This window comes from Pseudomonas sp. PSPC2-3, from assembly GCF_049898265.1.
GTDB classification, from domain to species: domain Bacteria; phylum Pseudomonadota; class Gammaproteobacteria; order Pseudomonadales; family Pseudomonadaceae; genus Aquipseudomonas; species Aquipseudomonas veronii.
On the sequence record NZ_JAFCXJ010000009.1, the window covers coordinates 1 to 55045 of the forward strand.

Genomic DNA, 55045 nt, shown 5'->3' on the forward strand with positions numbered 1-55045 from the left:
CAGTGAAACGATGCATCGCCGATGGTAGTGTGGGGTTTCCCCATGTGAGAGTAGGTCATCGTCAAGATTAAATTCCAGAACCCCTGTTTGCTCGCGCAGACAGGGGTTTTGTTTTGGGCTGTCGGAAAGGTCAAGTGGCTCTTTGCGACGGACGTCAGTGCTAAGGCCCGGCCTTTCTATGCAATGACCCTGCGCATGGCTATCATGCGTGCCTCATTGTGAGGCGATACTTGCATGCTGACGTTGTTAAAACTTCTGAAAGATGGTCGATTCCACTCCGGGGAAGCGCTGGGCGCTGCCCTGGGCGTCAGTCGCAGTGCTGTATGGAAGCAGCTTCAGCATCTTGAGGCTGAGTTAAACCTGCCCATCCACAAAGTGCGTGGCAGGGGGTACCAGTTGGCATCGCCGCTGGTGTTCTTGAATGCCGAAGACATCGCGCTGAAGGCGCCTTCTCTGGCATGGCCCGTCCACATATCCGATTCTATTGACTCCACCAATGCTGAAGCCTTGCGCCTTGTCGATGCGGGTTGCGCGGCACCATTCCTGGTGCTCGCCGAGCAGCAGAGCGCCGGGCGAGGTCGACGGGGGCGCAAGTGGGTCAGCCCGTTCGCTCAGAATGTGTATTACAGCCTCGTGCTGCGCATCGAGGGCGGTCTGCGGCAGCTAGAGGGGTTGAGCCTGGTTGTGGGGCTTGCGGTCATGCAGGCCTTGCGCGAGTCGGGCGTGCAAGGAGCCGCCTTGAAATGGCCAAACGATGTCTTGGTGGGGCAGAAGAAAATTGCCGGTATCCTGCTGGAGTTGGTCGGCGATCCTGCTGATATCTGTCACGTTGTGCTCGGGATCGGCATCAACGTAAATATGCAGAAAGTCGCGGCAATCGATCAGCAGTGGACGTCGGTGCAGCTTGAAACGGGCTCTCCCGTAGATCGCAATCTACTGGTGGCGCGGCTGGGGCTGCAGTTGCAACGTTACTTGGAGCGACACGCCGCCTCCGGCTTTGCGGCGCTTCAGGAGGAGTGGGAGCAGAATCACTTGTGGCAGGGCAGGGTGGTGTCCCTCATTGCTGGAGTCAATCAGGTTGACGGGGTGGTTCTGGGGGTCGACCGCCAGGGTGCGTTGCGTTTGAGCGTCGATGGTGTTGAAAAAATATACAGCGGTGGTGAGCTAAGCCTGAGGTTGCGTGATGATTCTTGAGCTCGACTGTGGGAATAGCTTTATCAAATGGCGCGTACTTGAATCGGATCAGGCGAAAGCTTGCGCCGAAGGTGTTGTGGGGTCGGACCTCGCATTGATTGAAAGCCTGGCAGCGCTACCAGGCCTGTCGTTGGCGCGTTGCCGATTGGTGAGTGTTCGGGCTTCAGAAGAGACCAATAAGCTGGTCGAGGCTTTGCAAGGGGCTTTCGGTGTTGTCGTCTCCTGTGCTGTCCCCGCGCGTGAGATGGCTGGCGTGCGCAATGGCTACCAAGACTTCGAACGCCTTGGTCTTGATCGCTGGCTGGCGATGCTGGGTGGCTTCAAGTTGGCTTCGGGCGCGTGCCTGGTACTCGATTTTGGTACCGCAGCCACCGCCGATTTCATCGCGGCAGACGGTCAGCACCTGGGCGGCTTCATTTGCCCCGGCATGCCGTTGATGCGCAACCAGTTGCGCACGCACACCCGCAAGATACGCTACGACGACGCGGCGGCTGAGCGTGCCCTGGAGCGGCTCTCCCCCGGGCGCACGACCGCGGAGGCTGTCGAGCGTGGTTGTACGCTGATGCTCAGGGGGTTCGTGTTGACCCAGCTCGAGTTGGCCCGCAGCTACTGGGGTGATGATTTCACCGTATTCCTGACGGGTGGGGATGCTGATCTGGTCTCGGACGCCGTGCCGCAGGCGCGGTTGGTCCCGGACCTGGTTTTCGTTGGTCTGGCCATGGCGTGTCCATTGTCCTGAGGTGTTTATGCGTTGGCTGTTTTTACTTTTACTCGTTCTTAATGCCTTCTATTACGTTTGGCATCAGCAAGAGGCGCCGTTGCGCGCCAAGGATGTCACGCCCCTGAGTCTGTATCGTGGCCCTCAGCAGGATATTCGGCTGCTAAGCGAGTCCTCGGACTCGGTGTCCCGGCGTGACCGAGCAAAAGCGCCCGAGGCGCAGAATACCTGCTTATACATCGGCGGCTTTGCCGACCAGCGTCAGGCGCAGTCGCTTGAGCAGCGCCTCACGAGCCTGGATATAAAGGTCAAGGTTCAACTGTTGAGCACACCTGAGGCGTCCGGTTACTGGCTTCGTGTGGCCCCTGAAAGCCGGCGTCTGGCTGAGGATCTGCCGTTTGAAAACCTTGCTAAGGAATTCAATGAGTTAAAACATAAAATAATGCTGTGCGAAGGCATTGCAACTCTCGAATAGTTTGCATAGAATGGCGCCCGCTTCGCAGTGAAGACCTTTAAGGCCTACAGTGTGAAGCGAAGGTCAACGCAGCTAACCTCATATTTTTAATGAGAAAATGCTTGACAGAAGGCTGGCATGATGTAGAATGCCGGCTCGCTTAGGAGGGGTTCCCGAGCGGCCAAAGGGATCAGACTGTAAATCTGACGTCTACGACTTCGAAGGTTCGAATCCTTCCCCCTCCACCATTTTTAGCGTGAGCTGCAAGCTCTGCGGGTATAGTTTAGTGGTAGAACCTCAGCCTTCCAAGCTGATGATGCGGGTTCGATTCCCGCTACCCGCTCCAAGTTTGCAGGTTGTGCAGCGTGTTTTGCTCTTGTAGCTCAGTTGGTAGAGCACACCCTTGGTAAGGGTGAGGTCAGCGGTTCAAATCCGCTCAAGAGCTCCATATAACAAGGCAGATATGAAAATATCTGCCTTTGTTTTAACGGCTATCTCGGCTTGATTCTGTTGTAACGGGCGTTTCCGCCGGTTGGTTTCAAGTCTCTAGGGGTTGGCTGTTGTAAAGTCTTTTTCAGGCCTGCATAATGGTCGGCCTGATTTTGTTTTAGGTCAGTAGCTCAATTGGCAGAGCGACGGTCTCCAAAACCGTAGGTTGGGGGTTCGATTCCCTCCTGACCTGCCAGATTCACGTGGTGTATCTGGCTTTCTTTTCACAGGATCTTCATAGATGACTCCTAAGGCTGAAGCTCAAAGCTCTCGTTTCGATCTGGTCAAGTGGCTCGCTGTAGTCGCATTGGTGGTCGTAGGCGTTGTTGGCAATCAGTACTATTCTGCTTCGCCGATCCTGTACCGCGTACTCGCTTTGCTCGCCCTCGCTGCTGTAGCTGCCTTTGTAGGCCTGCAGACTGCCAAAGGCAAGTCTTTCGCGGTCCTGGTAAAGGAAGCTCGCACCGAAATTCGTAAAGTCGTTTGGCCGACTCGCCAAGAAACCACGCAGACCACGTTGATTGTTGTGGCTGTTGTTCTGGTTATGGCGTTGCTGTTGTGGGGGCTTGATTCCCTGCTCGGCTGGCTTGTTTCCTTGATTGTTGGCTAAGGGTGTCCCGTGGCTAAGCGTTGGTACGTTGTGCATGCTTACTCGGGTTACGAGAAGCATGTTATGCGCTCTTTGCTGGAGCGCGTAAAGCTGGCAGGCATGGAAGATGGCTTCGGCGAAATTCTGGTTCCCACTGAAGAAGTGGTTGAAATGCGGAATGGGCAGAAGCGCAAGAGTGAACGCAAGTTCTTCCCAGGCTACGTGCTGGTTCAGATGGACATGAATGAAGGTACTTGGCACTTGGTCAAGGATACCCCTCGTGTCATGGGCTTCATTGGCGGTACTGCCGATAAGCCTGCTCCGATCACCGACAAAGAAGCAGAAGCGATTCTGCGTCGTGTTGCTGACGGTAGCGACAAGCCTAAGCCGAAGACGTTGTTCGAGCCAGGTGAGGTTGTTCGTGTCACCGATGGTCCGTTTGCTGATTTCAACGGCACCGTCGAAGAAGTTAACTACGAAAAGAGCCGGATCCAAGTGGCAGTGCTCATTTTCGGACGCTCTACTCCGGTAGAGTTGGAGTTCAGTCAGGTCGAAAAGGTCTAACTGAGCAAGCATCCCAACCCCGCAGCCTAGGCTGTGGGGTTTTGTCGTCACTGGGATAAACGCGCAAGTAACCGGGGAGCCTTTCGAGGCGTTCGAACCCGTAATTGGAGTGCCTCATGGCCAAGAAGATTACCGCTTACATCAAGCTGCAAGTGAAGGCCGCTCAGGCCAACCCTAGCCCACCCGTCGGTCCAGCTCTGGGTCAGCACGGCGTGAACATCATGGAATTCTGCAAGGCCTTCAACGCCCGTACTCAGGGTCTTGAGCCAGGTCTGCCGACTCCAGTGATCATCACTGTATACAGCGACCGTAGCTTCACCTTCGAAACCAAGTCGACCCCGGCTTCGGTTCTGTTGAAGAAAGCTGCTGGTCTGACTAGCGGTTCCGCTCGTCCTAACACCGTTAAGGTTGGCACCGTGACTCGTGCTCAGCTGGAAGAAATCGCGAAAACCAAAAACGCGGATCTGACTGCAGCTGATATGGATGCAGCCGTGCGTACCATCGCCGGTTCTGCTCGTAGCATGGGCCTTAACGTGGAGGGTGTGTAATGGCTAAGCTGACCAAGCGCCAAAAGGCTATCGCCGGCAAAATCGAAGCAGGCAAGGCCTACAACTTTGTAGACGCTGCTGCCCTGCTGACCGAGCTGTCGACTGTCAAGTTCAGCGAGTCGGTTGACGTTGCTGTGAACCTGGGTGTTGACCCACGTAAATCCGACCAGGTCGTTCGTAGCGCTACTGTGCTGCCACACGGTACTGGCAAGACTGTACGTGTTGCTGTCTTCACCCAAGGTCCAGCAGCTGAAGCTGCTCTGGCCGCCGGCGCCGATCGCGTTGGCATGGATGACCTGGCTGCCGAAATGAAAGGCGGCGACCTGAACTATGACGTCGTTATTGCTTCCCCGGATGCAATGCGCGTTGTAGGTCAGTTGGGTCAGATCCTTGGTCCACGTGGCCTGATGCCTAACCCAAAAGTCGGCACCGTAACCCCAGACGTCGCTACCGCGGTTAAAAACGCCAAGGCTGGTCAGGTTCGTTATCGCACCGACAAAAACGGCATCATTCACACTTCCGTTGGCAAAGTCGGCTTCGATGCCGTCAAGCTGAAGGAAAACGTTGAAGCCCTGATCGCTGATCTGAAGCGTATCAAACCAGCTTCCTCGAAAGGCATCTACGTCAAGCGCGTTACCCTGAGCACCACTATGGGCCCAGGTCTGGTCATCGACCAAGGCTCGCTGGACGTATAAGACACAAGTTGGCGTGAGCGATCGCGCCAATTGAAAAAATTGGGGTCCCTGCCTGGCGGGGGCTATCCAAGACCGTAGGCGACGCAAGTCTTAAACCTCAAGCCTACGCAGATGGTGCTCCCGGTTCCTTACCGAATCAGACACCAAAACGACATCCGGCTTCGGCCAGATGAAACGGTAACAAGCAGGAGTTAAACCCGTGGCAATTAATCTCGAAGACAAGAAGGCCATCGTCGCTGAAGTCAACGAGGCTGCCAAAGCTGCTCTGTCCGCTGTCGTGGCTGATGCCCGTGGTGTGACAGTAGGCGCTATGACCGGACTCCGTAAAGAGGCTCGTGAAGCTGGCGTATACGTACGTGTTGTACGTAACACCCTGCTCAAGCGCGCTGTTGCTGACACTGAATACAGTGTCCTCAACGACGTGTTCACCGGCCCGACTCTGATCGCGTTCTCCAAAGAACATCCAGGCGCTGCTGCCCGTTTGTTCAAAGAGTTCGCCAAGAGTCAGGACAAGTTCGAGATCAAGGCAGCTGCGTTCGAGGGCAAGTTCCTCGCAGCTAACCAAATCGACGTACTGGCAACACTGCCGACCCGTGACGAAGCTATTTCGCAACTGATGAGCGTGATTCAAGGCGCTACCAGCAAGCTGGCTCGTACTCTGGCTGCAGTTCGCGAGCAAAAAGAAGCTGCCGCAGCCTAAGGCTGAGCATTTTCTCTCGCGTATTTTTGTTTATTTCGATGGCCGCGTAGGCCGTCCCCCAATTCAGGAAATACAGTAATGTCTATCTCCCAAGAAGATATCCTCAACGCCGTAGCTGAAATGTCGGTTCTGCAGGTTGTTGAGCTGATCAAAGCTTTCGAAGAAAAATTCGGCGTTTCTGCTGCCGCTGCTTCCGCTGGCCCAGCCGCTGTTGCTGCTGTTGCTGAAGAGCAAACCGAATTCAACGTCATGCTGCTGGAAGCTGGCGAGAAGAAAGTAAACGTGATCAAGGCAGTTCGTGAACTGACCGGTCTGGGCCTGAAAGAAGCCAAGGCTGTAGTTGACGGCGCTCCTGCCATGGTTCTGGAAGCTGTTGCCAAAGACGCAGCTGACAAAGCCAAAGCAGCTCTGGAAGAAGCAGGCGCTAAAGTCGAGCTGAAGTAAGCATCGACCTTGCGTCTCCAGCCCAAGCGTTAAGCTGAAGGCTGATGGCTGGTGGCTCTTGCCACCGGCCTTTTTCCGTTCTTGGCTGTCGACTCGGTCGCCGCCATTAACGTGCTGTAGCCACCCGGTGCGGTGGTGCAAACCAAGGGGTTTGCAAGATTTTCTGGCTGCTCCCGTCGGGAGGGCCAAACAAGCAGGTGACCAAGCTGGGGAACGCTGATGGCTTACTCATATACTGAGAAAAAACGTATCCGCAAGGACTTTAGCAAGTTGCCGGACGTCATGGATGTCCCGTACCTTCTGGCTATCCAGCTGGATTCGTATCGTGAATTCTTGCAGGCGGGAGCGACCAAAGATCAGTTCCGCGACGTGGGCCTGCATGCGGCCTTCAAATCCGTTTTCCCGATCATCAGCTACTCCGGCAATGCTGCGCTGGAGTACGTCGGTTATCGCCTGGGCGAACCGGCATTTGATGTCAAAGAATGCGTGTTGCGCGGTGTTACGTACGCCGTACCTTTGCGGGTAAAAGTCCGTCTGATCATTTTCGACAAAGAATCGTCGAACAAAGCGATCAAGGACATCAAAGAGCAAGAAGTCTACATGGGCGAAATCCCACTGATGACTGAAAACGGTACCTTCGTTATCAACGGTACCGAGCGTGTTATCGTTTCCCAGCTGCACCGTTCCCCGGGCGTGTTCTTCGACCACGACCGCGGCAAGACGCACAGCTCCGGTAAGCTCCTGTACTCCGCGCGGATCATTCCGTACCGTGGTTCGTGGTTGGACTTCGAGTTCGACCCGAAAGACTGCGTGTTCGTGCGTATCGACCGTCGTCGCAAGCTGCCGGCCTCGGTACTGCTGCGCGCGCTCGGCTATACCACTGAGCAAGTGCTTGATGCTTTCTACACCACCAACGTGTTCAGCCTGAAGGACGAAACCCTCAGCCTGGAACTGATCGCTTCGCGTCTGCGTGGTGAAATTGCTGTCCTGGACATCCAGGACGAAAATGGCAAGGTCATCGTTGAAGCCGGCCGCCGTATCACTGCGCGCCACATCAACCAGATCGAAAAAGCCGGTATCAAGTCGCTGGAAGTGCCTCTGGACTACGTCCTGGGTCGCACGACCGCCAAGGTCATCGTTCACCCGGCCACAGGCGAAATCCTGGCTGAGTGCAACACCGAGCTGAACACCGAGATCCTGGCAAAAATCGCCAAGGCCCAGGTTGTTCGCATCGAGACCTTGTACACCAACGATATCGACTGCGGTCCGTTCGTCTCCGACACCCTGAAGATCGACTCCACCAGCAACCAATTGGAAGCGCTGGTCGAGATCTATCGCATGATGCGTCCTGGCGAGCCACCGACCAAAGACGCTGCCGAAACCCTGTTCAACAACCTGTTCTTCAGCCCTGAGCGCTATGACCTGTCTGCGGTCGGCCGGATGAAGTTCAACCGTCGTATCGGTCGTACCGAGATCGAAGGTTCGGGCGTGCTGTGCAAGGAAGACATCGTTGCGGTCCTGAAGACTCTGGTCGACATCCGTAACGGCAAAGGCATCGTCGATGACATCGACCACCTGGGTAACCGTCGTGTTCGCTGCGTAGGCGAAATGGCCGAGAACCAGTTCCGCGTTGGCCTGGTACGTGTTGAGCGTGCGGTCAAAGAGCGTCTGTCGATGGCTGAAAGCGAAGGCCTGATGCCGCAAGACCTGATCAACGCCAAGCCAGTGGCTGCGGCGGTGAAAGAGTTCTTCGGTTCCAGCCAGCTCTCGCAGTTCATGGACCAGAACAACCCGCTCTCCGAGATCACCCACAAGCGCCGTGTATCTGCACTGGGCCCGGGCGGTCTGACCCGTGAGCGTGCTGGCTTCGAAGTTCGTGACGTACACCCGACGCACTACGGTCGTGTTTGCCCGATCGAAACGCCGGAAGGTCCGAACATCGGTCTGATCAACTCCCTGGCCGCCTATGCGCGCACCAACCAGTACGGCTTCCTTGAGAGCCCGTACCGTGTGGTGAAAGACGCTCTGGTCACCGACGAGATCGTATTCCTGTCCGCCATCGAAGAAGCCGATCACGTGATCGCTCAGGCTTCGGCCACGATGAACGAGAAGAAGGTCCTGGTCGACGAGCTGGTAGCTGTTCGTCACTTGAACGAGTTCACCGTCAAGGCGCCGGAAGACGTCACCTTGATGGACGTATCGCCCAAGCAGGTAGTTTCGGTCGCCGCGTCGCTGATCCCGTTCCTGGAACACGATGACGCCAACCGTGCGTTGATGGGTTCCAACATGCAGCGTCAAGCTGTACCGACCCTGCGTGCTGACAAGCCGCTGGTAGGTACCGGCATGGAGCGTAACGTAGCCCGTGACTCCGGCGTTTGCGTCGTGGCTCGTCGTGGCGGCGTGATCGACTCCGTTGATGCCAGCCGTATCGTGGTGCGTGTTGCCGATGACGAAGTTGAAACTGGCGAAGCCGGTGTCGACATCTACAACCTGACCAAATACACCCGCTCGAACCAGAACACCTGCATCAACCAGCGTCCGCTGGTGCGTAAGGGTGATCGCGTTCAGCGCAGCGACATCATGGCTGACGGCCCGTCCACCGACATGGGTGAACTGGCGCTGGGCCAGAACATGCGTATCGCGTTCATGGCATGGAACGGCTTCAACTTCGAAGACTCCATCTGCCTGTCCGAGCGTGTGGTTCAAGAAGACCGCTTCACCACGATCCACATCCAGGAACTGACCTGTGTGGCGCGTGATACCAAGCTTGGGCCAGAGGAAATCACTGCAGACATCCCGAACGTGGGTGAAGCTGCACTGAACAAGCTGGACGAAGCCGGTATCGTTTACGTAGGTGCTGAAGTTGGCGCAGGCGACATCCTGGTCGGTAAGGTCACTCCGAAAGGCGAGACCCAACTGACTCCGGAAGAGAAGCTGTTGCGTGCCATCTTCGGTGAAAAAGCCAGCGACGTTAAAGACACCTCCCTGCGCGTACCGACCGGTACCAAAGGTACTGTCATCGACGTACAGGTCTTCACCCGCGACGGCGTTGAGCGTGATGCTCGTGCACTGTCCATCGAGAAGACCCAGCTCGACGAGATCCGCAAGGACCTGAACGAAGAGTTCCGTATCGTTGAAGGCGCGACCTTCGAACGTCTGCGTTCCGCTCTGGTAGGCCACAAGGCCGAAGGCGGCGCGGGCCTGAAGAAAGGTCAGGACATCACCGACGAAGTCCTCGACGGTCTTGAGCACGGCCAGTGGTTCAAACTGCGCATGGCTGAAGACGCTCTGAACGAGCAGCTCGAGAAGGCCCAGGCCTACATCGTCGATCGCCGCCGTCTGCTGGACGACAAGTTCGAAGACAAGAAGCGCAAACTGCAGCAGGGCGATGACCTGGCTCCAGGCGTGCTGAAAATCGTCAAGGTTTACCTGGCAATCCGTCGCCGCATCCAACCGGGCGACAAGATGGCCGGTCGTCACGGTAACAAGGGTGTGGTCTCCGTGATCATGCCGGTTGAAGACATGCCGCACGATGCCAATGGCACCCCGGTCGACGTCGTCCTCAACCCGTTGGGCGTACCTTCGCGTATGAACGTTGGTCAGATCCTCGAAACCCACCTGGGCCTCGCGGCCAAAGGTCTGGGCGAGAAGATCAACCGTATGATCGAAGAGCAGCGCAAGGTTGCTGACCTGCGCAAGTTCCTGCACGAGATCTACAACGAGATCGGCGGCCGCAAAGAAGAGCTGGATACCTTCTCCGACCAGGAAATCCTGGATCTGGCGAAGAACCTGCGCGGCGGCGTTCCAATGGCTACCCCGGTGTTCGACGGTGCCAAGGAAAGCGAAATCAAGGCCATGCTGAAACTGGCAGACCTGCCCGAAAGCGGCCAGATGCAGCTGTTCGACGGCCGCACCGGCAACAAGTTCGAGCGCCCGGTTACTGTTGGCTACATGTACATGCTGAAGCTGAACCACTTGGTAGACGACAAGATGCACGCTCGTTCTACCGGTTCGTACAGCCTGGTTACCCAGCAGCCGCTGGGTGGTAAGGCTCAGTTCGGTGGTCAGCGTTTCGGGGAGATGGAGGTCTGGGCACTGGAAGCATACGGTGCTGCTTACACTCTGCAAGAAATGCTCACAGTGAAGTCGGACGATGTGAACGGTCGGACCAAGATGTACAAAAACATCGTGGACGGCGATCACCGTATGGAGCCGGGCATGCCCGAGTCCTTCAACGTGTTGATCAAAGAAATTCGTTCCCTCGGCATCGATATCGATCTGGAAACCGAATAACACGTGACGCGAATCGAGAGCGGGGCTATTTGGCCCGCTCTCTGCTCCGCCAGGAGGAAAGGCCTTGAAAGACCTACTGAATTTGCTGAAAAACCAGGGTCAAGTCGAAGAGTTCGACGCCATCCGTATTGGACTGGCATCGCCTGAGATGATCCGTTCGTGGTCGTTCGGTGAAGTTAAAAAGCCGGAAACCATCAACTACCGTACGTTCAAACCCGAGCGTGACGGCCTGTTCTGCGCCAAGATCTTTGGCCCGGTAAAGGATTACGAGTGCCTGTGCGGTAAGTACAAGCGCTTGAAGCACCGTGGTGTGATCTGCGAGAAGTGCGGCGTTGAAGTTGCACTGGCCAAGGTTCGTCGTGAGCGCATGGCGCACATCGAACTGGCTTCGCCGGTTGCCCACATCTGGTTCCTGAAATCGCTGCCGTCCCGTATCGGCTTGCTGATGGACATGACCCTGCGTGATATCGAACGCGTTCTCTACTTCGAGAGCTATGTCGTTATCGATCCAGGCATGACCACCCTTGAAAAAGGTCAGCTGCTGAACGACGAGCAGTACTTCGAAGCGCTGGAAGAGTTCGGCGACGATTTCGATGCCCGCATGGGTGCCGAAGCTGTCCGCGAACTGCTGCACGCTATCGACCTGGAACACGAGATTGGCCGTCTGCGTGAAGAAATTCCGCAAACCAACTCCGAAACCAAAATCAAGAAGCTGTCCAAGCGTCTGAAGTTGATGGAAGCCTTCCAGGGTTCCGGCAACTTGCCAGAGTGGATGGTGCTGACCGTTCTGCCGGTTCTGCCGCCAGACCTGCGTCCGCTGGTACCGTTGGACGGTGGTCGTTTCGCGACGTCCGACCTCAACGACCTGTACCGCCGCGTGATCAACCGTAACAACCGCTTGAAGCGCCTGCTCGATCTGTCCGCTCCGGACATCATCGTGCGCAACGAAAAGCGTATGTTGCAAGAAGCCGTCGATGCCCTGCTCGACAACGGTCGTCGTGGCCGCGCTATCACCGGTTCGAACAAGCGTCCTCTGAAATCCCTGGCTGACATGATCAAGGGTAAGCAAGGTCGTTTCCGTCAGAACTTGCTCGGTAAGCGTGTTGACTACTCCGGTCGTTCGGTAATTACCGTAGGCCCGACCCTGCGTCTGCACCAGTGCGGTCTGCCTAAGAAGATGGCCCTTGAGCTGTTCAAGCCGTTCATCTTCGGCAAGCTGGAAATGCGCGGTCTCGCGACCACGATCAAAGCGGCCAAGAAAATGGTCGAGCGCGAACTGCCAGAGGTTTGGGACGTTCTCGCTGAAGTGATCCGCGAACACCCGGTTCTCCTCAACCGTGCACCGACCCTTCACCGTCTGGGTATCCAGGCGTTTGAACCGGTACTGATCGAAGGTAAGGCTATCCAGCTGCACCCTCTGGTCTGTGCTGCGTACAACGCCGACTTCGACGGCGACCAAATGGCCGTGCACGTACCGCTGACACTGGAAGCCCAGTTGGAAGCGCGTGCGTTGATGATGTCGACCAACAACATCCTGTCGCCAGCCAACGGTGAGCCAATCATCGTTCCGTCGCAGGACGTTGTATTGGGTCTGTACTACATGACCCGTGAAGCGATCAACGCCAAGGGCGAAGGTCGTGTGTTCGCTGACCTGCAGGAAGTTGACCGAGTGTTCCGTGCCGGCGAAGCCGCACTGCACGCCAAGGTCAAAGTGCGGATTCACGAAACCGTGAACGACCGTGACGGCGGCAGCGTGAGCAATGTCCGTATCGTCGACACCACTGTCGGCCGTGCGCTGTTGTACCAGGTTGTGCCAAAAGGTTTGTCTTACGACGTCGTCAACCTGCCGATGAAGAAAAAGGCGATCTCCAAGCTGATCAACCAGTGCTACCGCGTGGTTGGTCTGAAAGAGACCGTGATCTTCGCTGACCAGTTGATGTACACCGGTTTTGCCTATTCGACCATTTCCGGCGTTTCCATCGGTGTTAACGACTTCGTTATCCCGGATGAAAAAGCCCGCATCATCAGTGCTGCCACCGATGAAGTGAAAGAGATCGAAAGCCAGTACGCCTCCGGCCTGGTAACCCAGGGCGAGAAGTACAACAAAGTGATCGACCTTTGGTCCAAGGCCAACGACGAAGTGTCGAAGGCGATGATGGCTAACCTCTCGAAAGAGAAGGTTATCGACCGTCATGGCGTAGAAGTCGATCAAGAGTCTTTCAACTCGATGTACATGATGGCCGACTCGGGCGCACGGGGTTCTGCTGCGCAGATCCGTCAGCTCGCCGGTATGCGTGGCCTGATGGCCAAGCCGGACGGTTCCATCATCGAAACGCCGATTACTGCGAACTTCCGTGAAGGTTTGAGCGTACTTCAGTACTTCATCTCTACTCACGGTGCTCGTAAAGGTCTGGCGGATACCGCGTTGAAAACCGCTAACTCCGGTTACCTGACTCGTCGTCTGGTAGACGTTGCACAAGATCTGGTTGTAACCGAGATCGATTGCGGCACCGAGCACGGCCTGCTGATGACACCGCACATTGAAGGCGGTGACGTTGTAGAGCCGCTGGGTGAGCGCGTATTGGGCCGTGTTATTGCCCGTGACGTATTCAAGCCGGGTACCGAGGAAATTATCGTTCCTGCCGGCACCCTGGTTGACGAGAAGTGGGTCGAGTTCATCGAACTCAACAGCATCGACGAAGTGATCGTTCGTTCGCCGATCAGCTGCGAAACCCGCTTCGGCATTTGCGCCAAGTGCTATGGCCGTGACTTGGCTCGTGGTCACCAGGTGAACATCGGTGAAGCGGTCGGCGTTATCGCTGCCCAGTCCATCGGTGAGCCGGGTACCCAGCTGACCATGCGTACATTCCACATCGGTGGTGCGGCAAGCCGGACCTCCGCAGCCGACAGCGTTCAGGTGAAGAATGGCGGTACCGTCCGCCTGCACAACCTCAAGCACGTTGAGCGAGTGGATGGTTGCCTGGTTGCGGTGTCCCGTTCCGGTGAGCTGGCAATCGCTGACGACTACGGTCGTGAGCGTGAGCGCTACAAGCTGCCGTATGGTGCTGTGATTTCGGTTAAAGAAGGTGACAAGGTCGACGCTGGCGCAATCGTGGCCAAGTGGGATCCGCACACTCACCCAATCGTTACCGAAATGAAAGGTACCGTGACCTACGTGGGCATGGAAGAAGGCATCACGATCAAGCGTCAGACTGACGAATTGACCGGTATGACCAACATTGAAGTCCTCGACGCGAAAGATCGTCCAGCTGCCGGTAAAGACATCCGTCCTGCCGTGAAGATGGTCGATGACAACGGCAAGGATCTGTTGCTGCCAGGCACTGACGTAATCGCTCAGTACTTCCTGCCAGCCAACGCCCTGGTCGGTGTAGCGGATGGTGCGAAGATCGCGATCGGTGACGTTATCGCGCGTATCCCGCAAGAGACTTCGAAGACCCGTGACATCACCGGTGGTCTGCCGCGTGTTGCCGACTTGTTCGAAGCTCGTCGTCCGAAAGAAGCGTCGATTCTGGCTGAAGTCAGCGGCACCATCGCGTTCGGTAAAGAGACCAAGGGCAAGCGCCGTCTGGTCATTACCCCGAACGACGGTAGCGATCCGTATGAAGAGCTGATTCCGAAGTGGCGTCACCTGAACGTGTTCGAAGGCGAACAGGTAAACCGCGGCGAAGTTATCTCCGACGGTCCGAGCGATCCACACGACATCCTGCGTCTGCTGGGTGTGAGTGCGCTGGCCAAGTACATCGTTAACGAGATCCAGGACGTTTACCGTCTGCAAGGCGTGAAGATCAACGATAAGCACATCGAGACCATCCTGCGTCAGATGCTGCGTAAAGTTGAAATCGCTGAATCAGGCGATTCCAGTTTCATCAAGGGCGACCAGATGGAACTGACTCACGTACTGGTAGAAAACGAACGTCTGGCAGCCGACGAGAAATTTGTTTCCAAATTTACTCGTGTACTGCTGGGTATCACCAAGGCGTCGTTGTCCACTGAGTCGTTCATCTCGGCGGCCTCCTTCCAGGAGACCACTCGCGTACTGACCGAAGCAGCGGTAACCGGCAAGCGCGATTACCTGCGCGGCCTGAAAGAAAACGTGGTTGTGGGTCGTCTGATCCCAGCCGGTACCGGTTTGGCTTACCACAGCGAGCGCAAGCGCCGCCGTGATGCTGACAAGCCGTTGCGCGTAAGCGCCAGTGAAGTGGAAGCTGCACTGACCGAAGCGCTGAACTCAAGCGGTAACTGAGTTCTGCGATAAATAAGTCTGGGCCCTGGCAGCCCCCATTCGTCGGATCGAGGCAGTTTTGCCCCGGTTCGTTGAGAGGGGAGGTCGGGGCCTTGCCTTGACTGGGGGCAAGATCCTCTTTAGACTCTTGTACCCCTAAATTTGGCGGGAATTCGTTCCTGCCATTTTGCTTTTCTTGCAAGACAATAGCGTCGCAAGACAACAGTGGAGCTAGTAGATGGCAACTATCAACCAGCTGGTACGTCAGCCGCGTAAGCGTATCGTCGAGAAATCCGACGTACCTGCGCTGCAGAACTGCCCGCAACGTCGTGGCGTATGCACTCGCGTGTATACCACTACGCCGAAAAAACCTAACTCGGCACTGCGTAAAGTATGCCGTGTGCGTCTGACCAACGGTTTCGAGGTTTCCTCGTACATCGGCGGTGAAGGCCACAACCTGCAAGAGCACAGCGTGGTACTGATCCGCGGCGGTCGTGTAAAAGACTTGCCAGGTGTTCGTTACCACACCGTACGCGGCTCCTTGGATACTTCCGGCGTTAAAGGTCGTAACCAGGGTCGTTCGAAGTACGGTACCAAGAAGCCTAAGTAGTAGCGGCTTTTTGTAAAACTGAATCATCTTATTTTCTGAGTCGATAAGAGTAAGGTCGGAGGCGTCCCGAAAGGGCACCGATTCCGAGCGAACCTGAAGACCGTTTGAGGGCTTATCCATGCCAAGAAGACGCGTAGCAGCCAAGCGCGAAGTGCTTGACGATCCAAAATACGGAAGCCAAATCCTGGCCAAGTTCATGAACCACGTGATGGAAAGCGGCAAGAAAGCCGTTGCCGAGCGTATCGTTTATGGCGCGCTGGAAAAGGTTAAAGAACGCAAGAACAGCGACCCCCTGGAAATCTTCGAGAAAGCTCTCGACGCCATCGCTCCGCTGGTCGAAGTGAAGTCGCGCCGTGTAGGCGGTGCTACTTACCAGGTTCCGGTTGAAGTTCGTCCGTCCCGTCGTAACGCCCTGGCAATGCGCTGGTTGGTAGACTTCGCCCGTAAGCGTGGCGAGAAGTCTATGGCTCTGCGTTTGGCTGGCGAACTGTTGGACGCTGCTGAAGGTAAAGGCGCTGCTGTTAAGAAGCGTGAAGACGTGCACCGTATGGCTGAAGCTAACAAGGCTTTCTCGCACTACCGCTTCTAAATCCAGCGTCACTCAATTTGCGAGGGCTTTATGGCTCGTACTACACCGATTAATCGCTACCGTAACATTGGTATCGTTGCTCACGTGGATGCTGGTAAAACCACCACCACCGAGCGCGTCCTTTTTTACACCGGCAAAAGTCACAAGATGGGCGAGGTGCATGACGGCGCCGCGACCACAGACTGGATGGTTCAGGAGCAGGAGCGTGGTATTACCATTACTTCTGCTGCTATTACCGCCTTCTGGAAAGGTTCCGAGAAGCAGTACAAAGACGAGCACCGCTTCAACGTTATCGATACCCCAGGCCACGTAGACTTCACTATTGAAGTTGAGCGTTCCCTGCGTGTACTCGACGGCGCTGTCGTTGTGTTCTGCGGTACCTCGGGTGTTGAGCCTCAGTCGGAAACCGTATGGCGTCAAGCCAACAAATACGGCGTTCCACGTCTTGTTTACGTAAACAAGATGGACCGTGCTGGTGCCAACTTCCTGCGCGTGATCGGTCAGATCAAGCAGCGTCTGGGTCACACTCCGGTGCCAATTCAATTGGCAATCGGTTCCGAAGATAACTTCCAGGGCCAGATCGATCTGATCGCCATGGAAGCCGTCTACTGGAATGACGCCGACAAAGGTATGGTTCCTGTTCGTAAGCCTATCCCTGCTGAACTGCAGGAGCTGGCTGACGAATGGCGTAACAACATGGTTGAGGCTGCTGCCGAAGCCAGCGAAGAGCTGATGAACAAGTACCTCGAAGGTGAAGAACTCACCAACGCGGAAATCAAGGCCGCTCTGCGTCAGCGTACTATCGCTGGTGAGATCGTCTTGGCTGTTTGTGGTTCTTCCTTCAAGAACAAGGGTGTTCCCCTGGTTCTCGACGCCGTTATCGACTACCTGCCTGCTCCAACCGACATTCCTGCTATCAAGGGTACCAACCCTGATAACGAGGAAGAAGAGATGGAGCGTCACGCCGATGACAGCGAGCCGTTCTCGGCTCTGGCGTTCAAGATCGCAACCGACCCATTCGTGGGTACCTTGACTTTCGTCCGCGTTTACTCGGGCGTGTTGGCCTCCGGCGACGGCGTGATCAACTCGGTTAAAGGTAAGAAAGAGCGCGTGGGTCGTATGGTGCAAATGCACGCAAACGCCCGTGAAGAGATCAAGGAAGTGCGCGCTGGTGACATCGCGGCCCTGATCGGCATGAAGGACGTCACCACTGGTGAAACTTTGTGCGACGCTGCTAAGCCAATCATCCTAGTTCGTATGGACTTCCCGGAGCCGGTTATTTCGGTTGCCGTAGAGCCTAAGACCAAGGATGACCAGGAAAAAATGGGTATCGCTCTGGGCAAACTTGCTCAGGAAGATCCATCTTTCCGCGTCAAGACTGATGAAGAGACTGGTCAAACGATCATCTCCGGCATGGGCGAGTTGCACCTGGACATCCTGGTTGACCGGATGCGCCGTGAGTTCAACGTCGAAGCCAACATCGGTAAGCCTCAGGTTTCCTATCGTGAGCGCATCACGAAGAACTGTGAAATCGAAGGCAAGTTCGTTCGTCAGTCCGGCGGTCGTGGTCAGTTCGGTCACTGCTGGATCCGTTTTGCTCCTGCTGACGAAGGTCAGGAAGGTCTGCAATTCGTGAACGAAGTAGTAGGTGGTGTTGTTCCTAAGGAATACATCCCTGCTATCCAGAAGGGTATCGAAGAGCAGATGAAGAACGGTGTTGTCGCCGGCTATCCGCTGATCGGCCTGAAAGCAACCGTTTTTGACGGTTCTTACCACGACGTCGACTCCAACGAGATGGCGTTCAAGGTGGCTGCTTCCATGGCAACCAAGCAACTGGCCCAGAAGGGCGGTGGTGAGTTGCTTGAGCCAATCATGGCGGTAGAAGTTGTTACACCTGAAGACTATATGGGTGATGTCATGGGCGACCTTAACCGTCGTCGCGGCATGATCTTGGGTATGGAAGACACGGTTTCCGGCAAAGTGATTCGCGCCGAGGTTCCGTTGGGTGAGATGTTCGGTTATGCGACCGACGTTCGCTCCATGTCCCAGGGTCGCGCAAGCTACTCTATGGAATTCAAAAAATACAACACAGCTCCGGCGCACATCGCTGAAACTGTATCCAAAAAACAAGGCTGATTCAGTCCTTTAGGCAAGGAGTTAATTGTCGTGGCTAAAGAAAAATTTGATCGTTCCCTACCGCACGTCAACGTTGGCACCATCGGTCACGTTGACCACGGTAAAACCACTCTGACTGCTGCTCTGACTCGCGTTTGCTCCGAAGTATTCGGTTCCGCAATCGTTGATTTCGATAAAATCGACAGCGCACCAGAAGAAAAAGCTCGTGGTATCACCATCAACACCGCGCACGTCGAGTACAACTCGAAGATTCGTCACTACGCTCACGTTGACTGCCCAGGTCACGCTGACTATGTGAAGAACATGATCACTGGTGCTGCCCAGATGGACGGCGCGATCCTGGTTTGCTCGGCCGCTGATGGTCCGATGCCACAGACCCGTGAGCACATCCTGCTGTCCCGTCAGGTAGGCGTTCCGTACATCGTGGTTTTCCTGAACAAGGCTGACCTGGTAGACGACGCTGAGCTGCTGGAACTGGTTGAGATGGAAGTGCGCGATCTGCTGAGCACTTACGACTTCCCAGGCGACGACACTCCGATCATCATCGGTTCTGCTCGTATGGCGCTGGAAGGCAAAGACGACAACGAAATGGGCACCACTGCCGTTCGTAAACTGGTTGAAACTCTGGACAGCTACATCCCAGAACCAGTTCGTCTGACCGACAAGCCATTCCTGATGCCAATCGAAGACGTATTCTCGATCTCGGGTCGCGGTACTGTTGTGACTGGTCGTATCGAGCGTGGTATCGTTCGCGTTCAAGACCCACTGGAAATCGTTGGTCTGCGTGACACCACCGTTACCACTTGCACCGGTGTTGAAATGTTCCGCAAGCTGCTCGACGAAGGTCGTGCTGGCGAGAACTGCGGCGTACTGCTGCGCGGCACCAAGCGTGATGACGTTGAACGTGGTCAGGTTCTGGTTAAGCCAGGTACCGTTAAGCCGCACACCAAGTTCACCGCAGAAGTTTACGTTCTGAGCAAGGAAGAAGGCGGTCGTCACACTCCGTTCTTCAAAGGCTACCGTCCACAGTTCTACTTCCGTACTACTGACGTGACTGGTAACTGCGAACTGCCAGAAGGCGTTGAAATGGTAATGCCAGGCGATAACATTCAAATGACTGTTACCCTGATCAAAACCATCGCAATGGAAGACGGTCTGCGCTTCGCTATCCGTGAAGGCGGCCGTACCGTTGGTGCTGGCGTTGTAGCTAAAATCATCGAGTAAGCTCTTTTTTGAGTTAGCTTCGAGGTTTTGAAAAAGCCCCCGCTCAGCGGGGGCTTTTTTTATTGGGTTGACACCTATCTGGGGCGTCTATAGAATTGCGCCTCCTTTTAACGGGCGTATTGCGCTCGCTGGGAATAGCAGCCGGAGTCTGAAATCCAATGCAAAATCAGCAAATCCGTATCAGGTTGAAGGCTTTTGACCATCGCCTGATCGACCAATCCACCCAGGAAATCGTGGAAACCGCGAAACGTACTGGTGCTCAAGTGCGTGGTCCAATTCCACTGCCTACCCGTAAAGAGCGGTTCACCGTTCTGGTCTCCCCGCACGTCAACAAAGACGCGCGTGACCAGTACGAGATCCGTACTCATAAGCGCGTACTGGACATCGTCCAGCCAACGGATAAAACCGTTGATGCACTTATGAAGCTTGATCTGGCGGCCGGTGTGGAAGTACAGATCAGCCTCGGCTAAGACTTGGGTCTTAGTCGTGTAACGCTCTGAAATGGGCGGCCATAGCGGGTGAAAGCCCCGTACACTCATGAGGTTTACAACATGACTATTGGTGTAGTCGGTCGTAAATGCGGTATGACCCGTATTTTCACCGAAGAAGGTGTCTCCATTCCGGTCACGGTCATTGAGATCGAACCGAATCGCGTCACCCAGTTCAAAACTGAAGAAACCGATGGCTATCGTGCAGTGCAAGTCACTGTCGGCGAGCGTCGTGCTTCGCGCGTGACTGCTGCTCAAGCAGGTCACTTCGCTAAAGCAAACGTTTCAGCTGGTCGCACTGTTATGGAGTTCCGTCTTGAAGAAGGCGACTACCAGGCTGGCGATCTGATCAACGCTGAAATCTTCGCCGCTGGTCAACTGGTTGATGTAACCGGTCAGTCCAAGGGTAAAGGCTTCCAGGGTACGATCAAGCGTTGGAATTTCCGTGGCCAAGACAACACTCACGGTAACTCCGTTTCCCACCGCGTCCCGGGCTCTATTGGCCAGTGCCAGACTCCTGGTCGTGTATTCAAGGGCAAAAAAATGTCCGGTCATATGGGCGCTGAGCGCGTGACCGTGCAGTCCCTCGAAGTAGTGCGCGTCGACGCTGAACGCAATCTGTTGTTGGTCAAGGGTGCTGTTCCTGGCGCTACTGGCGGCAACCTGGTTGTACGTCCAGCGGCCAAGGCTCGCGGTTAAGGGGAAGCTGACATGCAATTAAATGTAAATGACGCTCAAGCGATCGAAGTTTCCGAACTGACATTTGGCGGCGAATTCAACGAGACGCTCGTTCACCAAGCAGTCGTGGCCTACATGGCCGGCGGCCGTCAAGGTAGCAAGCAGCAAAAGACCCGTTCCGACGTTCGTGGTGGCGGTAAGCGCCCTTGGCGTCAGAAAGGTACTGGCCGTGCTCGTGCCGGTACTATCCGTAGCCCAATCTGGCGCGGCGGCGGTACCACTTTCGCAGCTCGTCCGCAGGATCACACTCAGAAGCTCAACAAGAAGATGTACCGCGCAGCACTGCGCTCCATCCTTGCTGAACTCGTGCGTACTGATCGTCTGGTCGTGGTTCAGGACTTCGCTGTTGAAGCACCGAAAACCAAAGATCTGCTGAACAAGCTGAACGGCATGGGCCTGACTGACGTCTTGATCGTGTCTGAAGCTGTTGATCAGAACCTGTACCTGGCTGCTCGCAACCTGCCACACGTTGATGTACGTGACGTGCAAGGTTCCGATCCAGTTAGTCTGATCGCATACGACAAGGTGTTGATCACCGTGTCGGCCGTGAAGAAATTCGAGGAGCTGCTGGGATGAACCAGGAACGCGTATTTAAAGTTCTGCTTGGCCCGCACGTTTCCGAAAAGGCTACGGTTCTGGCTGACAAGAAAGGCCAGTTCGTTTTCAAGGTTGCAACTGACGCAACCAAGCTGGAAATCAAGAAGGCCGTCGAAAGCCTGTTCAGCGTGAAAGTAGAGCGTGTTACTACCCTGAATGTTCTGGGTAAGAGCAAGCGCACTGCTCGCGGTCTGGGCAAGCGTAATGACTGGAAGAAGGCAGTTATCTCCCTTCAGCCAGGCCAAGATCTCGATTTCAGCAGCAGTGCTGAGTAAGGAAGGGGTGCATCATGGCAATCGTTAAATGCAAACCGACTTCCCCTGGCCGCCGTTTTGTGGTCAAGGTGGTCAACCAGGAGCTGCATAAAGGCGCTCCTCACGCACCGCTGCTCGAGAAGAAATCGAAGACTGGTGGTCGTAACAACAATGGTCGCATTACCACTCGTCACATCGGTGGTGGCCATAAACAGCATTATCGTCTGGTCGACTTCCGTCGCAACGACAAAGATGGCATCGCTGCCACTGTCGAGCGTATCGAATACGATCCAAACCGTACTGCTCACATCGCTCTGCTGCTGTACGCAGATGGCGAGCGTCGCTACATCATCGCCCCTAAAGGCGTGAGTGCTGGTGACCAGCTGATCGCAGGTGCTCTGGCACCGATCAAGCCGGGCAACGCTCTGCAACTGCGTAACATTCCAGTTGGTAGCACCGTACACGGCATCGAATTGAAGCCAGGTAAAGGCGCGCAAATCGCTCGTTCCGCTGGTGCTTCGGCTCAGCTGATCGCTCGTGAAGGTGTCTACGTGACCCTGCGTCTGCGTTCTGGTGAGATGCGTAAAGTGCTGGCTGAATGCCGCGCGACCCTGGGTGAAGTCTCGAACTCCGAGCACAGCCTGCGTTCGCTGGGTAAAGCTGGTGCCAAACGCTGGCGTGGCGTTCGCCCAACCGTTCGTGGTGTTGCCATGAACCCGGTTGACCACCCACACGGTGGTGGTGAAGGTCGTACCTCTGGTGGTCGTCATCCGGTATCGCCATGGGGCTTCCCGACTAAGGGCGCGAAGACTCGTGGTAATAAGCGTACCGACAAAATGATCGTCCGTCGTCGCAAGTAAATAGAGGGATACGACAGTGCCACGTTCTCTGAAAAAAGGTCCTTTTATTGATCTTCACCTACTGAAGAAGATCGAAGTGGCGGCGGAAAAGAACGATCGCAAACCAGTTAAGACCTGGTCGCGTCGTTCGATGATCCTGCCACAAATGGTCGGTCTGACCATCGCAGTACACAACGGTCGTCAACACGTCCCAGTTCTCGTTAACGAAGACATGGTCGGCCACAAACTAGGCGAGTTTGCCGGTACCCGCACTTATCGTGGGCACGTGGCAGACAAGAAAGCCAAGCGTTAAGGGGTAAGGAAATGGAAGTAGCCGCTAAGTTGTCGGGCGCTCGAATCTCCGCCCAGAAAGCCCGCTTGGTCGCCGACCAGATCCGCGGGAAGAAGGTGGGCGAAGCGCTCAACCTGTTGGCTTTCAGCAGTAAGAAAGCCGCCGAGATCATGAAGAAAGTGCTGGAGTCGGCCGTAGCCAACGCCGAGCATAACGAAGGCGCAGACGTTGATGACCTGAAGGTCAGCACCGTTTTCGTCAACGAAGGGCGTTCGCTGAAGCGTATCATGCCGCGTGCCAAAGGCCGTGCTGATCGCATCGTCAAGCGGTCTTGCCATATCACTGTCAAGGTTGCTGACAAGTAACGGAGTCGAAGAGATGGGTCAGAAAGTACATCCCATTGGCATTCGCCTGGGAATCGTCAAGGAGCACACCTCCGTCTGGTACGCAGACGGTCGGACTTATGCGGACTATTTGTTCGCTGATCTGAAGGTGCGTGAGTATCTCCAAGACAAACTAAAAAGCGCGTCCGTAAGCCGTATCGATATCCATCGTCCGGCACAAACTGCACGTATCACCATCCACACCGCTCGTCCAGGTATCGTTATCGGGAAGAAAGGTGAAGATGTTGAGAAACTGCGTCAGGACCTGACCAAGCAAATGGGTGTGCCTGTGCACATCAATATCGAAGAGATCCGCAAGCCGGAGCTCGACGGTATGCTGGTTGCGCAGAGCGTAGCTCAGCAGCTGGAGCGTCGCGTCATGTTCCGTCGCGCTATGAAGCGCGCCGTACAGAACGCCATGCGTATTGGTGCCAAAGGCATCAAAATCCAAGTGAGCGGTCGTCTCGGCGGTGCTGAAATCGCACGTACTGAATGGTATCGCGAAGGTCGTGTGCCACTGCACACCCTGCGTGCCGACATCGACTATGCCAACTACGAAGCTCACACCACTTATGGTGTGATCGGTGTAAAGGTTTGGATCTTCAAAGGCGAAGTAATTGGTGGTCGCCAAGAAGAACTGAAACCACAAGCACCAGCGCCTCGTAAAAAAGCTGCTAAGTAAGGGGTACGCCAAATGTTGCAACCAAAGCGTACGAAGTTCCGCAAGCAGATGACAGGCCACAACCGTGGTCTGGCTCAGCGCGGTAGCAAAGTCAGCTTCGGCGAATTCGCGCTGAAGTCTGTAGCTCGTGGTCGTCTCACCGCTCGTCAGATCGAGTCAGCGCGTCGTGCTCTGACCCGTCACGTAAAACGTGGCGGCAAGATCTGGATCCGTGTATTCCCGGACAAGCCGATCTCCAAAAAGCCCCTCGAAGTTCGGATGGGTAAAGGTAAGGGTAACGTGGAATACTGGGTAGCCCAGATTCAGCCAGGCAAAGTCCTGTATGAAATCGAGGGTGTAACTGAAGAGCTGGCGCGTGAGGCTTTTGCCCTGGCTGCTGCAAAGCTGCCGCTCGCCACCGCCTTTGTTAAACGGACGGTGATGTGATGAAAGCGAATGAACTTCGTGAAAAATCCGCACAGCAGCTGAACGAGCAACTGCTCGGCCTGCTGCGCGACCAGTTCAATCTGCGCATGCAGAAAGCAACTGGCCAGTTGGGGCAGTCTCATCTGCTCTCGCAAGTTAAGCGTGACATCGCTCGCGTGAAGACTGTGCTCAACCAGCAGGCAGGTAAGTGATCATGGCTGAAGCCGAAAAGACTGTCCGTACGCTGACTGGCCGTGTTGTCAGCGACAAGATGGACAAAACCATCACCGTTTTGATCGAGCGTCGCGTTAAGCACCCGATCTACGGTAAATATGTTAAGCGTTCGACTAAGCTGCACGCGCACGACGAAACCAACCAGTGCCACATCGGCGACAAAGTCACTATTCGTGAAACTCGTCCGCTGGCCAAGACCAAGTCTTGGGCACTGGTTGATGTTCTCGAACGCGCTGTGGAAGTCTAAGGACTAGGGGTCGGAGAAATTATATGATTCAGACTCAATCCATGCTCGATGTGGCCGATAACAGCGGCGCTCGCCGTGTTATGTGCATCAAGGTGCTGGGTGGCTCCCATCGTCGTTACGCTGGTATCGGTGACATCATCAAAGTTACCGTGAAGGAAGCAATTCCTCGCGGTAAAGTGAAAAAAGGCCAAGTGATGACTGCTGTTGTAGTCCGCACTCGTCACGGCGTTCGCCGTGCAGATGGCTCCATTATCCGCTTTGATGGCAACGCTGCTGTTCTTCTGAACAACAAGCAAGAGCCGATCGGCACCCGTATCTTTGGGCCAGTGACCCGTGAACTTCGTACTGAGAAGTTCATGAAGATCGTCTCGCTCGCCCCAGAAGTGCTGTAAGGAGATCCGACATGCAAAAGATTCGTCGTGACGACGAGATCATCGTGATCGCCGGCAAAGACAAAGGTAAGCGCGGTAAGGTGCTGAAGGTTCTCGCTGACGACCGTCTGGTCGTCGGTGGTCTGAACCTGGTCAAGCGTCATACCAAGCCTAACCCTATGTCGGGCGTACAAGGCGGTATCGTCGAGAAAGAAGCGCCACTGCACGCTTCTAACGTCGCCATCTTCAACGGCGAAACCAACAAGGCTGACCGCGTTGGTTTCAAAGTAGAAGACGGTAAGAAAATTCGTGTCTTCAAGTCGACCCAAAAAGCGGTTGATGCTTGAACACTGCTAGGTAGATAAGACCATGGCACGACTACAAGAGATTTACCGGAAGGAAATCGCCCCCAAGCTTAAGGAAGAACTTAAGCTCGGGAACGTGATGGAAGTTCCGCGCGTTACCAAAATCACCCTGAACATGGGTCTGGGCGAAGCGATCGGCGACAAAAAAGTCATCGAGCACGCTGTTGCTGACCTGGAAAAGATCACCGGTCAAAAAGTCGTTGTGACTTACGCTCGGAAATCCATCGCTGGCTTTAAAGTCCGTGAAGGTTGGCCGATCGGCGTCAAAGTGACTCTGCGCCGTGAGCGTATGTACGAATTCCTGGATCGTCTGCTGTCGATCTCCCTGCCTCGGGTCCGCGACTTCCGCGGCCTGAATGCCAAGTCCTTCGATGGTCGTGGTAACTACAGCATGGGCGTGAAAGAGCAGATCATCTTCCCGGAAATCGACTACGACAAGATCGATGCTCTCCGCGGTCTGGACATCACCCTGACCACCACTGCCAAGAACGATGATGAAGGTCGCGCCCTGTTGCGTGCTTTCAAATTCCCGTTCCGCAACTGATTGGAGTAGGACCATGGCCAAGATGAGCATGAAAAACCGCGAGCTGAAACGTCAGCTCACGGTTGCCAAGTACGCCAAGAAGCGTGCAGCACTGAAAGCAATCATCGTTGATCTGAACGCAAGTCCAGAAGCACGTTGGGAAGCCACAGTAGCTCTGCAGAAGCAGCCACGTGACGCAAGCGCCTCGCGCATGCGTAACCGCTGCCGCCTGACCGGTCGTCCACACGGCGTTTACCGCAAGTTCGGCCTCGGCCGTAACAAACTGCGTGAAGCGGCAATGCGTGGTGACGTACCAGGTCTGGTTAAAGCCAGCTGGTAAGTACTTTCAAAGTCCGGACGGTCTGAATCGCAAGATACTGACCGCCGGTACCTTGAATCTGGAACAAGCCCCTTTTGGGGCTTGTTTCATTTCCGGAGTGTGTCTAGAATACCCGGCTCGCCTGAGCCCGTGTTTTCTATGCCCGGAGATACTCAGCGACATATGTAGCCGCAAGGCTAATTTTTTTGTATTAGGAGCGTCTAGCCCATGAGTATGCAGGACCCGTTAGCGGACATGCTAACTCGTATCCGTAATGCCCAGATGGCTGAAAAGTCCGTCGTAAGCATGCCATCTTCCACGTTGAAGGTAGCTGTTGCCAAAGTCCTGAAAGACGAAGGCTACATTGCGGGTTATCAGATCAGCAGCGAAATCAAACCACTGCTGTCCATCGAGCTGAAGTACTTCGAAGGCCGTCCGGTCATCGAGGAAGTGAAGCGCGTTAGCCGTCCAGGCCTGCGTCAGTACAAGTCCGTTGAAGATCTGCCGAAAGTTCGTGGCGGTCTTGGCGTGTCTATCGTCTCCACCAACAAAGGTGTGATGACGGATCGTGCTGCGCGCGCTGCCGGTGTCGGCGGCGAAGTTCTTTGCACTGTGTTCTAAGGGGGGATAAGCATGTCTCGCGTCGCTAAGAACCCCGTTAAGCTGCCAGCCGGTGTCGAAGTAAAATTCGCAGGCCAACAGCTTTCGGTGAAGGGTGCCAAGGGTACTCTTGAACTGAACATCCATTCGTCCGTTGAGATCGTTGAAGAAGCTGGTGAGCTGCGTTTCGCTGCTCGCAATGGCGATCAACAAACTCGCGCAATGGCCGGTACCACGCGTGCGTTGGTAAACAACATGGTCCAAGGCGTAAGCCAAGGCTTCGAGCGTAAGCTCCAGCTGGTCGGTGTTGGTTACAAAGCGCAAGCAAAAGGCACGGTTTTGAACCTGGCCCTTGGCTTCTCGCACCCAGTGGATTACGAACTGCCGGAAGGCATCACCGCTGAGACCCCTAGCCAAACCGATATCCTGATCAAGGGCATCGATAAGCAGCTGGTAGGTCAGGTGGCCGCTGAGATCCGCGACTTCCGTCCACCAGAGCCGTACAAAGGCAAAGGTGTGCGCTACGCGGACGAAGTCGTCCGTCGTAAAGAAGCCAAGAAGAAGTAGGGCATAGCAAATGACCGACAAAAAAGTTACTCGACTGCGTCGCGCTCGCAAAGCACGCCTGAAAATGCACGAACTCGAAGTCGTGCGTCTCTGCGTGTTCCGCTCGTCGCAGCACATCTACGCCCAGGTCATCTCGGCCGACGGCAACAAAGTCCTGGCAAGCGCCTCGACTTTGGATAAAGAACTGCGTGATGGTGCCACCGGCAACATCGACGCGGCCACTAAGGTTGGCCAGCTGGTCGCTACGCGTGCTAAAGCCGCTGGCGTCTCGCAGGTGGCTTTCGACCGCTCTGGCTTCAAGTATCACGGTCGCGTCAAGGCGCTGGCTGATGCTGCTCGTGAAGCTGGGCTGGAGTTCTAAGTTATGTCAAATAACGACCAAAAGCGCGACGAAGGCTACATTGAGAAGCTGGTTCAAGTTAACCGCGTAGCCAAAACCGTTAAAGGCGGCCGTATCTTCACTTTCACCGCGTTGACCGTGGTGGGTGATGGTAAAGGGCGCGTTGGCTTCGGCCGTGGCAAGTCACGTGAAGTGCCTGCTGCGATCCAGAAGGCAATGGAAGCTGCTCGTCGCAACATGATCCAAGTTGATCTGAACGGCACCACTCTGCAGTACGCAATGAAGTCCGCCCATGGCGCTTCGAAGGTGTACATGCAGCCTGCTTCTGAAGGTACCGGTATCATCGCTGGCGGCGCTATGCGTGCTGTCCTCGAAGTTGCTGGCGTTCAGAACGTTCTGGCCAAGTGCTACGGCTCGACTAACCCAGTAAACGTGGTTCACGCCACTTTCAAGGGTTTGAAAGCAATGCAGTCTCCTGAATCCATTGCCGCCAAGCGTGGCAAAAGCGTCAAGGAGATCTTCTGATCATGGCTACCGTTAAAGTAACGCTGATCAAAAGCATGACCGGCCGCATCCCTAACCACAAATTGTGCGTTAAGGGTTTGGGTCTGCGTCGCATCGGTCACACTGTAGAAGTCCAGGATACTCCCGAGAATCGCGGGATGATCAACAAGGCTTACTACATGCTGCGTGTCGAGGGTTAATCGATGAAACTCAATGATCTGAGTCCAGCGCCGGGTTCCCGTCGCGAAAAGCATCGTCCGGGCCGTGGTATCGGTAGCGGTTTGGGTAAGACTGGTGGCCGTGGCCACAAAGGTCAAACCTCCCGCTCCGGTGGCACCATTGCTCCAGGCTTTGAAGGCGGTCAACAGCCGCTGCATCGTCGCCTGCCTAAGTTCGGTTTCGTATCCCTGAAGGCCATGGACCGCGCAGAAGTGCGTCTGTCCGAGCTGGCTAAAGTGGAAGGCGACATCGTTACTGTGCAGACCCTGAAAGATGCCAACGTGATCAACGTCAACGTACAGCGTGTGAAAATCATGCTGTCCGGTGAAGTGACTCGCGCTGTCACTATCGGCAAGGGAATCGGCGCCACCAAAGGTGCGCGTTCGGCTATCGAAGCAGCTGGCGGCAAGTTCGAGGAATAAATGGCTAAGCAAGGTGCTCTCTCAGCGCTCGGCAAAGGCGGTATGTCTGAACTTTGGGCTCGTCTGCGTTTTCTGTTCCTGGCGATTATCGTCTACCGAATAGGCGCACACATCCCGGTTCCAGGTATCAACCCGGACCGACTCGCAGACCTGTTTCGACAGAATGAGGGGACCATTCTTAGCTTGTTCAACATGTTTTCCGGCGGCGCGCTGGAACGGATGAGCATCTTTGCACTGGGGATCATGCCGTACATTTCGGCATCGATCATCATGCAACTGATGACCGCCGTCAGCCCGCAGCTGGAGCAGTTGAAGAAGGAAGGTGAAGCTGGCCGTCGCAAGATTAGCCAGTACACCCGCTACGGCACTGTCATCCTCGCCCTGGTTCAAGCTATCGGCATGTCCGTTGGCCTGGCGGGGCAGGGTGTTGCGTTCACTGGTGACTTTGGCTTCCATTTCGTCGCGGTATCCACGTTTGTGGCTGGTGCGATGTTCATGATGTGGCTGGGTGAGCAGATTACTGAGCGTGGTGTTGGTAACGGTATCTCGATGTTGATTTTCGCAGGTATCGTCGCCGGTCTTCCGAGAGCGATCGGGCAGTCTTTCGAGTCTGCACGTCAGGGTGATATCAACATTTTCGCCCTGGTTGCCATCGGTTTGCTGGCAGTAGCGATTATCGGTTTTGTGGTGTTCATTGAGCGTGGCCAGCGTCGTATTGCTGTTCACTACGCCAAGCGTCAGCAGGGCCGCAAGGTCTTTGCCGCGCAGACCAGCCACTTGCCGCTGAAAGTGAATATGGCCGGTGTTATTCCGGCGATTTTCGCGAGCAGCATCTTGCTGTTTCCGGCTTCGTTGGGTACCTGGTTTGGTCAGTCTGAAAACATGGGCTGGCTGCAGGACCTCTCTCAGTCGATCGCTCCTGGTCAGCCGTTGAATATTCTGCTGTTTAGTGCAGGGATTATTTTCTTCTGCTTCTTCTATACGGCGTTGATGTTCAATCCGAAAGACGTAGCGGAAAACCTGAAGAAGTCCGGTGCCTTTATTCCGGGCATCCGTCCAGGTGAGCAGTCTGCACGCTACATTGATGGCGTTCTGACTCGTTTGACCCTGTTCGGTGCTCTATATATGACGGCCGTGTGCTTGTTGCCCCAGTTCCTGGTGGTTGCAGCAAACGTTCCGTTCTACCTTGGCGGGACCTCGTTGCTGATCGTGGTCGTGGTTGTGATGGACTTCATGTCCCAAGTACAATCGCACCTCGTTTCGCACCAGTACGAATCCCTGATGAAGAAAGCCAACCTGAAGGGTTACGGCAGCGGCATGTTGCGCTGAGTACCCATAAGGTTCGAGGAGTTGGTGATGAAAGTTCGTGCATCGGTGAAAAAGCTGTGCCGTAACTGCAAGATTATTCGCCGCGAAGGTGTTGTTCGAGTAATTTGCAGCGCGGAACCGCGTCACAAACAGCGCCAAGGCTGAGTGTGATCCGCTTGAAGCCCGGCAGCTAGTGCGCTGCCGGGTTGATTATTTGTTATTACAGCGATATTATCTCGCGCCCTATTTCTTGGCTTCCGGGGCGTAGGTAGCTGTCAATTGGAGTCCCACTGAATGGCCCGTATTGCAGGCGTTAACATTCCAGATAACAAGCACACTGTTATCTCGCTGACCTACATCTATGGTGTTGGTCGCACTACTGCGCAGAAAATTTGCGCGGTCGCTGGGGTAAACCCAGCCGCTAAGATCAAGGATCTGAGCGACGAGCAGGTTGAATTGCTGCGTGGCGAAGTGGCGAAGTTCACCACTGAAGGTGACCTGCGTCGCGAAATCAACATGAAAATCAAGCGTTTGATGGACCTCGGTTGCTATCGCGGTCTGCGTCATCGTCGTGGTCTTCCAGTACGCGGTCAGCGTACCAAGACTAACGCGCGTACCCGTAAAGGTCCGCGTAAGCCGATCCGCAAGTAATCGCCCCCGCGAATCGACAGGAAAATTATCATGGCAAAACCTGCTGCTCGTCCTCGTAAAAAAGTTAAAAAGACAGTGGTTGATGGCATCGCCCACATCCATGCTTCTTTTAACAACACCATCGTGACCATCACCGACCGTCAAGGTAACGCGCTTTCTTGGGCTACCTCCGGTGGTTCGGGTTTCCGCGGTTCCCGCAAGTCCACCCCGTTCGCTGCTCAAGTAGCTGCTGAACGTGCTGGTCAAGCTGCGCTGGAATACGGCCTGAAAAACCTCGACGTTAACGTCAAAGGTCCAGGTCCAGGTCGTGAGTCCGCTGTCCGTGCTTTGAACGGCTGTGGCTATAAGATCGCCAGCATCACCGACGTGACGCCAATCCCGCACAACGGGTGCCGTCCGCCGAAGAAGCGCCGCGTGTAATCCAGGAGATTGTAAAGAATGGCTCGTTACATTGGTCCAAAATGCAAACTCGCTCGTCGCGAAGGCACCGATCTCTTCCTGAAGAGCGGCGTGCGCGCGATCGAATCGAAGTGCAACATTGAAGCAGCACCTGGTATCCACGGCCAACGCCGCGGTCGCCAGTCCGATTACGGCACCCAACTGCGTGAAAAGCAGAAGGTCCGTCGTATCTACGGCGTTCTCGAGCGTCAGTTCAGCGGCTACTACAAAGAAGCTGCTGGCAAGAAAGGTGCAACCGGTGAAAACCTGCTGCAACTGCTCGAATGCCGTCTGGACAACGTTGTATACCGTATGGGCTTTGGTTCTACTCGTGCCGAATCCCGTCAGCTGGTATCGCACAAGTCGATCAGCGTTAACGGCCAGACCGTAAACGTTCCGTCCTACCAGGTTCGTGCTGGTGACGTGGTCGCTGTTCGCGAGAAAGCAAAAAACCAACTTCGCATTGTCCAAGCTCTCGATCTGTGTGCCCAACGTGGCCGCGTAGAATGGGTAGAAGTAGACACTGAGAAGAAGTCGGGCGTTTTCAAGAACGTTCCAGCTCGCAGTGATCTGTCCGCCGACATCAACGAAAGCCTGATTGTCGAGCTCTACTCCAAGTAAGGGCTAGAAAATAGGTGCATCCATGCAGATTTCGGTAAATGAGTTCCTGACACCCCGCCACATTGATGTGCAGGTTGTCAGTCCAACCCGCGCCAAAATCACACTCGAGCCTCTCGAGCGTGGTTTTGGCCACACCCTGGGCAACGCGCTGCGCCGCATCCTGTTGTCCTCAATGCCCGGCTGTGCAGTAGTCGAGGCCGAGATTGACGGTGTGCTCCACGAGTACAGCGCCATCGAAGGTGTACAGGAAGACGTAATTGAAATCCTGTTGAACCTTAAAGGTCTGGCTATCAAGCTGCACGGCCGTGACGAAGTTACGCTGACCTTGTCGAAGAAGGGTTCGGGGGTGGTTACCGCTGCCGATATTCAGCTGGATCATGATGTCGAGATCGTTAACCCCGATCACGTAATCGCTAACCTGGCGTCTAACGGCGCCCTGAACATGAAGCTCACTGTAGCTCGTGGTCGTGGTTATGAACCGGCCGACTCGCGTCAGAGCGATGAAGACGAAAGCCGCAGCATTGGTCGCTTGCAGCTTGACTCTTCGTTCAGCCCGGTTCGCCGTATCGCATACGTGGTGGAAAACGCCCGTGTCGAGCAGCGTACTAACCTGGACAAGCTGGTTATTGATCTGGAAACCAACGGTACTCTGGACCCTGAAGAGGCAATCCGTCGCGCTGCAACCATTCTGCAACAGCAGTTGGCTGCGTTCGTCGACCTCAAAGGCGACAGCGAACCAGTGGTAATCGAGCAGGAAGACGAGATCGATCCGATCCTGCTTCGCCCGGTTGACGATCTGGAACTGACTGTACGTTCGGCTAACTGCCTTAAGGCGGAAAACATTTACTACATCGGCGACCTGATTCAGCGTACCGAAGTAGAACTGTTGAAGACTCCGAACCTGGGCAAGAAATCCTTGACTGAAATCAAGGACGTTCTGGCCTCCCGCGGTCTGTCCCTCGGCATGCGCCTCGACAACTGGCCGCCTGCAAGTCTTAAGAAGGACGACAAGGCGACTGCCTGATCGTCGTAATCACCGAACGTGAGTTTGGTAAGGAATGAACCATGCGTCATCGTAAAAGTGGACGTCACCTGAGCCGTACCAGCTCGCACCGTAAGGCCATGTTCCAAAACATGGCGGTGTCGCTGTTCGAGCACGAGCTGATCAAAACTACACTGCCGAAAGCTAAAGAACTGCGTCGCGTTGCTGAGCCGCTGATCACTTTGGCTAAGACAGACAGCCTGGCTAACCGCCGTCTGGCCTTCGACCGTACTCGTTCGAAAGCTATCGTTGGTAAGCTCTTCAACGACCTGGGCAAGCGTTACGCTACCCGTGAGGGTGGCTACCTGCGCATCCTCAAGTGCGGTTTCCGCGCTGGCGACAACGCGCCTATGGCGTATGTCGAGTTGGTTGATCGTGCTACTGCCGGCGAAGCTGTAAGCGCCGAGTAAGACGACAGTCTGTAACGAAGAACCGGGCCTAGCGCCCGGTTTTTTGTGCGCGTAAGAAAAGCGCCATGGATACAAGCGTGCATCGATCTGGCCGCGGCATTATGGGCGTCGGGTGTATTGGTAGTAATTTTCTATTGATGTCCACAATTTAATGAATTTGTAGACGTCATGTTGATGATCAATACTCACTGCAAGCCGATTAGCCGGCAGTTCCAAGTCCGACCTGAGGAAGATTGAACATGAGCCAGAACAAAATTCTTACCACCGCCAGCGGCGCTCCCGTGGCGGATAACCAGAACTCCCGTTCCGCCGGCCCGCGTGGCCCGTTGTTGCTCGATGATTTTCACCTGATCGAGAAGCTCGCTCACTTCAACCGCGAAAACATCCCTGAGCGTCGCGTACACGCCAAAGGTTCGGGTGCTTACGGCACGTTCACCGTCACCCGGGACATTACTCAGTACACCAGCGCCAAGCTGTTCGAGGCCGTTGGTAAACAAACGCCGACCTTTCTGCGTTTCTCCACGGTCGGTGGCGAACGTGGTTCGGCGGATACCGAGCGCGACCCTCGTGGCTTTGCCTTGAAGTTCTACACCGAAGAAGGCAACTGGGACATCGTCGGTAACAACACCCCGGTGTTCTTCATCCGCGACCCACTCAAGTTCCCTGATTTCATCCACACTCAAAAACGCCTGCCGCAAAGCAATCTGAAAAGCGCGCAGATGATGTGGGATTTCTGGTCGCACTCCCCGGAGGCGCTGCACCAGGTCACCATCCTGTTTTCGGACCGTGGTATCCCTGACGGTTACCGCCACATGCACGGCTTCGGTAGCCACACCTACAGCTTGATCAACGCCAAGGGCGAGCGGCACTGGGTGAAGTGGCACTACAAGACCAAGCAAGGCATCAAGAACCTGGCACCGGCCGAGGCGGCACGTTTGGCCGGTACCGACCCTGATTACGCACAGCGCGATCTGTTTGGTGCGATCGAGCGCGGGGATTTCCCGAAATGGCGCGTCTGCATTCAGATCATGACCGAGGCCCAGGCCAACGCACATTACGAGAACCCCTTTGACGTGACCAAAACCTGGTCGCAGAAGGAGTTCCCGCTGATCGAAGTCGGTGAACTGGAGCTCAACCGTAATCCGCAGAACTACTTCGCCGAAGTGGAACAAGCGGCGTTCGGCCCGAGCAACATGGTCCCGGGTGTTGGCCTGTCGCCGGACCGCATGCTGCAAGGTCGCGTCTTCGCTTACGCAGATGCCCACCGCTACCGTATCGGCACCAACCACCAGCAATTGCCGGTGAATGCCCCACGTAGCCCGGTCAACAGCTACCAGCGTGATGGCTCGATGGCCTTCGGCAGCAACGGCGGTGGGGCGCCCAACTATGAGCCAAACAGCTACGCCGACGCGCCGAAACAAGCGCCACAGTACGCCGAGCCCGCATTGGCCCTGAGCGGTGCCGCGGATCGTTACGATCACCGCGAAGACACCGACTATTACAGCCACGCCGGTGCGCTGTTCCGCCTGATGAACGATGAGCAGAAAGCCTTGCTCACCGGCAACATCGCCGGCGCCATGGCGGGGGTTTCCAGTGATGTGGTCCAGCGTCAGTTGCAGCACTTCTTCAAAGCCGATCCGGCTTATGGAGAAGCAATCGCAAAGGCGCTGGGTGTATCGATTAACTGACTCTAAACGATAAGTAGAACCGCCCTCATTTGGGCGGTTTTTGCGTTAATTCAGCCGCTTTTCTCAGGAAATCTTCACTTTTCTGCCGTTGGCTCCGTGACCTATGGGTCAGCATGGTTCAAACTAAAGACTTTCAAGCAGGGAGATGTAGGGCGATGCAAGGTCACCCCGACGTAATCGATTACCTCAACACGTTGCTGACGGGCGAACTCGCGGCTCGTGACCAATATTTCATCCATTCGCGTATGTACGAAGACTGGGGCTTTACCGAGCTCTATGAGCGTATCAACCACGAGATGGAAGAAGAGACCCAGCACGCCGACGCACTGATGCGCCGTATCCTGATGCTCGAAGGCACGCCACGCATGCGTCCCGACGACTTGGACGTAGGCACAACGGTGCCTGAGATGCTCGCCGCTGACCTGCGCCTCGAGAACAAGGTCCGTGCCGCGCTGTGCAAGGGCATCGAGCTGTGCGAGCAGCACAACGACTATGTCACCCGTGAAATTCTGCGCGTGCAGTTGGCCGACACCGAAGAAGATCACACCTACTGGCTGGAAAAGCAGCTGGGCCTGATCAAGCTGGTCGGCCTGGAGAATTACCTGCAATCGCAGTTCTGATTCCCGGCTGTAAAAAAGCCCCTGTCACCGTTGAAGTGACAGGGGCTTTTTATTGGGCCGGATAAATCAGGCCCGGTCGCGCGCGAGCAACGGTTTCAAGTAGTAACCCGTGTGCGATTGCGGCATCTCGGAGACCTGCTCCGGTGTACCTACCGCGATGATCTGACCGCCCTTGGAACCGCCTTCCGGCCCGAGGTCGACCAGCCAGTCGGCGGTCTTGATCACATCCAGGTTGTGCTCGATCACCACCACGGTGTTGCCGTGGTCACGCAGGCGGTGCAACACATCCAGCAATTGCTGAATGTCCGCGAAGTGCAGGCCCGTGGTCGGCTCATCGAGGATATACAGGGTTTTACCGGTATCGCGCTTGGACAGCTCACGGGACAGCTTGACCCGTTGCGCTTCACCACCGGACAGCGTGGTCGCCGATTGCCCCAGCTTGATGTACGACAAGCCCACATCCATCAGCGTCTGCAGCTTGCGCGCCAACGCCGGAACCGCGTCGAAGAACACCCGCGCTTCCTCGATGGTCATCTCCAGGGTTTCGTGGATGTTCTTGCCCTTGTATTTGATCTCAAGGGTTTCGCGGTTGTAGCGCTTGCTCTTGCACACATCGCACGGCACGTAGATGTCCGGCAGGAAGTGCATCTCCACCTTGATCAAGCCATCGCCCTGGCACGCTTCGCAGCGCCCGCCCTTGACGTTGAACGAGAACCGGCCCGGCCCGTAGCCCCGCGAGCGGGATTCCGGCACGCCGGCGAACAACTCGCGAATGGGCGTGAACAGCCCGGTATAGGTCGCCGGGTTGGAGCGGGGGGTACGGCCAATCGGGCTCTGGTCGATATCGACCACTTTGTCGAGGAGCTCCAGGCCCTTGATGCTGTCATGCGCTGCCGCTTCCAGCGTGGTCGCGCCGTTCAGGGCGGTGGCGCTCAACGGGAACAGCGTGTTGTTGATCAGCGTCGACTTGCCGGAGCCGGAAACACCCGTCACGCAGGTCAGCAGACCCAGCGGAATTTCCAAGTCGACATTGCGCAGGTTGTTGCCGCGCGCGCCCTTGAGGTGCAACGCCATCTTCTTGTTGCGTGGCGTGCGCTTGGACGGCACTTCAATCCTCACGCGCCCGGACAGGTACTTGCCGGTCAGCGAGTCTGGATGAGCCATCACCTCGGCAGGCGTGCCTTGGGCGACGATATGCCCACCATGCACGCCAGCGCCCGGGCCGATATCGACCACATAATCGGCCAGGCGAATCGCGTCTTCGTCGTGCTCGACCACGATCACCGTGTTGCCGATGTCCCGCAGGTGTTTCAGCGTGCCCAGGAGGCGATCGTTATCGCGCTGGTGCAAGCCAATCGACGGCTCATCGAGGATATACAACACGCCCACCAGACCGGCGCCGATCTGGCTGGCCAGGCGGATGCGCTGGGCTTCACCGCCCGACAAGGTATCGGCGCTGCGGTCCAGCGACAGGTAATCCAGGCCGACGTTGACCAGGAACTGCAGGCGCTCGCGAATCTCCTTGAGGATCTTGTCGGCAATCTCCCCACGGCGTCCGGTCAGCTTGAGTACGCCGAAATATTCACAGGCGTCGCCGATCGGCAGGTTGGTCACCGCCGGCAGGGTCTTCTCGCCAACCCATACGTGCCGCGCCTCACGGCGCAGGCGGGTGCCACGGCAATCCGGGCAGGGCTGGGTGCTGAGGAACTTGGCCAGTTCTTCCCGCACGCTCGCCGACTCGGTCTCGCGGTAGCGGCGTTCGAGGTTGGGCACGATGCCTTCGAACGGATGCGAGCGCTTGACGATATCGCCACGGTCGTTGAGGTATTTGAAGTCGACGTTCTGCGAGCCGCTGCCGTTGAGAATGACCTTCTGCTGATCCGCCGGCAGTTGGTTGAACGGTACTTCCAGGCTGAACTTATAGTGCGAGGCCAATGAGCCGAGCATCTGGAAGTAATAGACGTTACGCCTGTCCCAGCCGCGTATCGCGCCTTCCGCCAGCGTCAGCTCGCCATTGACCAGGCGCTTGATGTCGAAAAACTGCTTCACGCCCAGGCCATCGCAGGTCGGGCAGGCGCCGGCCGGGTTGTTGAAGGAAAACAGCTTGGGTTCCAGCTCGCTGATGGCGTGGCCACAGATCGGGCAGGCAAAGCGTGCGGAGAAGATGATCTCTTCGCCCGGTTCGTCGTCCATCGGCGCGACCAGGGCGATACCGTCCGCCAGCTTCAGGGCTGTCTCGAAGGATTCCGCCAGGCGCTGCTGCAAGTCGGCGCGTACTTTGAAGCGGTCGACCACGACATCGATCGAGTGCTTCTTCTGCTTGTCGAGCTTCGGCGCTTCGTCCAGCTCGTACAGCTTGCCGTTGATCCGCGCACGCACGAAACCTTGCGCGCGCAGTTCTTCAAACACTGAAAGGTGTTCACCCTTGCGCTCGCGAATCACCGGCGCCAGCAGCATCAGCTTGGCGCCTTCCGGCTGGGCCAGCACCAGGTCGACCATCTGGCTGACGGTCTGGGCTTCCAGCGGGATGTCGTGGTCCGGGCAACGCGGGATACCGACGCGCGCATACAGCAGGCGCAGGTAGTCGTAGATCTCGGTGATGGTGCCCACGGTGGAGCGCGGGTTGTGGGAAGTCGACTTCTGCTCGATGGAAATTGCCGGCGACAGGCCTTCGATGGTGTCGACGTCGGGCTTTTCCATCATCGACAGAAACTGGCGGGCATAGGCCGACAGCGACTCGACATAGCGCCGCTGGCCTTCGGCGTACAGCGTGTCGAACGCCAGCGACGATTTGCCGGACCCGGACAAACCGGTGATGACGATCAGTTTGTCCCGGGGCAGGGTCAGGTCGATGTTCTTCAGGTTGTGGGTTCTAGCCCCACGAATCAGGATCTTGTCCAAGATGGCCTCGCACGGCGGGCGTAAATAATGCCGGAGTATACGGCTAAAGACTGGATGAATATACACTGTCAAGGTGCCAGGTGCAGCCTTACATGAAACCTGCGCGGCAAACCGCCGCATATACCCTCTCAATCGATGGGACTGGTAGAATCGCCGCCGGTTCACACGAGGTTTTTCCATGCACGATCCCCACAGCGAACGCATGAGTAGCGGCGAGACCCGAGCAGCAAGCGGTCTGGCCCTGGTGTTCGCCTTCCGTATGCTTGGCATGTTCATGGTGTTGCCGGTGCTGGCGACCTACGGGATGGATCTCGCAGGCGCGACCCCCGCCCTGATCGGCCTGGCCATTGGCGCTTATGGCCTGACCCAGGCAATTTTCCAGATTCCGTTCGGGATCATTTCCGACCGCATCGGCCGCCGCCCGGTGATCTACCTCGGGTTGATCGTGTTTGCCCTCGGCAGCGTACTCGCGGCCCAGTCCGATTCGATCTGGGGCGTGATTGCCGGGCGTGTCCTACAGGGCGCCGGCGCGATTTCCGCAGCGGTCATGGCCTTGCTGTCGGACCTGACCCGCGAACAACACCGCACCAAGGCCATGGCCATGATCGGCATGACCATCGGCCTGTCGTTCGCCGTCGCGATGGTGGTCGGCCCGTTGCTGACCCGCGCCTTCGGTTTGCACGGGCTGTTCCTGGCCACCGGCGGCATGGCGTTGTTCGGTATCGTGATCGTGGCCTTCATGGTGCCGCGTTCCACCGGCACTCTGCAGCACCGTGAATCCGGCGTCGCGCGCCAGGCGCTGCTGCCGACCCTCAAGCACCCGGACCTGCTGCGCCTGGATTTGGGTATCTTCGTGTTGCACGCGATGCTGATGTGCAGCTTCGTGGCCTTGCCCCTGGCCCTGGTGCAAAAAGCCGGGTTGCCCAAGGAACAACACTGGTGGGTCTACCTGACCGCGCTGCTGATTTCATTCTTCGCCATGATCCCGTTCATCATCTATGGCGAGAAGAAACGCAAAATGAAACGAATTTTGCTCGGCGCCGTCGTGACGCTGATGCTCACTGAGCTATTCTTCTGGCAGTTCGGCGACAGCCTGCGGACGCTGGTAATCGGTACGGTGGTGTTCTTCACCGCGTTCAACCTGCTGGAGGCTTCGCTGCCTTCGCTGATCAGTAAAGTTTCACCGGCCGGCGGCAAGGGCACGGCGATGGGGGTGTATTCCACCAGCCAGTTCCTGGGCTCTGCACTGGGCGGCATCATGGGTGGCTGGATGTTCCAGCACGGCGGTTTGTCGGTTGTGTTCCTCGGATGCGCAGGTCTGGCTGCCCTCTGGCTAGCCTTTGCTGTTACCATGCGCGAACCTCCCTATGTGACGAGTCTGCGCTTGCCGTTATCGCCTGAAGCGATACGCGAAGCTGGCTTGGCCGAGCGCCTTAAGGCCGTTACAGGGGTTACCGATGCTGTGGTTATTGCTGAAGAAGCCGCCATCTACATCAAATTGGACACCGAATTATTGGATCGCGCGACGCTCGAGCAACTGGTCAACCCAGTGCCGACAGCGCGCCCAGCTTAGGAGAACGTTATGGCCCGTGGGGTTAACAAAGTCATATTGGTCGGTACATGCGGCCAGGATCCCGAAGTTCGCTACTTGCCTAACGGTAACGCCGTGACCAACCTGAGTCTGGCGACCAGCGAACAGTGGACCGACAAGCAGACCGGCCAGAAGGTCGAGAAAACCGAATGGCACCGTGTGTCGATGTTCGGCAAAGTGGCAGAGATCGCCGGTGAATACCTGCGCAAAGGTTCGCAGGTCTACATCGAAGGCAAACTGCAGACCCGCGAGTGGGAAAAAGACGGCATCAAGCGTTACACCACTGAAATCGTGGTCGACATGCAAGGCACCATGCAACTGCTCGGCGGCCGTCCACAGGGCGACCAACAGGGCCAGGGCGGCATGTCCAACTCGGCACCGCGTCCACAGCAGTCGCGTCCGCAGCCAAGCCAGCAACCACAGCGTGAGTCGCGCCCAGCGCCACAGCAGGCCGCTCCGCAACCGGCTGCGGATTTCGACAGCTTTGATGACGATATTCCGTTCTAGGCCATACCAACGCACCCCGCAGCAAACTAAAAAAACCGCGCCGCCGACAAGGCCGCGCGGTTTTTTATGCGCCTTACATCGTCTAAAACTGCGCGAAGCGCAACATATCGGCGTTGACCCGCTGCTTGTGAGTGTCGGTCAACCCATGAGGGGCGCCTGAATACACCAACAACTGGGCGTCTGGAATGAGGCGTTTGCTTTCCAAGGCTGACGCCTGGATCGGCACGATCTGATCGTCGCCCCCATGGATAATGAGCGTGGGGATATTGAAATGCTTCAGGTCATCCCGAAAGTCGGTTTCAGAAAATGCCTTGATGCTGTCGAAGGTATTTTTGTGCCCTCCCATTACACCCTGCATCCAGAATGAATTGATCAAGCCTTGCGAGGGTTTGACGCCTACCCGGTTGAATCCATAGAAAGGGCCGCTGGCCAGATCAAGGTAGAGCTGCGAACGGTTGGCAATAGAGTCGGCACGCATCCCGTCAAAAACTTCGATCGGCGTCCCTTGGGGGTTACTGGGGGTTTTCAGCATCAATGGCGTTACCGCGCAGATCAAGCCGGCTTTGGCCACGCGCGAAGTGCCATGACGAGCGATATAGCGTGCAACTTCACCGCCTCCGGTGGAAAAACCGAAGAGGATCACGTTGCTCAGATTCAGGTGCTCAATCAGTTCCGCCAGGTCGTCCGCGTAGTGGTCCATGTCATTGCCGCCCCACGGCTGGCTTGAGCGGCCATGCCCTCGGCGGTCATGCGCGATGGCGCGAAAACCGTTGTTGGCGAAATGCAGCATTTGCGATTCCCAGCTGTCGCTGTTCAGTGGCCAGCCGTGGCAGAACATAACAGGCTGGCCGCTGCCCCAGTCCTTATAGTAAAGCTCGTTGCCTTCGCGAGTTGTCAGATAAGTCATGGCGTAGCTCCATTGACGTGTACAGACTTGGCGGTGAAGGCCAGAAAACCGTCCGTAGACACTACGCTGGCATGGGTATTAACGACCCGCAGAGGACTTGGCTCGTGCAGGTCTAATCTGATCTTAGTTCGGTTTTGCGCGCGCTGCGTAAGGGCGTTGGCATCTTCCGATGGTAAGGTGATCCCTGGCGTTTGTTCTCGCGGCTCACACGATTTAGGCTGTGGCCAACCTTTAAACACAAGGAACGCCGCGATGACCTGGTCCGCCAAGCAATACACGCTGTTCGAACAACAGCGCACACGCCCCGTCCGTGATCTGGTCGCGGCCATTCCCAATACCGCGGTGCAAACCGCCGTCGACCTGGGCTGCGACCCCGGTAATTCCACGCAAGTGTTGGCCGAGCGTTTTCCGCAGGCTCGCGTCACCGGCATGGACAGCTCCGACGACATGCTGGCCGACGCCCGCAAGCGCCTGCCGACGCTGAACTTCGAACGGGCGGATATCGGCGCCTGGAGCCCGGCGCAACCGTTCGATGTGATCCTGGCGAATGCTTCCCTGCAATGGCTGCCGGACCACGCCACGCTTTACCCGCACCTGGTCAGCCAGTTGACCTCCGGCGGAACCCTGGCGGTGCAAACCCCGGACAACCTCGACGAGCCCGCCCATCGGCTGGCGCGTGAAGTCGCCGCCGATGGCCCATGGTCCGCCAGGATCGGCGCGGTCAAACACAATGAACGGCACACGGCGAGCTATTACTACGAACTGCTGAGCAAACACTGCAGCGCCGTCGATGTGTGGCGCACCACCTACCTGCACCCGCTGGCGGATCACGCGGCTGTGGTGGAGTGGTTCAAGGCCTCGGCATTGCGGCCGTTCCTCGCACCGTTGAGTGACGACGAAAAAGCCGCCTTCCTACAGGACTATCAGGCGCGAATTACCCAGGCTTATCCGGCCCTGGCTGATGGCACCGTGCTGCTGCCTTTCCCGCGCCTGTTCATCATCGCAACCCGCTAGCCCCACGCCCGCACGTGGCGGTCAGGCCGCCGCCGCTTGCGCCTGCAAGTATTCCTGCGTCGACACCACGCTCGCATACCCAAATGCCAACGACGCCATATACGCCCCATGCACCTGCGCCGCCGGAATCACTTGCCCGTTGAACTCCTGATCCCGCGTGGCGCAGGCGTCATGGAGCACGGTGACCTTGTAACCGAGGTCCGCCGCCGCCCGTACCACGGCGTCGATGCACATATGGCTCATGCTGCCGACCACCACCAGGTCAGTGATGCTGCGTTGTTCCAGCACGGTGCGCAGCTGGGTTTCGCGAAACGCATTCACGAAATGTTTAAGCACCACCGGCTCACTGCCTTCGTTCAGCACCTTGGGGTGCAGATGCGCGCCTTCGGAGCCTGGGGTGAAGAACGGCGCATCTTCCGAGGTGAACTCATGGCGCACATGAATCACCGCATCGCCCGCCTGGCGAAATGCCTGCAGCGCCTGCGCGGCCTTGTCTGCCGCGGCTTCCACGCCGTCGAGCGGCCACTTGCCTTGGGGGAAGTAGTCGTTCTGGATATCGATTAGGATGAGCGCTTGCTTGGCCATGTGTGTTGCCTCGTGATGGGTTGATGGGCGCCAGTATCTTAGCTGGCGCACCGACCGGGGATTGGCTGCACCGACAATAACAGGGGGAAAACTGACAATGGCCGTGGAACGCTCGATCATCGAGTTGGGTGTGTTGATCTATCAGGGCGCGCAACTGGCGGCGGTGCATGGCCTGACCGATCTGTTCGGGGTGGCCAACCGGATCGCCGCCGCGCACCAATCCGCGCAATTGCCGCTGCTGCGGGTCAGCCATTGGCAGGTGGCGGCAGATGGTACGCCCGCGCGCGTATTCGCCAGCCATCCCGGCCCCGGCCAACCGCTGATGGCCGTGCTGGTACCACCGTCGATTGGCGAATTCACCGAGCAACAGACGCCACCCGCGTTGTTGCAATGGCTACGCCAACAACACGCGGCGGGCACCGTGCTCGGTGGCGTGTGCATCGGCTCGATCATGCTGGCGCGCAGTGGTTTGCTGGACGGGCGCAGCGCCACCACCCATTGGTCTTCCGCCAGTACGTTCGCAGAGCATTACCCCGCGGTGCGTCTGGAAGCGGATAAACCGATCGTCGATGACGGCGACCTGATCACCACCGCCGGGCTGATGGCGTGGTCCGAACTGGGCCTGCGTCTGGTCGACCGCCTCATGGGGCCGAGCGTTGCGGCGGACACGGCGCGCTTTCTGGTGATCGAACACAGCGACAGCGCCAGCCAGTGCGGCAGCAACTTTGCGCCGATTCTCGGGCATGGCGACGGCGCGATCCTGAAAGTGCAGCACTGGTTGCAAGCCAGTGGCGCGGTGGATGTCTCGGTGGCGGCGATGGCGCAGGAGGCCGGCCTCGAAGAACGCACGTTCCTGCGGCGCTTTCGCGGCGCGACGGGTTTGAAACCCACCGAATACTGCCAGCACCTGCGAGTGGGCAAAGCCCGGCAAATGCTCGAGTTCACCAACGGCACCATCGACCATATCGCCTGGACCGTGGGCTATCAGGACCCCAGCGCGTTTCGCGCCACCTTCAAGAAAATCACCGGCCTGGCGCCCAGCGAGTATCGCAGCCGGTTTGGTGTGTGAAGAATGCTTCGTCGTCACCGCCCTCGCTCGCCTCGTCAGCTTCCTATAGGCCTGATGATGTTCTGGCCTCATCGGGGGCAAGCCCCCTCCCACACGTTGATCTGTGAACACAATCAAATGTGGGAGGGGGCTTGCCCCCGATGAGGCCTTCAAAGTCACCCGGCTCAATGCCTGATCAACTTCTCCAACACCGCCCGCTGATCCCCCTCCACCAACAGTTGCTGTTTGCCGCCGACCATCACCGCCGCCGGCAACCCATCGCGATACACAATCCGGTTACCACTCACCGCCGGCACCTTGCTGCCCGGTAGCAGCGTGCCCACCAGGTTCAGCGGATCAGCCCCGCACACCGCGATCAGGCTTCCATCATGGGCCCGCCGCCGCACCTCACGCAGCAGCGGGATCGCTTCCGGCAAGGCGAACTGCTCGCCCGCCAACCCGCTGACGAACCGCCCGCCGCGAATCTCCCCGCGTGCCTCCAGGCGGTGAAAGGTGCGCAACAGTTCGCGCCAGCTTGGCAGCCAATCCGCCTCGCGCTCCAGCAGTCGCCAGAACACCACGCCGTAGCGGCGCAGCAAGGTCATCGCCACATGCTCCAGGGTTTCGGCCGAGTGCGGGCCGGCGGCGGTCGACGGGCGCCGGATCAGCGCCCAGCGCCCGGCATCGTCCATGCCGCCGACAAATGCACCGCGCCCGCGCCGGCTGCTGCGCGCCTGGCGTTTACTCGCGGGCGTGGTCAGTGCACGCAGCCCGGCGAAACTGTCGGCGTTCACCAGGCCGGCACCGACCAGCTCCTGCAGCGCCGTTTCCAGCTCGCTGCGCAGCAGATGGGCTTCGTGGGCCAGCTCATCGAAAAACAACGCGCCGTGCTCGCGCAGGGTCTGGTGGACTTTCTGCGCCTTGGGCGACAACGTCGTGCTGTCGGTCTGTTCGGTCAGCCCGCTCCACAACGGCACCTGGCTGCGCGGCAGCAGCACCACGGGCGTGCTGCGCAGGGCGGTGGCGCCGGGCTTGTTGCTCAGGCGTGTCCACACCAGCTTGCCGCTGCGGCACAGGTCGTCGAGCCAGGTTGATGTGTAATCCTTGAGCCGCGCGCTGAGCAAGTCACTGTCCCAGGCCGAGGTGGCCGCCGCGTAGCCTTCGAACTGGGCGACGATCTGCGGCAACATCGCGCTGCCCTGGCCACGCGTACCGTCGGACAGGTGCTGCCAATCGAACAGAAAGCGCATGAAGTCCTGCAACGCCACAGGCTCGATTTCCCGGCGCAGGCGCTTGACCGTGTAGCGATGAATCCGCGCCAGCAGGTGCCGTTCGCACCATTGTTCCTCGCGGGCGCCGGGGCTGAAACGCCCGCGCAACACATAGCCTTCCTGCTCCAGGCGGGCCAGGGCCTGGGCGATGTCGGTCACCGGCAGCCCAAGGGGCGCGGCGATTTCGATCAGGCTCAGCGGGCCGAACCCCCCGAGGCGCGCGCGCAGCACTTCCACCAGCGCGTCATCGAAGGTCCAGGGCTCATCGAAGCCGGGCAACAGCGGCAAGTCGTTGGGGTAAATCGCCCGCAAGCAACTCAGGCGTTCCACCGCCACCCACTGGCCTTGGGGCAGATGACAGGCGCGTCCGCCCTTGGCCAGCGTTTGCAACCACTGCCGCCATTGCGGCGTGACCTCGCTGTCGACGATGCACGCCAGGCTCATCAACGCTTCATGCATTTCATCCAGGCCATGGGGCGCCGGCCAGGCCTCTTCGCGCACGCCGGCGATGGCGTCGGCGTCCAGCGCGCCAAGGTCGTCGGTGCTCTGCGGGTCGCTCCAGCGCCGGTTGAGCACGGCCTGGGTGCGGCGTTCTTCCAGCGGCGCGTCGTCGAGAAAGGTGTAGGGCCGCGCGCTGAGAATTTCCGCGGCCATGGGCGAGGGCGCCGGCAGGTCGCGGCTGATCAGGCGTACCTCGCCGCGCTCGATGCGCCGCAACAGGGCCAGCCAGGCGTCGCTGTCCATCGCTTCGTGCAGGCAGTCATCCAGGGTTTGTTCGACCAGCGGGTGGTCGGGTACTTCGCGCTCGCCGGCGAGGTTTTCCAGGCACGCGATCTGGTCGGGAAACACGCTGGCGATCAGGTCTTCGCTTTTCATCCGCTGGATCTGCGGCGCCACCTTGCGCCCGCCGGTAAAACGCGGCAACGCCAGGGCCACCCCGGCGTTCCAGCGCCAGCGCACGCCGAACAACGGCGCGTCGAGCACGGCCTGGATCAGCAGGTGCTCGGCGGTCTGGCTGTTGAGATAACGCCACACCTCATCCAGCGCGAAACTGTGGCTGGTGGACAGCGACAGCACGATCGCATTCTCGCTGGCCGCCGCTTGCAGTTCGAAGTTGAAGGTGCGGCAGAAACGCTTGCGCAGCGCCAGGCCCCAGGCGCGGTTGATACGGCTGCCGAACGGCGTGTGGATGATCAGTTGGGTGCCGCCGGACTCGTCGAAAAACCGCTCCATGATCAGCGTGTCCTGGGACGGCAACGCGCTGAGCGCCAGGCGCGCGCGGGCCAGGTAATCCACGATCTGCTCGGCGCTGGCGCGGTTCAGGCCCAGGGTGTCGGTGAGCCAGGCGAGGGTGGGCTGCAGATCGCCGGGCGTGGCGCCGAGCAGTTCGTCCAACTGGCCCTGCAAACGCGCGACCGCCGCCGACAGTTCGCGGCTGCGCCCCGGCGCTTCGCCGAGCCAGAACGGGATGGTCGGCGGCTGGCCATGGGCGTCCTCGACCCGCACCTTGCCGGCTTCGACCCGCAAGATCCGGTAGGACGTATTACCGAGCTGGAAGACATCCCCGGCGATGCTTTCCACCGCGAAGTCTTCGTTGACGCTGCCGATGTTCAGGCCCTGAGGCTCGAGCAACACGCTGTAGTCGGCGTTGTCGGGGATGGTGCCGCCGCTGGTCACGGCGGTCAGCCTGGCGCCCCGACGGCCGCGCAGGGTGCCGGTCACGGCGTCGCGGTGCAGGTAGGCGCTGCGGATGCCCTGGCGGCCGTTGTAGCCGTCGCAGAGCATCTGCACCAGCGCCTGGTAATGGCGTTCATCCAGCTCGGCATAGGGCGCGGCGCGGTGGATAAGTTCGAGCAGCGCCTGTTCCGGCCATTCCCGTGCGCTGACTTCGGCGACGATTTGCTGGGCCAGCACGTCCAGCGGCGCGACCGGGATGTGCAGGGTGTCCAACTCGCCCCGGCGCACGCAGTCGAGCAGGGCGGCGCATTCGATCAGGTCATCGCGGGTGGTGGCGAACAGGCGCCCCTTGGGCGTGCCGCCGACCTGGTGCCCGGAGCGACCGACTCTTTGCAGAAACCCATTGATGGAACCGGGCGAGCCGATCTGGCACACCAGGTCGACCTCGCCGATATCGATCCCCAGTTCCAGGGATGCGGTGGCGATCAGCACTTGCAGCGCGCCAGCCTTGAGCCGTTGTTCGGCGTCCAGGCGCAACTCCTTGGCCAGGCTGCCGTGGTGCGCGGCCACGGCGGACTTGCCCAGGCGCTCGCTCAAATGCCGCGCCAGGCGTTCGGCCAGGCGCCGGGTGTTGACGAAAATCAGCGTGGTGCGGTGTTCGCGGGCGAGGGCGGCGAGGCGGTCGTAGACCAATTCCCACACGTCGTTGGCCATTACCGCTGACAGCGGCACCGGCGGCACTTCGATATCCAGGTCACGCGGGCGCGCATGGCCGATGTCGACGATTGCGCACGGACGTGCCGTGCCCACCAGAAAACGCGACACCGCCTCGATGGGTTTTTGCGTGGCCGACAGACCGATGCGTATCAACGGCTCGGCGCACAAGCCTTGCAGGCGTTCGAGGCTCAGGGCCAGGTGACTGCCGCGTTTGCTCGCCGCGATCGCATGGATCTCATCGACGATCACCGTGCGCGTGCTGGCGAGCATCTGCCGGCCGGAGTCCGAGCCCAGCAGCACGTAGAGCGATTCCGGCGTGGTCACCAGAATATGCGGCGCACGCTTGCGCATCAGCACGCGGTCTTTTTGCGGCGTGTCGCCGGTACGCACGGCGGTGCGGATCGCCAGCGGTGGCAGGCCCAACTGCTGTAAATGCGCGGTGATCCCGGTCAGCGGGGTTTGCAGGTTGATCTGGATGTCGTTGGACAGCGCCTTGAGCGGCGACACATACACCACCTGGGTTTCATCCGGCAGTTGCCCGCCGTTGGCCAGGCCTTGATGAACCAGGTCATCGAGCACCGCGAGGAAGGCCGTCAGCGTCTTGCCGGAGCCGGTGGGCGCGGCGATCAGCGTCGAGCGGCGCTGGCGGATCAGCGGCCACGCCTGGGCCTGGGCGTGGGTCACCGAGGGGAAGGTGCTGCGGAACCAGGCGCTGACGGCGGGGTGAAAGCCGTTCAAGACCGTATTGGTTGTTTCAGGAAGGTTCATGATCCCTATATGCAACCGCCCGGGCCAAGTTGCAAGCCCGCACTTTGTCCGTGACGGTTGCGCTACAAACCCGCAAAATGCAACGATTCTGGCAAATACCCACGGCAAGGCTCAAACGCCTGTCGATACTAGCCATCGTTCCAAACAGACCGGGCCAGCTCAATCTATGCGAATGCGCCTTATGTTGTTGGGCGGCGGGAATGCCCTCGGGCAGGCGCTGATTCGCCTCGGTGCAGAGGAAGACATCGGTTTCCTCGCCCCCAAACCGCCCCAAGACGGCTGGGATGCCGCGAGCCTTACCCAATTGCTCGACGACACCCGTCCCGATGCGTTGATCAACCTCGCCTACTATTTCGATTGGTTCCAGGCCGAAACGGTCAGCGAAAGCCGTCTGGCCGCCCAGGAGTCGGCGATCGAACGCCTGGCCGAACTGTGTCAGCACCACAGCATCACCTTGCTGCAACCGTCCAGCTACCGCGTGTTCGATGGCTCCCGCGCCACTGCCTACAGCGAAAAGGACGAGCCGGTGCCCCTGGGCCTGCGCGGCCAGGCGTTGTGGCGTATCGAACAGAGCGTGCGCGCCACCTGCCCGCAGCATGTGTTGCTGCGCTTTGGCTGGCTGCTGGATGACAGTGTCGACGGCACCCTCGGGCGTTTCCTGGCGCGGGCCGAGCAGACTGAAGAACTGCTGATGGCAGATGACCGTCGCGGCAATCCGACGCCGGTGGACGATGCGGCGCGGGTGATCATCTCCGTGCTCAAGCAACTCGACTGCGCGGCGCCGCTGTGGGGCACTTATCACTACGCCGGTCACGAGGCGACCACGCCGTTGGCGCTGGGCCAGGCGATCCTCACCGAAGCGCGCAGTTTCCGTGCGCTGGTGATCGAAGCCCCCACCGCCCAGGCCCATGCGGCTCGGCCGGATGCCGGTGAAGAACCACAACACGCGGTGCTGGCCTGCAAGAAAATCCTCCACACCTTCGGCATCAAGCCGCGGGCGTGGCGAGCAGGGTTGCCGGCGTTGCTGGATCGGTTCTACCGCCGTAGCTGAAACACCCCAAAGCAAAATGTGGGAGGGGGCAAGCCCCCTCCCACATTGGTTTTGCGGTGTTTGTTAAATATCGCTTAGAACTTGTAGCCAGCACCGATCATGACAACCAGCGGATCAACGTCCACATTGACCTTGGCGCGGGTGCCTTGGCCCAGGGCGTTGTTGTCCACGGTGGCCGTGGTGCTGATGTCGATATAACGTACCTGGCCGTTGATCATCCATTTGTCGTTGATCATGTAGTCGGCGCCGATCTGCGCGGCCCAGCCCCAGGAGTTATCAGCCTTGAAGTTGCTGAAACCGTTTTGTTTCGCGGTGCCGCTGAGGCTCTCGTCATAGATCCAGGTGTAGTTGATACCGGCACCTACATACGGTTGGAACTTCGACGCGCTGTCCAGCGGGTAGTACACGACGCTCAGGGTTGGCGGCAGTTGTTTCAGGGAGCCGAGCTTACCGTTGGCTGCGCCTACGGAAGTGCCCTTGAGTTTCACGTCATGCGAGAACGGGGTGGCCGCCAGCAGCTCGATACCCCAGTGGCTGCTGAACATGTAGGCGAAGTTCAGACCCAGTTGCGTGTCGCTGCTCAAGGTCGCCTTGCCGCCCAGGTTGGCGCCGGTCGATGGGCCCTGGTCAACTTTGACGTTACCGCTGTCTGTGTTCGGGTTCACGGTAATCGCACCGGCACGAATCAGGATGTCACCGGCCTCGTAAGCGTGGGCAACGGGGGCGGCGAGGGCGAGCGCGAAGAGTGACGCGCCGAGCAGAGACTTATTGTTCATGGGAGCTCCAGAGGACGTTTAAAGGTTGTACATCCAATGGTAAAGATCGTTCCGTTCGGTCTTTTGACGCAGCTCAATGAATGGGTGATAAGCGCTATTCCGGCAATTCGTAGACGTAAATCTTCTCGGCATCCATCTGATAGCCGGCGTCGGCCAGCTCACTGGCGGACGGTTTGACCTGCATCACGCCTTCGATCCAATACGGCTGATACAGCTCGTCGAGCTTCACGCCGACTTCGCTTTTCACATGCACGATCTGGTTCGACGGCGGTGGCGGTACGTGAATGCACGCGCCGAAATACGGCACCAACAGGAACTCGGTGGTACGGCCTTCTTCACTGACTTCCAGCGGCACGATATAGCCCGGCAGGCGGATATGCCGGCCGTCGAGGCTTGGCACCACCGGTGCGTTGGGCAAGTCCTGCTTGGCCGCTGGCGCGGCCTCCACCGACAACGCATCGGCCATTTTCGACAGGTCGTGCAGCGGTTTCATATTGGGGATTTCCGGCGGCGCGTCCGCCGGGATCATTTCCTGCCAGGACAAATCCTTGGGCTGATCCTCCGCCCAGGCGGGCGCGGCCAGCAGCAACAACAGGGCAAACAGGGCACGACGCATCGAAGCCTTCCTCATAAACGTATGGACAGGCCATCGGCCAAGGATTGTCGATAGGCCCGCCACGCCGGCACGCTGCCCATCAACAGCGCCGCCGCGAGGATACCGGCGAGCAAGCTCCATTCATACTCGCTGGGCCAGGCCATCGGCAGGTCCAGGCCGTAGTTGGCCTGCAGGTACCCGCGTGAAGCGGCGATGCACACGTACAGCAGACCCACGCCGGCGATCACACCGGACAGCGCCAGGGCGAAGGCTTCGAAGATCAGCAACGTCGCGATATGCCACGGCCGCGCGCCCACCGAACGCAGGATCGCCATTTCGCGACGGCGCTCGTTGAGGCTGGTGAGGATCGCGGTGAGCATGCCGATCAAACCGGTCAGCACCACGAACAGCGAGATCACGAACAGCGCTTTTTCGGCGGTGCCCATCATGCTCCACAGCTCTTGCAGCGCCACGCCGGGCAGGATCGCCAGCATTGGTTCGCCACGGAATTCATTGATCTCGCGTTGCAGGGCGAAGGTGGAGATCTTGTTGTTCAAGCCGAGCATGAAGGCGGTGATCGCCTGCGGGGTCAGGTCCATGTTGCGCGCCTGATCGGCACTGATGCGGCCTTTGCCCTGGGCCGGCACGCCGTTGTGCCAGTCGATATGGATCGCCTCCATGCCGCCGAGGCTGATATGCAGTGTGCGGTCCACCGGGGTGCCGGTGCGCTTGAGGATGCCGACCACGGTGAACGGTTTGTCATCGTGCTTGACCAGGCTCACCACCGCCACGCCATGGGCCAGCACCAACTGATCGCCGAGCTTGTAGTGCAGCGCTTCGGCCACTTCGGCGCCGAGTACCACTTCGAACGGATCGGTGGCGAAGGCGCGGCCGCTGGCCAGTTCGAGGTGTTGCTTGCGGCCGTACTGGTAGTGCTCGAAATAGGATTCGTTGGTGCCCATCACCCGGTAGCCGCGATGGGAGTCGCCGAGGGAGATCGGAATCGCCCATTTCACCTGCGGGTTGGCGGCGAAGTGTTCGTAGCTGTCCCAACGGATATTGTTGGTGGCGTTGCCGATGCGGAACACCGAATACAGCAGCAGGTTGACCGAGCCGGAACGCGCGCCGACGATCAGGTCGGTGCCGCTGATGGTGCTGGCGAAACTGTTGCGCGCTTCAACGCGCACCCGCTCCACCGCCAGCAGCAGGCACACCGAGAGGGCGATGGCGAAGGCGGTGAGGATCGCGGTAAAGCGGCGGTTAGCCAGGCTGGCCATGGCTAGACGGAACAGATACATCTCAAACCTCTGCGGGCGTGGCGGCGCGATTGAGTTCGGCCAGCGACAGGTGACGGTCGAACAGCGGGGCCAGGCTCTGGTCATGGCTGACAAACAACAGGCTGGCGCCGGCCTCGCGGCATTCGGCGAACAACAGTTGCAGGAAGGCTTCGCGGGCGTCGTAGTCCAGCGCCGAGGTGGGTTCGTCGGCGATCACCAGCTCCGGCTGGCCGATCAGCGCACGGGCGGCGGCCACCCGTTGTTGCTGGCCGATCGACAGCGAGTCGGCGCGGCGCTCCAGCAGGGCGCTGTCCTTCAACCCCAGGTGCGCCAGCAACGCCGCGGCGGCCTGGTCGACACTGCCGTGGCGCTGCTTGGCCCGCTGCGCGCGCAGCTTGGAAAAGTGGCACGGCAACTCGACGTTTTCGCGCACCGACAGGAACGGCAGCAGGTTGAACTGCTGGAAGATGTAGCCGGTATGGTCGACGCGAAAACGGTCGCGGGCACCGGCCGAGAGGTCGGTCAGTTCCTGGCCGAGCAGACGGATGCTGCCTCGGCCGGGTGTCTGCACGCCGCCCAGCAGGCCGAGCAGGGTGGTCTTGCCACTGCCGCTGGGGCCCTTGAGAAACAAGGTCTCCCCCGGTTCCAGGCGGAACGCGGGGATGTCCAGCAACGGCGGGTGTCCGGGCCAGTTGAAGCCCAGGTCGGACAGTTCGATCAATGCGTGGCTCATGGCTACTCAGAACTTCAGGGTGGCTGCTGTGACCGTCGCTTCCACACCTTGCTGGCCGCTCGGGCCGATCAGTTGTACCTGAATTTTCTGGGTGGCGGGGAAGGTCTTGAACACCTGGCTCAGGTCGAGGTTGCTCAAGGCCGTCGGCGTGGCGCAGGTGAACTGGTAGTGGGCGTGGATTTCGCTGTGGTCGTGATGGTGCTCGTGGGCGGCCGCGTCTTTGTCGGCGGTGGCGTGGTCGTCATCGTCGTCATCATGCTCGGCTTCGGGCTTGTCGCCGAACAGCGGGCTGTTGAGTTCCTGGGTGCTGACCACGCAACCGGCGGCCTTGGGCAGGTTGAACAGGGCGGCTGGGTTTTCCAGCTGTTTGCGCACGGCGGCGACCTTGGCTTTGTCGGCGGCGCTGGTGGCCGGGTGTTCGAACCCCACCAGGTTCATCGCCGGGCTGTCCAGCTCAAGCTCCAGGGCCTGGCCGTCGAGCACTGCGTTGAGACGGCCGACCCCGTGTTCATGGGCTCCCAGACTGGCATGCTCATGATCATGCTCGTCAGCGGCGTGGGCGATAGCCAGTGGCAGCAGGGCAAACGGCAAAGCAAGCAGCAGACGGCGCATGGGGAAGCTCCAGAACATGAAATTTATGTTATGTGATCTTATAACAATAGTGTCGAGAGTTTGACCGTCCGCTTGGCGTTGCGCAAGCCGCATGGGAGCATGCCCGTCGGAAAAAATGCAGGAGTAGGGACGATGTTGCGGATTCGTGGAACTGTCGGCGACCTGCCGGTGGACTTGACCCTGGAGCTGGATGACGCTGATTGGGCACGCCTGCGCGCGCAGTTGCAGACGACGCCGGTGCCCAGCGCCACCGCTGCGCCGGCCGTTGCGGTCAAGCAGAACGATGACCTGTGGCAGAACGCCCAGGACCTGTTGCGCGCCGCCGGCCAGCTCAACGGGCTGGAATTGCTCGATCAACTGGAAGGACTGGCCGGCGACGCCGCGGCGGGCAAGCGCCTGCTGGTGCGCCTGCGCCATAGCGGCCAGGTCAAGGTCAGCAGCGGCGGTGATACGCCGCTCTATACCTGGATTGACCCGTTGTAGGAGCGAGCTTGCTTGCGAAGAGCGTCAACCACAACGCGCCCATCCTGAATGAATGCGGTGTCCTTGAGTTTTTCGCGAGCAAGCTCGCTCCTACAGGGCGATTAGTACAGCGCGGCGAACAGCTTGCGGCGGTACGCGGTCACCAGCGGGTGATCGTTGCCCAGCAGTTCGAACACCTGCAGCAAGGTCTTGTGCGGTAAGCCTTCGCTGTAGCTGCGGTTGCGGATGAACAGTTTGAGCAAGCCTTCCAGCGCGGCATCGTACTGCTGGCGTGCCAGTTGCTGAATGGCCAACTGATAGGCCGCTTCGTCGTCCTGCGGGTTTTGCGCCAGGCGGCTTTTCAGGTCGGCGGGGTCGGGCAGGTCGGCGGCCTGGCGCAGGAAGGTGATTTGCGCCTTGGCGCCAGCGAGGGCGGCCTTGTGCTCGTCGCTCTTGACGGCGTCGAGAACGGCCTGGGCTTCGCCCAATTCACCGCGTTCGGCCAGGCAGCGCGCGTACAGAATCAGCGCGCCGGCGTTGCTGTTGTCTTCGCCCAGCAGCGCGACCAGCACGGCTTCGGCTTCACTGATACGGCCCTCGGCAAACAGCGCCTGAGCCTGCTCCAGCGGGTCCGCCGCAGCCGGCGGCGGCATCTGCACGTGAGGTTCGAGCATCGCCCGCACCGCCGACTCCGGCTGCGCCCCGGCAAACCCGTCCACCGGTTGGCCGTCCTTGAACAGCACCACCGTCGGCAGGTTGCGAATACCAAAGCGCGCAACGATGTCCTGCTCGGCCTCGCAATCGACCTTGGCCAGCAGCAATTGGCCCTGATAACTCTCGGCGATCTTCGCCAGCATCGGCATCAACGCCTTGCACGGCGCGCACCACTCGGCCCA

General features: G+C 58.2%; 61 protein-coding genes and 4 tRNA genes (1 of these 65 cut by a window edge). 55 read left to right on the top strand and 10 right to left on the bottom strand.

Annotated features, from left to right (window positions below):
* Positions 1–234: 234 nt before the first annotated feature.
* From birA to bfr, 49 genes are all read left to right on the top strand, one after another.
* A complete protein-coding gene (gene birA, locus ACP7E3_RS20615) occupies positions 235–1194 on the top strand; it encodes a bifunctional biotin--[acetyl-CoA-carboxylase] ligase/biotin operon repressor BirA (RefSeq protein ID WP_169882233.1) in 960 nt (319 codons plus the stop codon).
* Positions 1184–1933 (top strand): pantothenate kinase, encoded by a 750-nt coding sequence (locus ACP7E3_RS20620; RefSeq protein ID WP_057005468.1) that lies wholly within the window; start codon positions 1184–1186, stop codon positions 1931–1933. Before birA ends, ACP7E3_RS20620 begins: the two co-directional genes overlap by 11 nt.
* Positions 1934–1940: 7 nt before the next feature.
* Positions 1941–2387 carry a hypothetical protein gene (locus ACP7E3_RS20625; RefSeq protein ID WP_017848796.1) on the top strand — a complete coding sequence of 149 codons (447 nt, stop codon included), beginning with the start codon at positions 1941–1943 and terminating at the stop codon, positions 2385–2387.
* Between the two features lie 142 nt (positions 2388–2529).
* A tRNA-Tyr gene (locus ACP7E3_RS20630) sits at positions 2530–2614 on the top strand.
* Positions 2615–2638: 24 nt separating this feature from the next.
* Positions 2639–2712, top strand: a tRNA-Gly gene (locus ACP7E3_RS20635).
* Positions 2713–2738: 26 nt separating this feature from the next.
* Positions 2739–2814: transfer RNA gene (locus ACP7E3_RS20640), tRNA-Thr, on the top strand.
* Between the two features lie 161 nt (positions 2815–2975).
* Positions 2976–3051: transfer RNA gene (locus ACP7E3_RS20645), tRNA-Trp, on the top strand.
* Positions 3052–3096: 45 nt separating this feature from the next.
* The gene (secE, locus tag ACP7E3_RS20650) at positions 3097–3465 is read left to right on the top strand and encodes a preprotein translocase subunit SecE (protein ID WP_003194658.1); all 369 of its coding nucleotides are present in this window, start codon (positions 3097–3099) and stop codon (positions 3463–3465) included.
* A 9-nt stretch (positions 3466–3474) separates the two neighbouring features.
* Positions 3475–4008, top strand: a complete 534-nt coding sequence (gene nusG, locus ACP7E3_RS20655) for a transcription termination/antitermination protein NusG (protein WP_003176436.1) — start codon at positions 3475–3477, stop codon at positions 4006–4008.
* A gap of 116 nt (positions 4009–4124) precedes the next feature.
* Complete coding sequence (rplK, locus tag ACP7E3_RS20660) at positions 4125–4556, top strand: 50S ribosomal protein L11 (RefSeq protein ID WP_003176435.1); 432 nt, start codon at positions 4125–4127, stop codon at positions 4554–4556.
* Positions 4556–5251: a 50S ribosomal protein L1 gene (gene rplA, locus ACP7E3_RS20665; RefSeq protein WP_003232403.1), complete on the top strand. Its 696-nt coding sequence runs from the start codon at positions 4556–4558 to the stop codon at positions 5249–5251. The genes rplK and rplA overlap by 1 nt, the downstream gene beginning before the upstream one ends.
* 199 nt (positions 5252–5450) lie before the next feature.
* Entirely contained in the window at positions 5451–5951 is a 501-nt protein-coding gene (gene rplJ, locus ACP7E3_RS20670) for a 50S ribosomal protein L10 (protein WP_016969477.1), read from the top strand.
* Positions 5952–6029: 78 nt separating this feature from the next.
* Positions 6030–6395 carry a 50S ribosomal protein L7/L12 gene (gene rplL, locus ACP7E3_RS20675; protein WP_046486495.1) on the top strand — a complete coding sequence of 122 codons (366 nt, stop codon included), beginning with the start codon at positions 6030–6032 and terminating at the stop codon, positions 6393–6395.
* A gap of 219 nt (positions 6396–6614) precedes the next feature.
* Positions 6615–10688, top strand: coding sequence for a DNA-directed RNA polymerase subunit beta (gene rpoB / locus ACP7E3_RS20680; protein ID WP_017848798.1), 4074 nt, complete (start codon positions 6615–6617; stop codon positions 10686–10688).
* Between the two features lie 64 nt (positions 10689–10752).
* A complete protein-coding gene (gene rpoC, locus ACP7E3_RS20685) occupies positions 10753–14952 on the top strand; it encodes a DNA-directed RNA polymerase subunit beta' (RefSeq protein WP_017848799.1) in 4200 nt (1399 codons plus the stop codon).
* A 217-nt stretch (positions 14953–15169) separates the two neighbouring features.
* Entirely contained in the window at positions 15170–15541 is a 372-nt protein-coding gene (rpsL, locus tag ACP7E3_RS20690) for a 30S ribosomal protein S12 (protein WP_002555494.1), read from the top strand.
* Between the two features lie 118 nt (positions 15542–15659).
* Positions 15660–16130: a 30S ribosomal protein S7 gene (gene rpsG / locus ACP7E3_RS20695; RefSeq protein ID WP_002555493.1), complete on the top strand. Its 471-nt coding sequence runs from the start codon at positions 15660–15662 to the stop codon at positions 16128–16130.
* 30 nt (positions 16131–16160) lie between these two features.
* Positions 16161–18266 (top strand): elongation factor G, encoded by a 2106-nt coding sequence (gene fusA / locus ACP7E3_RS20700; protein ID WP_017848800.1) that lies wholly within the window; start codon positions 16161–16163, stop codon positions 18264–18266.
* 30 nt (positions 18267–18296) lie between these two features.
* Positions 18297–19490, top strand: coding sequence for an elongation factor Tu (gene tuf, locus ACP7E3_RS20705; protein ID WP_017848801.1), 1194 nt, complete (start codon positions 18297–18299; stop codon positions 19488–19490).
* Positions 19491–19648: 158 nt separating this feature from the next.
* A complete protein-coding gene (gene rpsJ / locus ACP7E3_RS20710; RefSeq protein ID WP_003186070.1) occupies positions 19649–19960 on the top strand; it encodes a 30S ribosomal protein S10 in 312 nt (103 codons plus the stop codon).
* Positions 19961–20041: 81 nt separating this feature from the next.
* The gene (rplC, locus tag ACP7E3_RS20715; RefSeq protein WP_426124221.1) at positions 20042–20677 is read left to right on the top strand and encodes a 50S ribosomal protein L3; all 636 of its coding nucleotides are present in this window, start codon (positions 20042–20044) and stop codon (positions 20675–20677) included.
* A 12-nt stretch (positions 20678–20689) separates the two neighbouring features.
* Positions 20690–21292, top strand: a complete 603-nt coding sequence (gene rplD / locus ACP7E3_RS20720) for a 50S ribosomal protein L4 (protein WP_003210082.1) — start codon at positions 20690–20692, stop codon at positions 21290–21292.
* Complete coding sequence (gene rplW / locus ACP7E3_RS20725; RefSeq protein WP_002555488.1) at positions 21289–21588, top strand: 50S ribosomal protein L23; 300 nt, start codon at positions 21289–21291, stop codon at positions 21586–21588. The genes rplD and rplW overlap by 4 nt, the downstream gene beginning before the upstream one ends.
* A gap of 14 nt (positions 21589–21602) precedes the next feature.
* Positions 21603–22427 (top strand): 50S ribosomal protein L2, encoded by an 825-nt coding sequence (rplB, locus tag ACP7E3_RS20730; protein ID WP_003210080.1) that lies wholly within the window; start codon positions 21603–21605, stop codon positions 22425–22427.
* A gap of 16 nt (positions 22428–22443) precedes the next feature.
* The gene (rpsS, locus tag ACP7E3_RS20735) at positions 22444–22719 is read left to right on the top strand and encodes a 30S ribosomal protein S19 (RefSeq protein ID WP_002555486.1); all 276 of its coding nucleotides are present in this window, start codon (positions 22444–22446) and stop codon (positions 22717–22719) included.
* A gap of 11 nt (positions 22720–22730) precedes the next feature.
* Positions 22731–23063 (top strand): 50S ribosomal protein L22, encoded by a 333-nt coding sequence (gene rplV, locus ACP7E3_RS20740; protein WP_003103908.1) that lies wholly within the window; start codon positions 22731–22733, stop codon positions 23061–23063.
* Between the two features lie 13 nt (positions 23064–23076).
* Complete coding sequence (gene rpsC / locus ACP7E3_RS20745) at positions 23077–23763, top strand: 30S ribosomal protein S3 (protein WP_003176422.1); 687 nt, start codon at positions 23077–23079, stop codon at positions 23761–23763.
* A gap of 12 nt (positions 23764–23775) precedes the next feature.
* Positions 23776–24189 carry a 50S ribosomal protein L16 gene (gene rplP / locus ACP7E3_RS20750; RefSeq protein ID WP_003232424.1) on the top strand — a complete coding sequence of 138 codons (414 nt, stop codon included), beginning with the start codon at positions 23776–23778 and terminating at the stop codon, positions 24187–24189.
* On the top strand, positions 24189–24380 hold the full coding sequence (gene rpmC / locus ACP7E3_RS20755; RefSeq protein ID WP_002555481.1) for a 50S ribosomal protein L29: 192 nt from the start codon (positions 24189–24191) through the stop codon (positions 24378–24380). The genes rplP and rpmC overlap by 1 nt, the downstream gene beginning before the upstream one ends.
* Before the next feature lie 2 nt (positions 24381–24382).
* A complete protein-coding gene (gene rpsQ / locus ACP7E3_RS20760) occupies positions 24383–24649 on the top strand; it encodes a 30S ribosomal protein S17 (protein ID WP_003176419.1) in 267 nt (88 codons plus the stop codon).
* A 23-nt stretch (positions 24650–24672) separates the two neighbouring features.
* Positions 24673–25041, top strand: a complete 369-nt coding sequence (gene rplN, locus ACP7E3_RS20765) for a 50S ribosomal protein L14 (RefSeq protein ID WP_002555479.1) — start codon at positions 24673–24675, stop codon at positions 25039–25041.
* A gap of 11 nt (positions 25042–25052) precedes the next feature.
* Positions 25053–25367: a 50S ribosomal protein L24 gene (rplX, locus tag ACP7E3_RS20770; protein ID WP_007896770.1), complete on the top strand. Its 315-nt coding sequence runs from the start codon at positions 25053–25055 to the stop codon at positions 25365–25367.
* Between the two features lie 22 nt (positions 25368–25389).
* Positions 25390–25929 carry a 50S ribosomal protein L5 gene (rplE, locus tag ACP7E3_RS20775; RefSeq protein ID WP_003194642.1) on the top strand — a complete coding sequence of 180 codons (540 nt, stop codon included), beginning with the start codon at positions 25390–25392 and terminating at the stop codon, positions 25927–25929.
* A gap of 13 nt (positions 25930–25942) precedes the next feature.
* Positions 25943–26248 (top strand): 30S ribosomal protein S14, encoded by a 306-nt coding sequence (gene rpsN, locus ACP7E3_RS20780; protein WP_003176414.1) that lies wholly within the window; start codon positions 25943–25945, stop codon positions 26246–26248.
* Between the two features lie 207 nt (positions 26249–26455).
* Positions 26456–26848, top strand: coding sequence for a 30S ribosomal protein S8 (gene rpsH, locus ACP7E3_RS20785; protein WP_017848802.1), 393 nt, complete (start codon positions 26456–26458; stop codon positions 26846–26848).
* Positions 26849–26860: 12 nt separating this feature from the next.
* Positions 26861–27394, top strand: coding sequence for a 50S ribosomal protein L6 (gene rplF, locus ACP7E3_RS20790; protein WP_003176412.1), 534 nt, complete (start codon positions 26861–26863; stop codon positions 27392–27394).
* Between the two features lie 10 nt (positions 27395–27404).
* Entirely contained in the window at positions 27405–27755 is a 351-nt protein-coding gene (gene rplR / locus ACP7E3_RS20795; RefSeq protein WP_003186037.1) for a 50S ribosomal protein L18, read from the top strand.
* Between the two features lie 3 nt (positions 27756–27758).
* A complete protein-coding gene (rpsE, locus tag ACP7E3_RS20800) occupies positions 27759–28259 on the top strand; it encodes a 30S ribosomal protein S5 (protein ID WP_003186035.1) in 501 nt (166 codons plus the stop codon).
* Positions 28260–28261: 2 nt separating this feature from the next.
* Positions 28262–28438 carry a 50S ribosomal protein L30 gene (rpmD, locus tag ACP7E3_RS20805; protein WP_003176408.1) on the top strand — a complete coding sequence of 59 codons (177 nt, stop codon included), beginning with the start codon at positions 28262–28264 and terminating at the stop codon, positions 28436–28438.
* Positions 28439–28441: 3 nt separating this feature from the next.
* A complete protein-coding gene (gene rplO / locus ACP7E3_RS20810; protein ID WP_003176407.1) occupies positions 28442–28879 on the top strand; it encodes a 50S ribosomal protein L15 in 438 nt (145 codons plus the stop codon).
* Entirely contained in the window at positions 28880–30208 is a 1329-nt protein-coding gene (gene secY / locus ACP7E3_RS20815; protein WP_003176406.1) for a preprotein translocase subunit SecY, read from the top strand.
* A 27-nt stretch (positions 30209–30235) separates the two neighbouring features.
* Positions 30236–30352 (top strand): 50S ribosomal protein L36, encoded by a 117-nt coding sequence (rpmJ, locus tag ACP7E3_RS20820; protein WP_002555468.1) that lies wholly within the window; start codon positions 30236–30238, stop codon positions 30350–30352.
* A gap of 129 nt (positions 30353–30481) precedes the next feature.
* Complete coding sequence (gene rpsM, locus ACP7E3_RS20825) at positions 30482–30838, top strand: 30S ribosomal protein S13 (RefSeq protein WP_017848803.1); 357 nt, start codon at positions 30482–30484, stop codon at positions 30836–30838.
* A gap of 30 nt (positions 30839–30868) precedes the next feature.
* Positions 30869–31258: a 30S ribosomal protein S11 gene (rpsK, locus tag ACP7E3_RS20830; protein ID WP_002555466.1), complete on the top strand. Its 390-nt coding sequence runs from the start codon at positions 30869–30871 to the stop codon at positions 31256–31258.
* 18 nt (positions 31259–31276) lie between these two features.
* Positions 31277–31897 carry a 30S ribosomal protein S4 gene (rpsD, locus tag ACP7E3_RS20835; protein ID WP_003176404.1) on the top strand — a complete coding sequence of 207 codons (621 nt, stop codon included), beginning with the start codon at positions 31277–31279 and terminating at the stop codon, positions 31895–31897.
* 22 nt (positions 31898–31919) lie between these two features.
* Complete coding sequence (locus ACP7E3_RS20840; protein WP_003176403.1) at positions 31920–32921, top strand: DNA-directed RNA polymerase subunit alpha; 1002 nt, start codon at positions 31920–31922, stop codon at positions 32919–32921.
* A 41-nt stretch (positions 32922–32962) separates the two neighbouring features.
* Positions 32963–33349: a 50S ribosomal protein L17 gene (gene rplQ, locus ACP7E3_RS20845; RefSeq protein WP_003176402.1), complete on the top strand. Its 387-nt coding sequence runs from the start codon at positions 32963–32965 to the stop codon at positions 33347–33349.
* Between the two features lie 239 nt (positions 33350–33588).
* Positions 33589–35037: a catalase gene (locus ACP7E3_RS20850; RefSeq protein ID WP_017848804.1), complete on the top strand. Its 1449-nt coding sequence runs from the start codon at positions 33589–33591 to the stop codon at positions 35035–35037.
* Between the two features lie 155 nt (positions 35038–35192).
* Positions 35193–35657: a bacterioferritin gene (bfr, locus tag ACP7E3_RS20855; protein ID WP_017848805.1), complete on the top strand. Its 465-nt coding sequence runs from the start codon at positions 35193–35195 to the stop codon at positions 35655–35657.
* Between the two features lie 66 nt (positions 35658–35723).
* Here the strand turns inward: bfr and uvrA are convergent, their stop codons facing one another.
* The gene (gene uvrA, locus ACP7E3_RS20860) at positions 35724–38558 is read right to left on the bottom strand and encodes an excinuclease ABC subunit UvrA (protein WP_017849544.1); all 2835 of its coding nucleotides are present in this window, start codon (positions 38556–38558) and stop codon (positions 35724–35726) included.
* 178 nt (positions 38559–38736) lie between these two features.
* On the opposite strand from uvrA, the gene ACP7E3_RS20865 reads away from it, so the two are divergent.
* A complete protein-coding gene (locus ACP7E3_RS20865) occupies positions 38737–40131 on the top strand; it encodes an MFS transporter (RefSeq protein ID WP_426124227.1) in 1395 nt (464 codons plus the stop codon).
* A gap of 9 nt (positions 40132–40140) precedes the next feature.
* Positions 40141–40656 carry a single-stranded DNA-binding protein gene (locus ACP7E3_RS20870; RefSeq protein ID WP_017849542.1) on the top strand — a complete coding sequence of 172 codons (516 nt, stop codon included), beginning with the start codon at positions 40141–40143 and terminating at the stop codon, positions 40654–40656.
* 82 nt (positions 40657–40738) lie between these two features.
* On the opposite strand, the gene ACP7E3_RS20875 is transcribed toward ACP7E3_RS20870, so the two are convergent.
* On the bottom strand, positions 40739–41563 hold the full coding sequence (locus ACP7E3_RS20875; RefSeq protein WP_057005471.1) for an alpha/beta fold hydrolase: 825 nt from the start codon (positions 41561–41563) through the stop codon (positions 40739–40741).
* A 252-nt stretch (positions 41564–41815) separates the two neighbouring features.
* On the opposite strand from ACP7E3_RS20875, the gene tam reads away from it, so the two are divergent.
* Complete coding sequence (tam, locus tag ACP7E3_RS20880) at positions 41816–42577, top strand: trans-aconitate 2-methyltransferase (protein WP_426124230.1); 762 nt, start codon at positions 41816–41818, stop codon at positions 42575–42577.
* A 21-nt stretch (positions 42578–42598) separates the two neighbouring features.
* On the opposite strand, the gene ACP7E3_RS20885 is transcribed toward tam, so the two are convergent.
* Complete coding sequence (locus ACP7E3_RS20885; protein WP_057005472.1) at positions 42599–43162, bottom strand: cysteine hydrolase family protein; 564 nt, start codon at positions 43160–43162, stop codon at positions 42599–42601.
* 97 nt (positions 43163–43259) lie between these two features.
* On the opposite strand from ACP7E3_RS20885, the gene ACP7E3_RS20890 reads away from it, so the two are divergent.
* Complete coding sequence (locus ACP7E3_RS20890) at positions 43260–44231, top strand: GlxA family transcriptional regulator (protein WP_046482562.1); 972 nt, start codon at positions 43260–43262, stop codon at positions 44229–44231.
* A 164-nt stretch (positions 44232–44395) separates the two neighbouring features.
* On the opposite strand, the gene ACP7E3_RS20895 is transcribed toward ACP7E3_RS20890, so the two are convergent.
* The gene (locus ACP7E3_RS20895) at positions 44396–48643 is read right to left on the bottom strand and encodes a DEAD/DEAH box helicase (RefSeq protein ID WP_426124232.1); all 4248 of its coding nucleotides are present in this window, start codon (positions 48641–48643) and stop codon (positions 44396–44398) included.
* Positions 48644–48809: 166 nt separating this feature from the next.
* Between ACP7E3_RS20895 and ACP7E3_RS20900 the strand changes: the two genes are divergently transcribed.
* On the top strand, positions 48810–49694 hold the full coding sequence (locus tag ACP7E3_RS20900) for a sugar nucleotide-binding protein (protein WP_026140363.1): 885 nt from the start codon (positions 48810–48812) through the stop codon (positions 49692–49694).
* Positions 49695–49768: 74 nt separating this feature from the next.
* Here the strand turns inward: ACP7E3_RS20900 and ACP7E3_RS20905 are convergent, their stop codons facing one another.
* From ACP7E3_RS20905 to ACP7E3_RS20925, 5 genes are all read right to left on the bottom strand, one after another.
* Entirely contained in the window at positions 49769–50470 is a 702-nt protein-coding gene (locus ACP7E3_RS20905) for an OmpW/AlkL family protein (RefSeq protein WP_169865484.1), read from the bottom strand.
* 94 nt (positions 50471–50564) lie between these two features.
* Positions 50565–51086 carry a DUF3299 domain-containing protein gene (locus ACP7E3_RS20910; RefSeq protein WP_169865486.1) on the bottom strand — a complete coding sequence of 174 codons (522 nt, stop codon included), beginning with the start codon at positions 51084–51086 and terminating at the stop codon, positions 50565–50567.
* 11 nt (positions 51087–51097) lie between these two features.
* Positions 51098–52363 (bottom strand): ABC transporter permease, encoded by a 1266-nt coding sequence (locus tag ACP7E3_RS20915; RefSeq protein WP_026140362.1) that lies wholly within the window; start codon positions 52361–52363, stop codon positions 51098–51100.
* A 1-nt stretch (position 52364) separates the two neighbouring features.
* Positions 52365–53075: an ABC transporter ATP-binding protein gene (locus ACP7E3_RS20920; RefSeq protein ID WP_057005475.1), complete on the bottom strand. Its 711-nt coding sequence runs from the start codon at positions 53073–53075 to the stop codon at positions 52365–52367.
* Between the two features lie 6 nt (positions 53076–53081).
* Positions 53082–53687: a DUF2796 domain-containing protein gene (locus ACP7E3_RS20925; protein WP_046381887.1), complete on the bottom strand. Its 606-nt coding sequence runs from the start codon at positions 53685–53687 to the stop codon at positions 53082–53084.
* A gap of 132 nt (positions 53688–53819) precedes the next feature.
* On the opposite strand from ACP7E3_RS20925, the gene ACP7E3_RS20930 reads away from it, so the two are divergent.
* A complete protein-coding gene (locus ACP7E3_RS20930; protein WP_046381888.1) occupies positions 53820–54170 on the top strand; it encodes a hypothetical protein in 351 nt (116 codons plus the stop codon).
* Positions 54171–54271: 101 nt separating this feature from the next.
* On the opposite strand, the gene trxA is transcribed toward ACP7E3_RS20930, so the two are convergent.
* Positions 54272–55045 carry the 3' portion of a thioredoxin gene (gene trxA / locus ACP7E3_RS20935; protein ID WP_057005478.1) on the bottom strand. It continues 99 nt past the right edge of the window, so the window shows 774 of its 873 coding nt (coding positions 100–873); its start codon lies beyond the right edge, outside the window; its stop codon occupies positions 54272–54274.

Bases quoted from the DNA above. Each gene is read 5' to 3' on its own strand.
- birA (WP_169882233.1), top strand. From the start codon at position 235: ATGCTGACGTTGTTAAAACTTCTGAAAGATGGTCGATTCCACTCCGGG.
- ACP7E3_RS20620 (WP_057005468.1), top strand. From the start codon at position 1,184: ATGATTCTTGAGCTCGACTGTGGGAATAGCTTTATCAAATGGCGCGTA.
- ACP7E3_RS20625 (WP_017848796.1), top strand. From the start codon at position 1,941: ATGCGTTGGCTGTTTTTACTTTTACTCGTTCTTAATGCCTTCTATTAC.
- secE (WP_003194658.1), top strand. From the start codon at position 3,097: ATGACTCCTAAGGCTGAAGCTCAAAGCTCTCGTTTCGATCTGGTCAAG.
- rplK (WP_003176435.1), top strand. From the start codon at position 4,125: ATGGCCAAGAAGATTACCGCTTACATCAAGCTGCAAGTGAAGGCCGCT.
- rplA (WP_003232403.1), top strand. From the start codon at position 4,556: ATGGCTAAGCTGACCAAGCGCCAAAAGGCTATCGCCGGCAAAATCGAA.
- rplL (WP_046486495.1), top strand. From the start codon at position 6,030: ATGTCTATCTCCCAAGAAGATATCCTCAACGCCGTAGCTGAAATGTCG.
- rpoB (WP_017848798.1), top strand. From the start codon at position 6,615: ATGGCTTACTCATATACTGAGAAAAAACGTATCCGCAAGGACTTTAGC.
- rpsL (WP_002555494.1), top strand. From the start codon at position 15,170: ATGGCAACTATCAACCAGCTGGTACGTCAGCCGCGTAAGCGTATCGTC.
- rpsG (WP_002555493.1), top strand. From the start codon at position 15,660: ATGCCAAGAAGACGCGTAGCAGCCAAGCGCGAAGTGCTTGACGATCCA.
- fusA (WP_017848800.1), top strand. From the start codon at position 16,161: ATGGCTCGTACTACACCGATTAATCGCTACCGTAACATTGGTATCGTT.
- rpsJ (WP_003186070.1), top strand. From the start codon at position 19,649: ATGCAAAATCAGCAAATCCGTATCAGGTTGAAGGCTTTTGACCATCGC.
- rplC (WP_426124221.1), top strand. From the start codon at position 20,042: ATGACTATTGGTGTAGTCGGTCGTAAATGCGGTATGACCCGTATTTTC.
- rplD (WP_003210082.1), top strand. From the start codon at position 20,690: ATGCAATTAAATGTAAATGACGCTCAAGCGATCGAAGTTTCCGAACTG.
- rplW (WP_002555488.1), top strand. From the start codon at position 21,289: ATGAACCAGGAACGCGTATTTAAAGTTCTGCTTGGCCCGCACGTTTCC.
- rplB (WP_003210080.1), top strand. From the start codon at position 21,603: ATGGCAATCGTTAAATGCAAACCGACTTCCCCTGGCCGCCGTTTTGTG.
- rplV (WP_003103908.1), top strand. From the start codon at position 22,731: ATGGAAGTAGCCGCTAAGTTGTCGGGCGCTCGAATCTCCGCCCAGAAA.
- rpsC (WP_003176422.1), top strand. From the start codon at position 23,077: ATGGGTCAGAAAGTACATCCCATTGGCATTCGCCTGGGAATCGTCAAG.
- rplP (WP_003232424.1), top strand. From the start codon at position 23,776: ATGTTGCAACCAAAGCGTACGAAGTTCCGCAAGCAGATGACAGGCCAC.
- rpmC (WP_002555481.1), top strand. From the start codon at position 24,189: ATGAAAGCGAATGAACTTCGTGAAAAATCCGCACAGCAGCTGAACGAG.
- rpsQ (WP_003176419.1), top strand. From the start codon at position 24,383: ATGGCTGAAGCCGAAAAGACTGTCCGTACGCTGACTGGCCGTGTTGTC.
- rplN (WP_002555479.1), top strand. From the start codon at position 24,673: ATGATTCAGACTCAATCCATGCTCGATGTGGCCGATAACAGCGGCGCT.
- rplX (WP_007896770.1), top strand. From the start codon at position 25,053: ATGCAAAAGATTCGTCGTGACGACGAGATCATCGTGATCGCCGGCAAA.
- rplE (WP_003194642.1), top strand. From the start codon at position 25,390: ATGGCACGACTACAAGAGATTTACCGGAAGGAAATCGCCCCCAAGCTT.
- rpsN (WP_003176414.1), top strand. From the start codon at position 25,943: ATGGCCAAGATGAGCATGAAAAACCGCGAGCTGAAACGTCAGCTCACG.
- rpsH (WP_017848802.1), top strand. From the start codon at position 26,456: ATGAGTATGCAGGACCCGTTAGCGGACATGCTAACTCGTATCCGTAAT.
- rplF (WP_003176412.1), top strand. From the start codon at position 26,861: ATGTCTCGCGTCGCTAAGAACCCCGTTAAGCTGCCAGCCGGTGTCGAA.
- rplR (WP_003186037.1), top strand. From the start codon at position 27,405: ATGACCGACAAAAAAGTTACTCGACTGCGTCGCGCTCGCAAAGCACGC.
- rpsE (WP_003186035.1), top strand. From the start codon at position 27,759: ATGTCAAATAACGACCAAAAGCGCGACGAAGGCTACATTGAGAAGCTG.
- rpmD (WP_003176408.1), top strand. From the start codon at position 28,262: ATGGCTACCGTTAAAGTAACGCTGATCAAAAGCATGACCGGCCGCATC.
- rplO (WP_003176407.1), top strand. From the start codon at position 28,442: ATGAAACTCAATGATCTGAGTCCAGCGCCGGGTTCCCGTCGCGAAAAG.
- secY (WP_003176406.1), top strand. From the start codon at position 28,880: ATGGCTAAGCAAGGTGCTCTCTCAGCGCTCGGCAAAGGCGGTATGTCT.
- rpmJ (WP_002555468.1), top strand. From the start codon at position 30,236: ATGAAAGTTCGTGCATCGGTGAAAAAGCTGTGCCGTAACTGCAAGATT.
- rpsM (WP_017848803.1), top strand. From the start codon at position 30,482: ATGGCCCGTATTGCAGGCGTTAACATTCCAGATAACAAGCACACTGTT.
- rpsK (WP_002555466.1), top strand. From the start codon at position 30,869: ATGGCAAAACCTGCTGCTCGTCCTCGTAAAAAAGTTAAAAAGACAGTG.
- rpsD (WP_003176404.1), top strand. From the start codon at position 31,277: ATGGCTCGTTACATTGGTCCAAAATGCAAACTCGCTCGTCGCGAAGGC.
- ACP7E3_RS20840 (WP_003176403.1), top strand. From the start codon at position 31,920: ATGCAGATTTCGGTAAATGAGTTCCTGACACCCCGCCACATTGATGTG.
- rplQ (WP_003176402.1), top strand. From the start codon at position 32,963: ATGCGTCATCGTAAAAGTGGACGTCACCTGAGCCGTACCAGCTCGCAC.
- ACP7E3_RS20850 (WP_017848804.1), top strand. From the start codon at position 33,589: ATGAGCCAGAACAAAATTCTTACCACCGCCAGCGGCGCTCCCGTGGCG.
- bfr (WP_017848805.1), top strand. From the start codon at position 35,193: ATGCAAGGTCACCCCGACGTAATCGATTACCTCAACACGTTGCTGACG.
- ACP7E3_RS20865 (WP_426124227.1), top strand. From the start codon at position 38,737: ATGCACGATCCCCACAGCGAACGCATGAGTAGCGGCGAGACCCGAGCA.
- ACP7E3_RS20870 (WP_017849542.1), top strand. From the start codon at position 40,141: ATGGCCCGTGGGGTTAACAAAGTCATATTGGTCGGTACATGCGGCCAG.
- ACP7E3_RS20875 (WP_057005471.1), bottom strand. From the start codon at position 41,563: ATGACTTATCTGACAACTCGCGAAGGCAACGAGCTTTACTATAAGGAC.
- tam (WP_426124230.1), top strand. From the start codon at position 41,816: ATGACCTGGTCCGCCAAGCAATACACGCTGTTCGAACAACAGCGCACA.
- ACP7E3_RS20885 (WP_057005472.1), bottom strand. From the start codon at position 43,162: ATGGCCAAGCAAGCGCTCATCCTAATCGATATCCAGAACGACTACTTC.
- ACP7E3_RS20890 (WP_046482562.1), top strand. From the start codon at position 43,260: ATGGCCGTGGAACGCTCGATCATCGAGTTGGGTGTGTTGATCTATCAG.
- ACP7E3_RS20895 (WP_426124232.1), bottom strand. From the start codon at position 48,643: ATGAACCTTCCTGAAACAACCAATACGGTCTTGAACGGCTTTCACCCC.
- ACP7E3_RS20900 (WP_026140363.1), top strand. From the start codon at position 48,810: ATGCGAATGCGCCTTATGTTGTTGGGCGGCGGGAATGCCCTCGGGCAG.
- ACP7E3_RS20905 (WP_169865484.1), bottom strand. From the start codon at position 50,470: ATGAACAATAAGTCTCTGCTCGGCGCGTCACTCTTCGCGCTCGCCCTC.
- ACP7E3_RS20910 (WP_169865486.1), bottom strand. From the start codon at position 51,086: ATGCGTCGTGCCCTGTTTGCCCTGTTGTTGCTGCTGGCCGCGCCCGCC.
- ACP7E3_RS20915 (WP_026140362.1), bottom strand. From the start codon at position 52,363: ATGTATCTGTTCCGTCTAGCCATGGCCAGCCTGGCTAACCGCCGCTTT.
- ACP7E3_RS20920 (WP_057005475.1), bottom strand. From the start codon at position 53,075: ATGAGCCACGCATTGATCGAACTGTCCGACCTGGGCTTCAACTGGCCC.
- ACP7E3_RS20925 (WP_046381887.1), bottom strand. From the start codon at position 53,687: ATGCGCCGTCTGCTGCTTGCTTTGCCGTTTGCCCTGCTGCCACTGGCT.
- ACP7E3_RS20930 (WP_046381888.1), top strand. From the start codon at position 53,820: ATGTTGCGGATTCGTGGAACTGTCGGCGACCTGCCGGTGGACTTGACC.